Annotated in this window: 53 protein-coding genes, 1 tRNA gene and 3 pseudogenes (1 of these 57 only partly in view); 34 read left to right on the top strand and 23 right to left on the bottom strand. The window is 60.8% G+C overall.

Translation table 11 applies throughout. The features are described 5' to 3' along the window. The 3 genes from dmeF to AB4Z35_RS07480 form a co-directional block, all read right to left on the bottom strand. A protein-coding gene (dmeF, locus tag AB4Z35_RS07490; protein ID WP_442096504.1) for a CDF family Co(II)/Ni(II) efflux transporter DmeF crosses the window boundary here: on the bottom strand, nt 1–635 show its 5' portion. It extends 292 nt beyond the left edge of the window; only the first 635 of its 927 coding nucleotides appear in the window; the start codon lies at nt 633–635; its stop codon lies beyond the left edge, outside the window. 13 nt (nt 636–648) lie between these two features. Continuing rightward, nucleotides 649–924: a metal/formaldehyde-sensitive transcriptional repressor gene (locus AB4Z35_RS07485; protein WP_033052493.1), complete on the bottom strand. Its 276-nt coding sequence runs from the start codon at nt 922–924 to the stop codon at nt 649–651. Between the two features lie 136 nt (nt 925–1,060). Then, the gene (locus AB4Z35_RS07480; RefSeq protein WP_442096503.1) at nt 1,061–1,534 is read right to left on the bottom strand and encodes an MEKHLA domain-containing protein; all 474 of its coding nucleotides are present in this window, start codon (nt 1,532–1,534) and stop codon (nt 1,061–1,063) included. Between the two features lie 187 nt (nt 1,535–1,721). Between AB4Z35_RS07480 and AB4Z35_RS07475 the strand changes: the two genes are divergently transcribed. After that, nucleotides 1,722–2,753 (top strand): D-cysteine desulfhydrase family protein, encoded by a 1,032-nt coding sequence (locus AB4Z35_RS07475; protein ID WP_442096502.1) that lies wholly within the window; start codon nt 1,722–1,724, stop codon nt 2,751–2,753. A 3-nt stretch (nt 2,754–2,756) separates the two neighbouring features. On the opposite strand, the gene AB4Z35_RS07470 is transcribed toward AB4Z35_RS07475, so the two are convergent. After that, nucleotides 2,757–3,095, bottom strand: a complete 339-nt coding sequence (locus tag AB4Z35_RS07470) for an FKBP-type peptidyl-prolyl cis-trans isomerase (RefSeq protein WP_007999592.1) — start codon at nt 3,093–3,095, stop codon at nt 2,757–2,759. Nucleotides 3,096–3,268: 173 nt separating this feature from the next. Here AB4Z35_RS07470 and AB4Z35_RS07465 point away from each other — a divergent pair, with 173 nt between their 5' ends. From AB4Z35_RS07465 to AB4Z35_RS07450, 4 genes are all read left to right on the top strand, one after another. Next, nucleotides 3,269–4,342: a diguanylate cyclase domain-containing protein gene (locus tag AB4Z35_RS07465; RefSeq protein ID WP_442096501.1), complete on the top strand. Its 1,074-nt coding sequence runs from the start codon at nt 3,269–3,271 to the stop codon at nt 4,340–4,342. A gap of 113 nt (nt 4,343–4,455) precedes the next feature. Further along, nucleotides 4,456–5,061 carry a DJ-1/PfpI family protein gene (locus tag AB4Z35_RS07460; RefSeq protein ID WP_442096500.1) on the top strand — a complete coding sequence of 202 codons (606 nt, stop codon included), beginning with the start codon at nt 4,456–4,458 and terminating at the stop codon, nt 5,059–5,061. Nucleotides 5,062–5,246: 185 nt separating this feature from the next. Then, the gene (locus tag AB4Z35_RS07455; protein ID WP_442096499.1) at nt 5,247–6,551 is read left to right on the top strand and encodes an MFS transporter; all 1,305 of its coding nucleotides are present in this window, start codon (nt 5,247–5,249) and stop codon (nt 6,549–6,551) included. Between the two features lie 26 nt (nt 6,552–6,577). Then, complete coding sequence (locus AB4Z35_RS07450) at nt 6,578–7,354, top strand: substrate-binding domain-containing protein (protein WP_442096608.1); 777 nt, start codon at nt 6,578–6,580, stop codon at nt 7,352–7,354. On the opposite strand, the gene AB4Z35_RS07445 is transcribed toward AB4Z35_RS07450, so the two are convergent. After that, complete coding sequence (locus AB4Z35_RS07445; protein ID WP_007999581.1) at nt 7,344–8,258, bottom strand: LysR family transcriptional regulator; 915 nt, start codon at nt 8,256–8,258, stop codon at nt 7,344–7,346. The two genes, AB4Z35_RS07450 and AB4Z35_RS07445, sit on opposite strands and share 11 nt — an antisense overlap. A gap of 238 nt (nt 8,259–8,496) precedes the next feature. On the opposite strand from AB4Z35_RS07445, the gene AB4Z35_RS07440 reads away from it, so the two are divergent. Then, entirely contained in the window at nt 8,497–10,305 is a 1,809-nt protein-coding gene (locus tag AB4Z35_RS07440; RefSeq protein ID WP_442096498.1) for a monovalent cation:proton antiporter-2 (CPA2) family protein, read from the top strand. A 160-nt stretch (nt 10,306–10,465) separates the two neighbouring features. Next, on the top strand, nt 10,466–11,563 hold the full coding sequence (locus AB4Z35_RS07435) for a DNA alkylation repair protein (protein WP_442096497.1): 1,098 nt from the start codon (nt 10,466–10,468) through the stop codon (nt 11,561–11,563). Between the two features lie 132 nt (nt 11,564–11,695). On the opposite strand, the gene AB4Z35_RS07430 is transcribed toward AB4Z35_RS07435, so the two are convergent. Then, nucleotides 11,696–12,598, bottom strand: coding sequence for a LysR family transcriptional regulator (locus AB4Z35_RS07430; protein WP_442096496.1), 903 nt, complete (start codon nt 12,596–12,598; stop codon nt 11,696–11,698). 132 nt (nt 12,599–12,730) lie between these two features. Here AB4Z35_RS07430 and AB4Z35_RS07425 point away from each other — a divergent pair, with 132 nt between their 5' ends. Both AB4Z35_RS07425 and AB4Z35_RS07420 read left to right on the top strand, forming a co-directional pair. After that, the gene (locus AB4Z35_RS07425) at nt 12,731–14,377 is read left to right on the top strand and encodes a GMC family oxidoreductase (protein WP_442096495.1); all 1,647 of its coding nucleotides are present in this window, start codon (nt 12,731–12,733) and stop codon (nt 14,375–14,377) included. A 153-nt stretch (nt 14,378–14,530) separates the two neighbouring features. Continuing rightward, entirely contained in the window at nt 14,531–16,153 is a 1,623-nt protein-coding gene (locus AB4Z35_RS07420; RefSeq protein ID WP_442096494.1) for an MFS transporter, read from the top strand. Between the two features lie 66 nt (nt 16,154–16,219). On the opposite strand, the gene AB4Z35_RS07415 is transcribed toward AB4Z35_RS07420, so the two are convergent. Then, complete coding sequence (locus AB4Z35_RS07415) at nt 16,220–16,588, bottom strand: DUF427 domain-containing protein (RefSeq protein ID WP_442096493.1); 369 nt, start codon at nt 16,586–16,588, stop codon at nt 16,220–16,222. A gap of 280 nt (nt 16,589–16,868) precedes the next feature. On the opposite strand from AB4Z35_RS07415, the gene AB4Z35_RS07410 reads away from it, so the two are divergent. The 3 genes from AB4Z35_RS07410 to AB4Z35_RS07400 all read left to right on the top strand — a co-directional run bounded on the left by AB4Z35_RS07410 (nt 16,869) and on the right by AB4Z35_RS07400 (nt 20,241). Next, the gene (locus tag AB4Z35_RS07410) at nt 16,869–18,815 is read left to right on the top strand and encodes a DNA topoisomerase III (protein WP_442096492.1); all 1,947 of its coding nucleotides are present in this window, start codon (nt 16,869–16,871) and stop codon (nt 18,813–18,815) included. Between the two features lie 69 nt (nt 18,816–18,884). Continuing rightward, nucleotides 18,885–19,388, top strand: a complete 504-nt coding sequence (locus AB4Z35_RS07405) for a GNAT family N-acetyltransferase (RefSeq protein ID WP_442096491.1) — start codon at nt 18,885–18,887, stop codon at nt 19,386–19,388. A gap of 523 nt (nt 19,389–19,911) precedes the next feature. Beyond that, nucleotides 19,912–20,241, top strand: a complete 330-nt coding sequence (locus AB4Z35_RS07400; protein WP_442096490.1) for a hypothetical protein — start codon at nt 19,912–19,914, stop codon at nt 20,239–20,241. 189 nt (nt 20,242–20,430) lie between these two features. Here the strand turns inward: AB4Z35_RS07400 and cynR are convergent, their stop codons facing one another. Continuing rightward, on the bottom strand, nt 20,431–21,312 hold the full coding sequence (cynR, locus tag AB4Z35_RS07395; protein ID WP_442096489.1) for a transcriptional regulator CynR: 882 nt from the start codon (nt 21,310–21,312) through the stop codon (nt 20,431–20,433). Nucleotides 21,313–21,435: 123 nt separating this feature from the next. Between cynR and cynS the strand changes: the two genes are divergently transcribed. Both cynS and AB4Z35_RS07385 read left to right on the top strand, forming a co-directional pair. Beyond that, the gene (gene cynS, locus AB4Z35_RS07390; RefSeq protein ID WP_007997334.1) at nt 21,436–21,903 is read left to right on the top strand and encodes a cyanase; all 468 of its coding nucleotides are present in this window, start codon (nt 21,436–21,438) and stop codon (nt 21,901–21,903) included. 61 nt (nt 21,904–21,964) lie between these two features. After that, nucleotides 21,965–22,624 (top strand): carbonic anhydrase, encoded by a 660-nt coding sequence (locus tag AB4Z35_RS07385; RefSeq protein WP_008046959.1) that lies wholly within the window; start codon nt 21,965–21,967, stop codon nt 22,622–22,624. 61 nt (nt 22,625–22,685) lie between these two features. On the opposite strand, the gene AB4Z35_RS07380 is transcribed toward AB4Z35_RS07385, so the two are convergent. Further along, on the bottom strand, nt 22,686–24,188 hold the full coding sequence (locus tag AB4Z35_RS07380) for an aldehyde dehydrogenase family protein (RefSeq protein ID WP_442096488.1): 1,503 nt from the start codon (nt 24,186–24,188) through the stop codon (nt 22,686–22,688). Nucleotides 24,189–24,655: 467 nt separating this feature from the next. Between AB4Z35_RS07380 and AB4Z35_RS07375 the strand changes: the two genes are divergently transcribed. After that, the gene (locus tag AB4Z35_RS07375; RefSeq protein ID WP_008004024.1) at nt 24,656–25,162 is read left to right on the top strand and encodes an HvfX family Cu-binding RiPP maturation protein; all 507 of its coding nucleotides are present in this window, start codon (nt 24,656–24,658) and stop codon (nt 25,160–25,162) included. Nucleotides 25,163–25,229: 67 nt separating this feature from the next. On the opposite strand, the gene AB4Z35_RS07370 is transcribed toward AB4Z35_RS07375, so the two are convergent. Together AB4Z35_RS07370 and AB4Z35_RS07365 are read right to left on the bottom strand one after the other, a co-directional pair. After that, complete coding sequence (locus tag AB4Z35_RS07370) at nt 25,230–26,204, bottom strand: nitrilase-related carbon-nitrogen hydrolase (RefSeq protein WP_442096487.1); 975 nt, start codon at nt 26,202–26,204, stop codon at nt 25,230–25,232. 101 nt (nt 26,205–26,305) lie between these two features. Further along, the gene (locus AB4Z35_RS07365) at nt 26,306–27,238 is read right to left on the bottom strand and encodes a GlxA family transcriptional regulator (RefSeq protein WP_442096486.1); all 933 of its coding nucleotides are present in this window, start codon (nt 27,236–27,238) and stop codon (nt 26,306–26,308) included. Nucleotides 27,239–27,426: 188 nt separating this feature from the next. Here AB4Z35_RS07365 and AB4Z35_RS07360 point away from each other — a divergent pair, with 188 nt between their 5' ends. Further along, nucleotides 27,427–28,089, top strand: coding sequence for a glutathione S-transferase family protein (locus AB4Z35_RS07360; RefSeq protein ID WP_008004018.1), 663 nt, complete (start codon nt 27,427–27,429; stop codon nt 28,087–28,089). Between the two features lie 85 nt (nt 28,090–28,174). On the opposite strand, the gene AB4Z35_RS07355 is transcribed toward AB4Z35_RS07360, so the two are convergent. Then, the gene (locus tag AB4Z35_RS07355; protein ID WP_442096485.1) at nt 28,175–28,603 is read right to left on the bottom strand and encodes a TOBE domain-containing protein; all 429 of its coding nucleotides are present in this window, start codon (nt 28,601–28,603) and stop codon (nt 28,175–28,177) included. Between the two features lie 281 nt (nt 28,604–28,884). Then, a tRNA-Gln gene (locus AB4Z35_RS07350) sits at nt 28,885–28,959 on the bottom strand. A gap of 321 nt (nt 28,960–29,280) precedes the next feature. Here AB4Z35_RS07350 and AB4Z35_RS07345 point away from each other — a divergent pair. Then, a complete protein-coding gene (locus AB4Z35_RS07345) occupies nt 29,281–29,709 on the top strand; it encodes a hypothetical protein (RefSeq protein WP_442096607.1) in 429 nt (142 codons plus the stop codon). A 117-nt stretch (nt 29,710–29,826) separates the two neighbouring features. Then, the gene (locus AB4Z35_RS07340; RefSeq protein ID WP_442096484.1) at nt 29,827–30,408 is read left to right on the top strand and encodes a hypothetical protein; all 582 of its coding nucleotides are present in this window, start codon (nt 29,827–29,829) and stop codon (nt 30,406–30,408) included. A gap of 41 nt (nt 30,409–30,449) precedes the next feature. Here AB4Z35_RS07340 and AB4Z35_RS07335 read toward each other — a convergent pair whose 3' ends face one another. From AB4Z35_RS07335 to AB4Z35_RS07325, 3 genes and pseudogenes are all read right to left on the bottom strand, one after another. Beyond that, a complete protein-coding gene (locus tag AB4Z35_RS07335) occupies nt 30,450–32,438 on the bottom strand; it encodes a peptidase U32 family protein (RefSeq protein WP_108229537.1) in 1,989 nt (662 codons plus the stop codon). 223 nt (nt 32,439–32,661) lie between these two features. Beyond that, nucleotides 32,662–33,042, bottom strand: coding sequence for a RidA family protein (locus tag AB4Z35_RS07330; RefSeq protein WP_007990543.1), 381 nt, complete (start codon nt 33,040–33,042; stop codon nt 32,662–32,664). A 76-nt stretch (nt 33,043–33,118) separates the two neighbouring features. Continuing rightward, nucleotides 33,119–33,220 (bottom strand): annotated as a pseudogene (locus tag AB4Z35_RS07325) (AraC family transcriptional regulator); the annotation flags it as partial. 279 nt (nt 33,221–33,499) lie between these two features. Between AB4Z35_RS07325 and psrA the strand changes: the two are divergent. From psrA to phnX, 4 genes and pseudogenes are all read left to right on the top strand, one after another. Then, nucleotides 33,500–34,591: pseudogene (gene psrA, locus AB4Z35_RS07320) on the top strand (iron-containing alcohol dehydrogenase PsrA). A 130-nt stretch (nt 34,592–34,721) separates the two neighbouring features. Further along, a complete protein-coding gene (locus tag AB4Z35_RS07315; protein ID WP_008001833.1) occupies nt 34,722–36,017 on the top strand; it encodes an MFS transporter in 1,296 nt (431 codons plus the stop codon). A gap of 54 nt (nt 36,018–36,071) precedes the next feature. Next, entirely contained in the window at nt 36,072–36,944 is an 873-nt protein-coding gene (locus AB4Z35_RS07310; RefSeq protein WP_008001835.1) for a LysR substrate-binding domain-containing protein, read from the top strand. An 86-nt stretch (nt 36,945–37,030) separates the two neighbouring features. Next, nucleotides 37,031–37,858 carry a phosphonoacetaldehyde hydrolase gene (gene phnX, locus AB4Z35_RS07305; protein WP_008001838.1) on the top strand — a complete coding sequence of 276 codons (828 nt, stop codon included), beginning with the start codon at nt 37,031–37,033 and terminating at the stop codon, nt 37,856–37,858. 41 nt (nt 37,859–37,899) lie between these two features. On the opposite strand, the gene AB4Z35_RS07300 is transcribed toward phnX, so the two are convergent. Next, nucleotides 37,900–38,673, bottom strand: a complete 774-nt coding sequence (locus AB4Z35_RS07300; protein WP_108229536.1) for an AraC family transcriptional regulator — start codon at nt 38,671–38,673, stop codon at nt 37,900–37,902. A 134-nt stretch (nt 38,674–38,807) separates the two neighbouring features. Between AB4Z35_RS07300 and AB4Z35_RS07295 the strand changes: the two genes are divergently transcribed. Both AB4Z35_RS07295 and AB4Z35_RS07290 read left to right on the top strand, forming a co-directional pair. Continuing rightward, nucleotides 38,808–40,028: an MFS transporter gene (locus tag AB4Z35_RS07295; RefSeq protein ID WP_442096483.1), complete on the top strand. Its 1,221-nt coding sequence runs from the start codon at nt 38,808–38,810 to the stop codon at nt 40,026–40,028. 171 nt (nt 40,029–40,199) lie between these two features. Continuing rightward, nucleotides 40,200–41,024, top strand: coding sequence for a response regulator transcription factor (locus tag AB4Z35_RS07290; RefSeq protein WP_442096482.1), 825 nt, complete (start codon nt 40,200–40,202; stop codon nt 41,022–41,024). 333 nt (nt 41,025–41,357) lie between these two features. On the opposite strand, the gene AB4Z35_RS07285 is transcribed toward AB4Z35_RS07290, so the two are convergent. Beyond that, nucleotides 41,358–41,705, bottom strand: coding sequence for a DUF6124 family protein (locus AB4Z35_RS07285; RefSeq protein WP_442096481.1), 348 nt, complete (start codon nt 41,703–41,705; stop codon nt 41,358–41,360). Nucleotides 41,706–42,284: 579 nt separating this feature from the next. Here AB4Z35_RS07285 and parS point away from each other — a divergent pair. The 8 genes and pseudogenes from parS (at nt 42,285) to AB4Z35_RS07245 (ending at nt 50,080) form a co-directional block, all read left to right on the top strand. Beyond that, complete coding sequence (gene parS / locus AB4Z35_RS07280; RefSeq protein WP_442096480.1) at nt 42,285–42,770, top strand: type II RES/Xre toxin-antitoxin system antitoxin; 486 nt, start codon at nt 42,285–42,287, stop codon at nt 42,768–42,770. Beyond that, the gene (locus tag AB4Z35_RS07275) at nt 42,767–43,255 is read left to right on the top strand and encodes an RES family NAD+ phosphorylase (RefSeq protein ID WP_095945699.1); all 489 of its coding nucleotides are present in this window, start codon (nt 42,767–42,769) and stop codon (nt 43,253–43,255) included. The genes parS and AB4Z35_RS07275 overlap by 4 nt, the downstream gene beginning before the upstream one ends. Before the next feature lie 187 nt (nt 43,256–43,442). After that, a pseudogene (locus tag AB4Z35_RS07270) lies at nt 43,443–44,553 on the top strand (ABC transporter ATP-binding protein). 39 nt (nt 44,554–44,592) lie between these two features. Beyond that, nucleotides 44,593–45,735, top strand: a complete 1,143-nt coding sequence (locus AB4Z35_RS07265; RefSeq protein WP_442096479.1) for an ABC transporter substrate-binding protein — start codon at nt 44,593–44,595, stop codon at nt 45,733–45,735. 31 nt (nt 45,736–45,766) lie between these two features. Then, the gene (locus tag AB4Z35_RS07260) at nt 45,767–46,684 is read left to right on the top strand and encodes an ABC transporter permease (protein ID WP_442096478.1); all 918 of its coding nucleotides are present in this window, start codon (nt 45,767–45,769) and stop codon (nt 46,682–46,684) included. Between the two features lies 1 nt (nt 46,685). Next, nucleotides 46,686–47,513: an ABC transporter permease gene (locus AB4Z35_RS07255; protein WP_015095519.1), complete on the top strand. Its 828-nt coding sequence runs from the start codon at nt 46,686–46,688 to the stop codon at nt 47,511–47,513. Next, complete coding sequence (locus AB4Z35_RS07250) at nt 47,506–48,978, top strand: aldehyde dehydrogenase family protein (protein WP_442096477.1); 1,473 nt, start codon at nt 47,506–47,508, stop codon at nt 48,976–48,978. Before AB4Z35_RS07255 ends, AB4Z35_RS07250 begins: the two co-directional genes overlap by 8 nt. A gap of 334 nt (nt 48,979–49,312) precedes the next feature. After that, nucleotides 49,313–50,080 (top strand): metallophosphoesterase, encoded by a 768-nt coding sequence (locus AB4Z35_RS07245; RefSeq protein ID WP_442096476.1) that lies wholly within the window; start codon nt 49,313–49,315, stop codon nt 50,078–50,080. 68 nt (nt 50,081–50,148) lie between these two features. Here AB4Z35_RS07245 and AB4Z35_RS07240 read toward each other — a convergent pair whose 3' ends face one another. Then, entirely contained in the window at nt 50,149–51,171 is a 1,023-nt protein-coding gene (locus tag AB4Z35_RS07240; protein WP_442096475.1) for a GlxA family transcriptional regulator, read from the bottom strand. 120 nt (nt 51,172–51,291) lie between these two features. Here AB4Z35_RS07240 and AB4Z35_RS07235 point away from each other — a divergent pair, with 120 nt between their 5' ends. Then, nucleotides 51,292–51,933: an HD domain-containing protein gene (locus tag AB4Z35_RS07235; protein ID WP_442096474.1), complete on the top strand. Its 642-nt coding sequence runs from the start codon at nt 51,292–51,294 to the stop codon at nt 51,931–51,933. Between the two features lie 110 nt (nt 51,934–52,043). Here the strand turns inward: AB4Z35_RS07235 and AB4Z35_RS07230 are convergent, their stop codons facing one another. After that, a complete protein-coding gene (locus AB4Z35_RS07230) occupies nt 52,044–52,244 on the bottom strand; it encodes a YbdD/YjiX family protein (RefSeq protein ID WP_008001923.1) in 201 nt (66 codons plus the stop codon). Between the two features lie 199 nt (nt 52,245–52,443). On the opposite strand from AB4Z35_RS07230, the gene ahr reads away from it, so the two are divergent. After that, nucleotides 52,444–53,475 (top strand): NADPH-dependent aldehyde reductase Ahr, encoded by a 1,032-nt coding sequence (gene ahr / locus AB4Z35_RS07225; protein WP_442096473.1) that lies wholly within the window; start codon nt 52,444–52,446, stop codon nt 53,473–53,475. Nucleotides 53,476–53,980: 505 nt separating this feature from the next. On the opposite strand, the gene AB4Z35_RS07220 is transcribed toward ahr, so the two are convergent. From AB4Z35_RS07220 to AB4Z35_RS07210, 3 genes are all read right to left on the bottom strand, one after another. Then, entirely contained in the window at nt 53,981–55,531 is a 1,551-nt protein-coding gene (locus AB4Z35_RS07220) for an ArnT family glycosyltransferase (RefSeq protein WP_442096472.1), read from the bottom strand. A 3-nt stretch (nt 55,532–55,534) separates the two neighbouring features. Continuing rightward, nucleotides 55,535–55,813 (bottom strand): lipid-A-disaccharide synthase N-terminal domain-containing protein, encoded by a 279-nt coding sequence (locus AB4Z35_RS07215; protein WP_008001918.1) that lies wholly within the window; start codon nt 55,811–55,813, stop codon nt 55,535–55,537. Beyond that, the coding region (locus tag AB4Z35_RS07210; protein ID WP_442096471.1) for a glycosyltransferase family 2 protein at nt 55,810–56,409 on the bottom strand (600 nt) is incomplete at its 5' end. The genes AB4Z35_RS07215 and AB4Z35_RS07210, both read right to left, overlap by 4 nt.

The following is a 56,409-nucleotide window of genomic DNA, read 5'->3' as shown; positions in this document are numbered from 1 at the left end:
CCCATCACCGGGTCCAGCCACACCCATCCCAGATAGCGCCCTGCCAGCAATGCGGCAATCGCCAGCACCGAAGTCAAGGCGTCGGCCAGCACATGGACATAGGCCGAGCGCAGGTTGTTGTCGTGATGGTGATGATGGCCGTGGTCATGGCTGTGATCGTGGCCATGATGACCATGTTCCCCCGCCAGCAAAAAGGCACTGGCAATGTTCACTGCCAGCCCCACCACCGCAATCACTGTCGCTTCGGTGAATGCCACTGTGGTTGGCTGAAACAGGCGAAAAACCGATTCCCCGGCTATGCCGATCGCTACCAGCCCCAGCACCATGGCCGAGGCAAAACCGGCGAGATCCCCGACCTTGCCGGTGCCGAAGCTGTAACGCGCGTTGTTGGCATTGCGCCGTGCGAATCCATAGGCCGCCGCAGCGATGCCCAAGGCCCCGGCATGGGTGGCCATGTGAAAACCATCGGCCAGCAACGCCATGGAACCGGTGATGTAACCGGCGGCAATTTCACCAATCATCATCACAAATGTCAGCGCCACCACCCATAAGGTGCGACGGGCGTTTTCATCATGAGAAGCGCCGAGAAATACATGGTCGTGAGAAAAACGCGAAGCCTGCGGTGTCAGTGTCATGGGATTCAGGCCTCTATTTGGCATAACGACGGATGGCCAGCAACAGGTCTTCCACACCCTGGGCGCGTTCTTCGTCGCTGAGATCCGGATGCGCTACATGCTCGCGGGCGTGGGCGTCGATGAACTGATCCAGCAAGCCATTGACCGCGCCCCGGATAGCGGCCACCAGATGCAGGGTCCTGGCGCAATCGGCATCGGATTCAAGCGCTCGCTCCACGGCTTCCACCTGACCGGCAATCCGCCTCACCCGCTTGATCAAGTCATCTTTGTGTTCGTGAATGTGCGACATACCTATACCCCCTACCCCTATATGGCGCCAATGTTCGCCGATAGAGCGCAGCCAGGCAAGGCATAACCATGTGATTGGTCGGAATGGAGAGACATCGATTTTCGCTAACCGGTTGGCCGCTAAACGTTTGGGTTCATTACCCCAACTGCCCAACCCGCCCCGCATCCGGCCAGAACAAAGCCGCCTGCCCCTGACGCACCCCCATCGAATCCACCAAGGTCCACACCTTGCCTTCATGAATCATGAAGGCATTACCTTCCCGATCGACCCGATAGCCACTGTAACCGTGAGCAATGCCATTGGCCGTGACCTGCTCCAGCAGGGCCTGGCGCAGGGCGCGGTCCAGTGGCGAGGCGCTGAAGCGCGAGGGCATGCCCAGAAATTCCGAGCGCGGATACTTGAAGCAGGCCAGTGCCTGTTCATTGGCGTAGAAGAACAGAGGATCGTCCTTAGTGCCGTGGGCCAGCAGACTGTAAGGCGCGTGGGCGTGCAACCAGTGCAGGCGTTCAAGTCCGGTCAGCGACTGCGGGGCTGGCAGGTGTTCACCGGTCCAGTGCCAATAGGACTCGTCCAGCAGTTCGATGGCTGTGGCGTATTCGTAGGTTGGCAACCTGCCTTCTCCTCTTCAGATCGTGGTTTCAAGCCCGGTCCAGCCTATCCAGAGAGGCCTGAAAAGTCCTGCTGCCAGGCGGGATTAGTTACACCGGGTTAAAACAGTCATGACTTGCAGTGCGTTTATCCCGCCGGCCTTTCTCCATAGAGTCACCTTGACCATGGTGAACAACGAGGCTCGATTGATGCAAACCCAACTGGACAAGTCACTGAGTGTTTTTGCGCGGGCTGACCTGCTGCAAGGTCCCACGCCCATTCAACGGGCTGCGCGACTCGAACAGCTGCTGGGCTTGGACAAGCAGGGTATCGGCCTGTTTCTCAAACGCGACGACCATATGTTGATCGGCGCGGGCGGCAACAAGCTGCGCAAGCTTGAATTCCATATCGGCGCGGTGCTGCAAGCCGGGATCGATACGATCATTACCGTGGGCGGCATTCAGTCCAACCATGCCCGCCTGACCGCCGCGGTGTGCGCACGGTTGGGCATTGCCTGCGAGTTGTTCCTGACCCGGGCCGTCGCCAAAGCCGAAGTGGATTACGAACTCAACGGCAACGTGCTGCTCGACCAGTTGTTCGGCGCGCAGATGCAAGTGTTTGCCGGCGGCACCGACTCACTGGCCAAAGCCGAGGCCCGGGCTGCGCAGCTTCGGGATTCGGGGCACAAGGTCATGGTGCTGCCGACAGGTGGTTCGACCCCCTTGGGCAGCCTCGGCTATGCCCGCTGTGCAGCGGAAATCGCGCAGCAAGAGGCGGAACTGCAACTCACGTTTAATCAAGTGGTGGTACCCAACGGCAGCGCCGGGACGCATGCCGGGCTCGCGGCGGGTTTCCATTTGCTTGGTCGGGGTACGTCCGTGGTCAAGTCGTTCTCGGTGTTGTCCGACCAGGACTCATCGGCGACGAGAACCCTGCAACTGACCCGAGAGACATTGGCGCTATTGGGCAATAGCGCCGAGGTGCAGGCTGCCGAGGTTGTGATTGACGGCAGCCAGCTGGGTGCCGGCTATGGTCTGCCAACCGCCGCCATGCAGGACGCAGTACGTCTGATGGCGCGTGCCGAAGGCCTGTTGGTCGACCCGGTGTACTCCGGCAAAGCCTTTGCGGGTTTACTGGCCGACCTGCAGCAAGGGCACTTCGGTCCCGGGGACAATGTGCTGTTCGTCATGACCGGCGGTACACCCGGCCTGTACGCGTATCGGGAAACCTTTCAGGCCTGACGGTCAATCATCCCGCGTCAGCACTTCCAGCAATTCAATTTCGAAGATCAGGTTCGAATTCGGCGTGATCTTGCCCATGGTGCGTTCGCCATAGGCAAGGTGCGCCGGCACCAGCAACTTGCGCTTGCCACCGACCTGCATGCCCATGATGCCCTGATCCCAGCCCTTGATCACACGTCCGGTGCCGATCACGCACTGGAAGGGTTTGCCACGGCTGTAGGATGAGTCGAATTCGGTCCCGTCCTCCAGCCAGCCACGGTACTGGGTGGTGATCAGCGCGCCTTTGATGGCGGCTTTTCCGTCACCCACCTGTAGATCGATTACCTGAAGCTCGTCATTCATTGATTTCACTCGTATGCTCACTCGCCCTCAAGGGCCTGACGGGCGCCGTTTTCCCAGATTTGCTTTCGATTGGCAACCATTGCCGCCTCCGCGCGCGGCATTTAAAGCTGTTTGCTGAACTAAAATAATCAACAATTACCCGTACGGTTCACCGCCCTGATGGCCACCCCCAAATGATCTTGCTCTGGACCAGTGTCATCCTTGGTTCAACGACGCTCACCCTGATCGTCGCGCTGGTCTGGCGCGTACGTTCGTTGCAAAAGCAACTGGCCGAATATCGCAGCATCGTCACCCGCCTGTCCGAAGGCCGGAACATCCACCAGGATGGCGACGCCGAGCGCTTCAAGCGCAGCCAGTATTTCGCTCGTATTGGCACTTGGGATTGGGATGTCGACACCGACCGGTTGTACTGGTCAGATGCAGTTTTCGGCATGTTCGGCTTCAAGATCGGCGAAGTAACACCCTCTTATGCACTGTTCTGCTCCTGCGTGCATCCGGACGACCGACGCAGGGTTCGGGCCGGCGAACTGCGTTGCCTGGAAACCGGTGAAAACCATGATGAGGAATACCGCGTGGTCTGGCCCGACGGAACGATCCGCTGGCTGCGGGAAACCGGTAACGTGGTCAAGAATGACCACGACCGAACGATCAAGATGATGGGCGTGGTACGCGACATCACCGAAGAAAAGGCCTCGGCCAACTACCTCAAGCACCTGGCCCATTACGACCCGCTGACCGGCCTGCCCAATCGCCTGGTGCTCGAAGAGCGCCTGTCCGAAGCGCTGGAACAGGCGCGCATCAGTGCCACGCGGGTGGCACTGGTGTTTGTCGACCTCAATGGTTTCAAGGCCATCAACGACCGCTATGGTCATGCGGCCGGCGACCGTGTGCTGGTCACTACCGCCACGCGGCTCAAGCGCATTCTGTGCGGCACCGACACTGTCGCCCGGATCGGCGGCGACGAATTCGTGGTCATCCACCAGGGACTTCCCCAAGGCAAATGCCTGCAGGACGAAGCGCGCACGATCTGCCAGAAAATCTTCGTCGAACTCTCCCCGCCCATCACCATCGGCAACGACCAGCGCCATATCGGCACCAGTCTCGGCGTCGCGGTGTTCCCCGATCATGCGCCGAGCATTGACCGCTTGCTGCACATTGCCGACCTGGCGATGTATGAGGCCAAGCGCAGCGGGAACAATCAGTATCGGTTGGGCACCGACAGCGTAGTGCGGGCACACAGCGAATAGCGCTTCGTGCCGGGGCGCGATACATGACTGTTATCATAATAATCTTTCGAACTGTACCGGCACCACCGAGCGGCGCCCGGGTAGGCTGTTCAAAAACCCCATCGGAGTTCGCCATGCACATCGCCATTCTGACCTTTGACGGTTTCAACGAACTGGACTCGCTGATCGCCTACGGCATGCTCAGCCGGGTTTCCCTGCTCGGGGACAAGGATTGGCGCGTGAGCATCGCGTCGCCGACGCTGCGGGTCACGTCAATGAACGGTTTGACCATCGATGCGCACATCGATCTTGCCGAGGCCTGTCAGGCGGATGCGGTGCTGGTGGGCAGTGGCCGCAAGACCCGGGAAGTGGCCGCCACCCCCGGGATCATGGAGCAACTGCAATTCGATCCCGCACGCCAACTGCTGGCGGCCCAGTGTTCCGGCACCTTCCTGCTGGCCAAACTCGGCCTGCTCGGCGATGCCTCGGCCTGCACCGATGCCATCAGCAAACCCTGGGTGCTGGAAGCCGGCGTCAATGTCGTCAACCGGGCGTTCCATGCCAACGGCAATATTGCCACCGCGGGTGGCTGCCTGGCGTCGCCGTACCTCGCGGCCTGGATACTGGCGCGGTTGAAAGGCCGCGAAACAGCCCGGGAAGTGCTGAACAACTTTGCCCCTGTCGGTGAGAAGGATGAGTATGTGGCCCGGGGGATGGCGCATATCGAGGCGTTTATCTGATCGTTCAGACATCCAGCCTGACGCAGGCACAGCCCTCTCCCTGGATGCATTGATCCACTTTGCACATCAATACATGCCAACAATGCAATTAACATATCGATGCCCCTGCTCCACTATCCGCCCCAATAAGAACCGTGCGCCGCGTCCTGTCGGCGCACGTCATAAAAGCGGTGGAGTACACGTCAATGACAGCATCAATCCAACGGCCCGCGACTGCCGGTCGCTCCCGGGCCAGTGCGATTTTCCGGGTCACCTCGGGCAACTTCCTCGAGCAGTTCGACTTCTTCCTTTTTGGCTTCTATGCCACGCAGATCGCTGCCGTGTTCTTTCCGGCCAGCAGCGAATTCGCCTCGCTGATGATGACCTTCGCGGTGTTCGGCGCAGGCTTTCTGATGCGTCCGTTGGGCGCGGTGGTGCTGGGTGCCTATATCGATGATGTGGGCCGACGCAAAGGGTTGATCGTGACCCTGTCGATCATGGCCAGCGGCACGATCCTGATCGTGCTGGTACCCGGTTACGAAACCATCGGTTTGTTCGCCCCGGCCCTGGTGCTGATCGGACGCTTGTTGCAGGGCTTCTCGGCCGGTGCGGAATTGGGCGGCGTGTCGGTGTATCTCGCCGAAATCTCCACGCCCGGCCACAAGGGCTTTTTCACCAGTTGGCAGTCAGGCAGCCAGCAAGTGGCGATCATCGTCGCCGCCGCGCTGGGTTACGCCTTGAACCAGTGGATGGCACCGAGTGTGATTGCCGAGTGGGGCTGGCGGATTCCGTTTTTCGTCGGCTGCATGATCGTGCCATTCATCTTTCTGCTGCGCCGCAACCTGGAAGAAACCGAAGAGTTCGCCACCCGTAAACACCGCCCGGGCATGGGTGAGGTGTTCCGCACCCTGGGGCAAAACTGGCTGATCGTGTTCGCGGGCATGATGATGGTCGCCCTGACCACCACCGCGTTCTACCTGATCACGGTGTACGCGCCGACCTTCGGTAAAACCGTGTTGCACCTGAGCACGTCCGATGCGCTGCTGGTGACATTGCTGGTCGGCGTCTCGAATTTCATCTGGCTGCCGATTGGCGGCGCACTTTCGGACCGTATCGGTCGGCGCCCGGTGTTGATCGCCATGGCCTTGCTGGCCATCGCCACCACCTACCCGATGCTGACCTTTCTGGTCAATGCGCCGAGCTTCATCCATATGCTGCTGGTGCTGTTGTGGCTGTCGTTCATTTATGGTCTGTACAACGGCGCGATGATCCCGGCGCTGACGGAAATCATGCCAGTGGAGGTTCGGGTGGCCGGTTTCTCCCTCGCTTATAGCCTGGCCACGGCCGTGTTCGGTGGGTTCACCCCGGCGATGTCGACCTGGCTGATCCAGTACACCGGCGACAAGGCTGCACCAGGTTACTGGATGAGTTTCGCAGCACTGTGCGCGCTGTGCGCGACACTCTTGCTCTATCGCCGAGCCTCGAATCATCTGCAGCCGGTGGCGTCGTGAACCAGTCTTTTATCGAGAACATGACCATGAAAAAACAGTTCAGTTTTGCCGCGCTCGTGCTGGTGGCCACCCTGGGATTGAGCGGCATTGCCCAAGCTGAAGAGATCCGTGTGATGACCTCCGGCGGCTTCACTGCGGCCTACAAGATCCTCGGGCCGAAGTTCACCGCCACCACCGGCAACACCCTCGACACCGCACTCGGTCCATCCATGGGCAAGGCACCAGAGGCGATTCCCAATCGCCTGGCCCGCGGAGAGCAAGCCGACGTGGTGATCATGGTCGGCTACGCACTGGACGATCTGATCAAACAAGGCAAAGTCGATCCCGCTTCAAGAGTCGAATTGGCAGATTCGCGCATTGGCCTGGTCGTGCGCGAAGGGGCACCGAAACCGGATATCAGTAACGTCGAGGGCCTGAAAAAGACGCTGCTCGATGCTGAATCAGTGGCCTACTCCGACAGCGCCAGCGGCGTGTACATCGAACAGCAGCTGTTCAAACGCCTGGGTATCGAAGACCAACTCAAGCCCAAGTCGACCATGGTTGCGAAAATCCCCGTGGGCTCGGTGGTTGCCACTGGCGATTATCAACTGGGCTTCCAGCAAGTCAGCGAATTGTTGCCAGTGCCGGGGGTGAGTTTTGTGGCGAAGATTCCGGAGTCAGTGCAATCGGTGACCCGGTTTGCCGCCGGCATCCCGGTAGGTGCCCAGCACCCGGCCGAAGCCAAAGCCTTGCTGGAATACCTGGCCTCGGCCCAGGCTCAACCGGATGTGAAAGCGACCGGACTGGACTCGGTCAGCCGCTGACCGACGGCTGTACGACTTTCATCTCTACCACCAGCCGTTCCAGCTCCAGTGCCGCCGGGGTCAGGGTTCGCCCCCGGCGCTTGATCAGACCGACGCTGCGCATTACCTGCGGATTGGTCAACGGGACCCGCGTCAGGATCGGATGATCCGCTGCCGGCATCGCCATCAGCGGCACCGCCGCTACGCCCAACCCAGCCTCCACCAGTCCGATCATGGTGGTTACGTGCCGGGTTTCGCAGATGCTCGGCCGTTGCGGCACCACGCCGGTCAATGCCTGATCCAGCAGAAAACGGTTGCCCGAGGTTTTATCCAGCGAGATGTAATCCTGCTGATAGAACTCGTCCCAGGTCACACTGCTACGCCCCGCCAGCGGATGATCGCGCCGGCACGCCACTACATACCCCTCTTGCACCAAGGGCTCGAAATCCACTTCGGCTTCCAGCGTGCCCATGAAACTCAGGCCGAAATCCGCTTCGCCATTGACCACCGCACTCAACACTTCGTGGGCACTGGAATCGAGCACCTTGACCTTGATCCGCGGAAACTGGCGGTGATAGTGCGCGATCACCCTCGGCATGAAGTAATACGCCGCCGACGGCACGCAGGCGACCGTGACGTGGCCAAGACGGGTCGAAGCGACTTCGCTGATGCCCAGCAACGCCACATCCAGATCGTCCAGCAGGCGCTCGACGCTGGGCATGAAACCTCGTCCTGCCTGGGTCAGGCTGACCTTGCGCGTAGTACGTTCGAACAGTCGCACACCAAGGGCGTCTTCGAGTTTTTCGATGCGCCGGCTCAAGGCGGGCTGGGAAATACGCACCGTATCGGCAGCCTTGCGAAAGCTGCCCTGCTCGACCACGGCACGGAAGGCTTGCAGGTCATTGAGGTCGAAGTTGATGGCCATGGGGATTACTCGGGGACAACGGGTCGATTGATCCGGTTATTCTATGAATGTAACTAATTGATGCAAAGCTTTGTTGACTGGACGTCCGCAATCGCGAGCTTGCTCCGGGCGGCGTTCCGACGATGAGGCCGGCAGATTCGCTATCAATCTGCGTGGCGGACCACTCTCGCAGTGGATCTTCACAGAACCCAGCCTTTATCCTTGTCACCCCCGCAGTACCGAGTTCTGGAGTTTTCCCATGCCCCATGAAGGCAACCTGCTACAAGCCGCTGTCGTGTTTCTGATGGCGGCCGTGCTCATCGTTCCATTGGCCAAGCGCCTGCAACTGGGGGCGGTTCTGGGCTACCTGTTTGCCGGGGTGATCATCGGCCCGTCGGTGCTGGGCCTGATCGACAACCCGCAAAGCGTCGCGAACATTTCCGAACTCGGCGTGGTGTTGCTGCTGTTCATCATCGGCCTGGAGCTGTCGCCGCGCCGCTTGTGGGTGATGCGCAAATCAGTGTTTGGCGTAGGTCTGGCGCAAGTGTTGCTGACCGGCACGGTGATTGGCGTGGTGGCGTTGTGGCTGTTTGGCCAGCCGTTGAACACCGCGATCGTCCTCGGCCTGGGCCTGGCGCTGTCATCCACGGCGTTCGGCCTGCAAAGCCTGGCTGAACGCAAGGAACTGACCAGCCCCCACGGGCGGCTGGCGTTTGCGATTCTGTTGTTTCAGGACATCGCCGCGATCCCCTTGATCGCCATGGTGCCGCTGCTTGCCGGTGGCGATCACAGCACCACCGCCAGCGAAGACCTGAACCACGGCCTGCAGGTGTTGTTCAGCATTGCAGTGGTGGTGATCGGCGGGCGTTATCTGCTGCGGCCGGTGTTTCGCGTGGTGGCCAAAACCGCGTTGCCAGAGGTCTCCACCGCCACGGCGTTGCTGGTAGTGATCGGCACGGCGTGGCTGATGGAACTGGCCGGAATCTCCATGGCCCTGGGCGCATTCCTCGCCGGCCTGCTGCTGGCGGATTCCGAGTATCGCCATGAACTGGAAGCGCAGATCGAACCGTTCAAAGGCCTGTTGCTGGGGCTGTTTTTCATCAGCGTCGGCATGGGTGCGAACCTGAGCCTGTTGCTGAGCATGCCGGTCGCGGTGCTGGGCCTGACCCTGCTGCTGATCGCGATCAAACTGCCGCTGCTGTTTATTGTCGGTCGCCTGGCCGGGGGCTTGAAGAAGGTCAGTGCAATCCGCCTGGGCATCGTGTTGGCGGCCGGTGGTGAATTTGCCTTTGTGGTGTTCAAGATCGGTCGCGATCACGGGCTGTTCGCGGCAGAACTGTATGACTTGCTGGTGCTGACCATCACCCTGTCCATGGCCGTGACGCCGCTGTTGCTGCTGCTTTGCGCACGGTTGGTCAGCCCGAAAGTGCAACCGGTGGAAGTACCGGACAAGTTCCGCGAAATCGACGCCGACGCGCCTCGAGTGGTGATCGCCGGCATGGGCCGCATGGGTCAGATCGTTGCGCGGATATTGCGTGCGCAGAACATCAAGTTCGTGGCCCTCGACACGTCGGTGGAAACCATCGAACTGTCCCGCAGCTTTGGTGGCGTGCCGGTGTTCTACGGCGACCCGATGCGCCCGGAAATCCTCAGCGCGGCCAAGGTCGGGGAAGCCGAGTATTTCGTGATCGCCACCGACGACCCGGACACCAACATCAAGACCGCCGAACTGGTGCGCAAGCTCTACCCGCACATGAAAATCATCGCCCGTGCCCGTAACCGCCAGCATGTGCACCGGCTGATGGACGTCGGCGCTCACGCCGTGCGCGAAACCTTTTATTCGAGCCTGGAAATGAGCCGGCAAACCCTGATCGGCCTGGGCCTGACCCAGGCCCAGGCCGATGCGCGGATCAAACGCTTCAAGCAGCACGATGAAGAGGTGCTTGAAGCCCAGCATGCAGTGTATGACGACGCGGTGAAGGTGATGCAGACGGCGCAGGAAGCACGGATCGAACTGGCGAAGCTGTTTGAGTCGGATCAATTGCAGGAGCAAGCGGGCAAGACATGAGGTGACTATTCGGGCCCCATCGCGGGCAAGCCCGCTCCCACAAAGGATCTCTGCCAGGCTCAATATTTGTGAGCACCTGAGATCCAGTGTGGGAGCGGGCTTGCTCGCGAAGAACGATAACGCGGTGTAATGGATTAACCACAATTCCCAAGGAACCACCATGGCTGACCAACCTGCCCCCGCCCTCAAGGAAATCTTCAATGCCGAGCGCCTCCAGCACATCGCCACCGAGATGACCGCGGTCTATCCGCCATTCGAGGCCACGCGCTTCCTGAAGCTGGCCCAATCCGGCCTGGCAGAGCTCAGCGTCATGCAGCGCATGGCCCGGGTCAGCGAATGCCTGCAGGCCGTACTACCCCTGGACTACGAGGCGTCGCTGGAGGTGCTGCGCGCCCTCGCCCCGCGCCTGAACAGCGGCTTTGTCAGCATGTGCCTGCCGCATTACGTCGCCAGTTATGGCACCCATGCGTTCGACGTCTCGATGGATGCCTTGAAGTACTTCACCGCTTTCGGCTCCTCGGAATTCGCGATCCGCCATTTCTTGCGCAGCGACCTCGATCGATCGTTGAAGCTGATGCATGACTGGTCGCTGGATGACAACGAACACGTGCGGCGCTTGGCCAGTGAAGGTTGCCGCCCGCGCCTGCCATGGTCGTTTCGCCTGGAGCAGGTTCAGGCCGACCCTCGCCTGGCCTCGAAGATCCTCGACAACCTCAAGGCCGACACCAGCCTTTATGTGCGCAAGTCCGTGGCCAACCACCTCAACGACATCACCAAGGATCATCCCGACTGGGTGCTGGACAGGATCGAAGGCTGGTCGCTGGACAACAGGCACAGCGCATGGATCGCCAAACACGCCCTGCGTAGCCTGATCAAACAGGGCAATCAGCGGGCACTGGCGATTATCGGCGCGGGCGGCAAACCCGAAGTCGAGATCGTCGATGTGAAAGTCGAACCGCCGGTGATTGGCCTGGGAGAAAAAATCACCCTGTCGTTTGCCGTCAAGTCCACCGTTCAAAGCAGCCAGCGACTGGTGATCGACTACGCCATCGATTACGTCAAGGCAAACGGCAGCACCTCGGCGAAGGTGTTCAAGCTCAAGGCGCTGACGCTGCCCGGTCACGCCAGCGAAGTCGTCAGCCGTGGTCAGCAGATCAAGGAGCTCACCACCCGCAAGCATTATGCGGGACGCCATGCCGTGCACATCATGGTCAATGGCGAACGGCTGGCCAGCACCGCGTTCGAGATTCTTGCTTGAACCTCAAGATGGATATTGGATGTGCCGCCGCCTTCGCGGGCAAGCCCGCTCCCACAGGGGGCAGTGTTACCACAAATTTTGCGAACGACGCTAAACCAATGTAGGAGCGAGCCTGCTCGCGATGGCACCCGTTCAGGCACCCTGAGCAACAGCCCCCAACAACAACCCCTGCTCCCTCTCACACAACTCCACCACATAATCCCACAACACCCGCAACCGCACCGATTTGTGCAGCTCCCGGCGGGTGCTGATCCAGTAGCTGCGCTGAATGCTTTCGTCCGGCAACAGCGGCACCAGGTCCGGGTCAGCGCTGGCCATGTAGCACGGCAACACCGCGATCCCCAGACCTGAGCGCGCAGCCTGTTGCTGGGCGATCACGCTGGTGCTGTGAAACACCACCCGCGGGTTGCGGCAGAAGCTGTTGAGGAACATCAGTTCCTGGCTGAACAGCAAATCATCGACGTAGCCAATCCACGCATGGCGCCCCAGGTCCTCGCGACTGCGCAATGGCGGTGATCGGTCGAGGTAGTCCTGGCTGGCATACAACGCCAGGCGATAATCGGTAAGTTTGCGGGTGACCAGCATGTCGGCGGCCGGGCGCTCCAGGTGGATGCTGATTTCCGCCTCGCGGTTGAGAATGCTGACAAAACGCGGCACCGCCACCAGCTCCACTTCCAGCCCCGGGTAGCGTTCGAACAAGCCGTTCATGCGACTGGCGAGAAACATGATGCCCAGCCCTTCGGTCACGCCGACGCGGATCTTGCCCAGCGGCGCGGTGGATTGGGTGATTTCCTCCTGGGCCAGCAACGCCACGTTCTCCATCGCCTCGGCGTGTTTAAGCAAAGCCTCGCCCGCCGGGGTCATCTCATAACCCTGGGCATGCTGGACGAACAACGCCGTACCGAGGCTCTTTTCGATCGCCTCGATGTGCCGCGCCACAGTGGCATGGGTGGTGTTCAGGCGGCGGGCGGCCGTCAGCAAACGCCCGCTGCGCTGCAATTCGAGAAAAAACCGCAGGTCATTCCAGTCGAACATGAATCGTCCTTGTTCTTTGCCGTTCGGGATGCTGTTTAAAAACGCACAGCGGCTGCGCAAAAACTAACATTCTTTTGACGAAAGCTAACAACTAGGATGACAGACAACAAGAACAACAAAACGAGGTCAGGGATGCAGCCTTCCGTTGATGAATACGACTACATCGTGGTCGGGGCCGGGCCGGCCGGGTGTCTGCTGGCCAATCGACTGTCGGCCAGCGCGCAGCATCGCGTGTTGCTGCTCGAAGCCGGTGGCCGCGATAACTACGCATGGATTCACATCCCCGTGGGTTACCTGTTCTGCATCGGCAACCCGCGCACCGACTGGTGCTTCAAGACCGAAGCTCAACCGGGGCTGCAAGGTCGCGCCCTGAGCTACCCGCGCGGCAAGGTACTGGGCGGCTGCTCCTCCATCAACGGCATGATCTACATGCGCGGCCAGGCCGGTGACTACGACCGCTGGGCCGCCGACGGCAACCCCGGCTGGAGCTGGCAAGACGTGTTGCCGCTATTCAAGCAGAGTGAAAACCACTTTGCCGGCGCCGCCGAATTTCACGGCGCCGCAGGCGAATGGCGAGTCGAACGCCAGCGCCTGTCATGGCCGATTCTCGACGCCTTCCGCAGTGCCGCCGAACAAAGCGGCATCGCCAGCATCGATGACTTCAACCAGGGCGACAACGAAGGTTGCGGCTATTTCCAGGTCAATCAGAAGGCCGGCATCCGCTGGAACGCGGCCAAGGCGTTTCTCAAACCTGTGCGCCAACGTCCCAATCTCACTGTGCTGACCGGTGTCGAAGTCGACCGCGTGCTGCTGGACAATGGCCGCGCCTCAGCGGTCAGTGCCCGTTGGCAAGGCCAGGCGAAAACCTTCAAGGCGCGCAAGGAAATCATCCTCTGTGCCGGCTCGGTCGGTTCGCCAGGCATCCTGCAACGCTCCGGCATCGGCCCGCGTCCGCTGCTGGAGCGGCTGGGCATTGGCGTCGCCCATGAGCTAGCCGGTGTCGGTGGCAACCTGCAGGATCACCTGCAACTGCGGCTGATCTACAAGCTGGAAAATGCCCGCACCCTGAACCAGATTGCCGGCAGCCTGTGGGGCAAGATGGGCATGGGCCTGCGCTACCTTTATGACCGCAGCGGCCCGCTGTCCATGGCGCCGAGCCAGTTGGGCGCCTTTGCCCGCTCCGGGCCGGAACAGACTTCAGCAAACCTTGAATACCACGTGCAACCGCTGTCGCTGGAGCGCTTTGGCGAGCCGCTGCATGCGTTCCCGGCGTTCACCGCGTCGGTTTGCGATCTGCGCCCGCAAAGCCGTGGCCGGGTGGAAATCCGCTCCGCCGATCCGCAAGAAGCACCGCTGATCCAACCCAATTACCTGAGCCATCCGGAGGACTTGCGCATCGCCGCCGACGCCATCCGCCTGACCCGCCGCATCGTCTCCGCGCCGGCCCTGCGCGCATTCAACCCGGTGGAGTACCTGCCCGGCGACAGCCTGCAAAGCGAAGAGCAACTGCACGAAGCCGCCGCGCGAATCGGCACCACGATTTTCCATCCGGTGGGCACCTGCCGCATGGGCAACGACGCCGAAGCCGTGGTCGATGCGCAACTCAAGGTCCGTGGAATTCCCGGCCTGCGCATTGCCGATGCCTCGATCATGCCGCGCATCACCTCGGGCAACACCTGCTCACCGACATTGATGATTGCCGAGAAGGCTGCACAAATGATCCTGGCCACGCCAGAAACGCTTTCTGTAGGAGCGAGCCTGCTCGCGATGACGGAATGACAGTCAACATAATCGTTGGCTGATCCACCGCCATCGCGAGCAGGCTCGCTCCTACAAGGATTGCATTAGATTCACGGACATCGAGCATCACCCCTGCAAGGAACACGCAACACCAGTGGAACAACAAAAACAATCACTGAGAGGGATACCGGTATGTCAGAACACGTTCAGTCCCTGGAAGCCGTGCGCAGCGCGGGCACCAGTCAGGAAACCCAGAAAGTCATCTTCGCCTCGTCCCTCGGGACGGTCTTCGAGTGGTACGACTTTTTCCTCTATGGCGCCCTCGCGGCGGTGATCAGCAAGCAGTTCTTCGCCGGGGTCAACGACACCACGGCGTTCATCTTTGCGCTGATGGCCTTCGCCGCCGGCTTTATCGTCCGGCCGTTCGGTGCGCTGGTGTTCGGCCGGTTGGGGGACATGATCGGACGCAAATACACCTTCCTCGCCACCATCATCCTCATGGGCCTGGCGACCTTCTGTGTCGGGCTGCTGCCGACCTACGCCAGCATCGGCATCGCCGCGCCGATCATCCTGGTGGTGTTGCGCATGCTCCAGGGCCTGGCCCTGGGCGGTGAATATGGCGGTGCCGCGACCTATGTCGCCGAGCATGCGCCCATCGGCAAGCGCGGCTTCCACACCAGCTGGATTCAATCCACCGCGACCCTGGGCCTGCTGCTGTCGCTGCTGGTGGTGCTGGGCTGCCGTTACTTCACCGGCGATCAGTTCGAAGTCTGGGGCTGGCGCATTCCCTTCCTGTTTTCCATCGTGCTGCTGGGCATCTCGACCTGGATTCGCCTGAGCCTGCACGAGTCGCCGGCCTTCGTGAAAATGAAAGAGGAAGGCAAGCTGTGCAAACAGCCGATTCGCGATTCCTTCGGCAAATGGGAAAACCTCAAAGTGGTGTTGATCGCGCTGTTCAGCATCAATGCCGGGCAAGCGGTGACCTTCTACGCCGCGCAGTTCTATGTGCTGTTCTTCCTCACCCAGTTCCTGAAAATGGACCCGGCCGTGGCCAACGGTCTGCTGATTGTCAGCGTGACCATTGGCGCACCGTTCTTCATTTTCTTCGGCTGGCTGTCGGACAAGGTCGGGCGCAAACCGGTGCTGATGATCGGCCTGCTGTTGGCCACCGCGCTGTACTTCCCGATCTTCAAGACCCTGGCCCACTACGCCAACCCGGCCATCGACCAGGCCAGCCGCCAGGCGCCGATCACCGTGATGGCCGACCCGGCCACCTGCACCTTCCAGTTCGACCCGGTGGGCAAGGCGAAATTCGACAGCCCGTGCGACAAGGTCAAGACCTTCCTGGTCAAGCAGGGCCTGCCGTACCAGAGCGCAGCGGCCCCGGCCGGCAGTGGCGTGCAGGTGAGCGTCGGTGACGTGAAGATCGATGGTTTCGACGAAGCCGCCTTGCGCGGCGCCGTGAACCTCGCCGGTTACCCGCAACAGGCGGACATGCAGCAGATCAACAAACCGATGATCGTGGCGCTGATTGTCGCGCTGATCATCATCTCGGCCATGTGCTACGGCCCGCTGGCGGCGTTGATGGTCGAACTGTTCCCGACCCGCATCCGCTATACCTCGATGTCCCTGCCCTACCACATCGGCAACGGCTGGTTCGGCGGCTTCCTGCCGACTGTGTCGTTCGCCCTGGTGGTGTACACCGGAGACATCTTCTACGGGCTGTGGTATCCGGTGGTGATTACCGGGGTGAGCCTGGTGGTGGGGATGATTTGCCTGCGTGAGACCCGCAACGTGGATCTCGACAAGAACTGATCCGCCCGGCTGGCGAGGGAGTACACAGACTCTCTCGCCACAGCTGCGCCCGGCTGACGGCGACCATCAAACCTCGGCATCCAACAACTCAAACTTCACCTGATCCGGGTAGAACGCCACATATTCGCGTATCTGCTCCACCGATATCTTGGGATTCTCATAACTCCACACTGCATTGGCACTCTCATGCCCCGGCACCTGCAAACTGAAATAACTGGCATCGCCCTTGTACGGGCAATAACTGGTGTGGTCGGTGCGTGCGTAATATTTCTCGTCGATATCCTCTCGCGGCACGTAATACACCGGCGGGTAATTGGCCTCCAGCAACACCAGGGCCCGCGCCGAGGCGGCCACCTGAATACCGTGAAACTTCACCAGCAGACAGCCGGGCTGCTCGGCGATAGTGATGACAGGACTAGGACCGGAGCTTTTCATGGAATACGTTCCTCATGACGGTGATGGACCTGCAAATCGATGATGTGGGAGCGTGGCTTGCCCGCGATGGGCTGCGCAGCAGCCCCAAAACCTGCGACCACGATTTATCATGTATAACCCAAGTTTCCCCCTCCTGACGGCTTCACAGCCGAACGGAGCCTGCCGGCACAGTCCGTCGGCACGACACACCAAGCTGTACATCCATACAGATAAAGATTGCTCCATTGTCCATCAAGCGCCATTCTGTGCACCCCTGACACATAGATCGACGATGGTGGTTATGCGGCTGTACCTCTGTGAAAAACCTTCCCAGGCCAAAGACATAGCGGCAGTACTCGGCGCCAGGCGCCGGGGCGATGGCTGTTGGCTGGGAACGGACGTCACGGTGACCTGGTGCATCGGCCACCTGCTGGAAACCGCACCGCCGGATGCCTACGACGCGCGCTACAAGCGCTGGGTGCTGGCAGACCTGCCGATCATTCCCGAAAAGTGGAAAATGACCGTCAAGCCGCGTACCGCCAGCCAGTACAAAGCGGTCAAGCGCCTGCTCGGTGAAGCCAGCGAACTGATCATTGCCACGGACGCCGACCGTGAAGGCGAGATGATCGCCCGGGAGCTGGTGGAGCATTGCCGATATCGCGGGCCGATCCGCCGGCTCTGGTTGTCGGCGCTGGACGATGCGTCCATCCGCAAGGCCCTCGCGGCACTCAAACCGGGGAACGAGACCTTCAGCCTCTATCACTCGGCCCTGGGTCGCTCCCGGGCCGACTGGCTGATCGGCATGAACATGAGTCGGCTGTTCACCTTGCTGGGGCGCCAGTCTGGCTACCAAGGCGTGTTGCCGGTCGGCCGGGTGCAAACGCCGACCTTGCGCCTGGTGGTGGATCGCGATCGCAGCATCGCCGACTTTGTGCCCGTCCCCTATTGGGCCATCGATGTGCAACTGCTGCACAACGGCACCGCGTTCACGGCGCAATGGCGCGCGGCATCGGACCTTTGCGACGATCAGGACCGCTGCCTGAATCAGGCGCTGGCACAACAAGCAGCAAACGCCATGAGCGGCGCGACCAGTGCGCGGGTGATCAAACTGCGCACCGAGCGGATGCGCGAAGTGGCGCCGCTGCCGTTCGATCTGGGCACCCTGCAGGAGGTCTGCTCAAAGAAACTCGGCCTCGGCGCCCAGGAAACCCTCGACATCGCCCAGGCGCTGTACGAAACCTACAAAGTCATTACCTATCCGCGCAGCGATTGCGGCTACTTGCCCCTGAGTCAACACAGCGAGGCGCCGGCCATTCTGGCGGCGCTGCACCAGGCCGATCCGGCGTTGAACGTGTTGCATGATCACCTTGATCCGCAACGGCGTTCACGGGCCTGGAACGATGCAAAGGTCAGCGCTCACCACGGCATCATCCCCACGGCTGCGGCGAAGAATCTCGACCGGCTGGCGGGCAAACAGCGCGCGGTCTACACCCTGATCCGCGCGCGATACCTGGCGCAATTCCTGCCCAATCACGAATACGACCGCACCCAGGCCGACTTCGATTGCGCAGGCCAAGCCCTGCGCGCTGTCGGCAAGCAGATCATCGAGCCGGGCTGGAAACGCGCCCTGCCCGAAGCGCTGGCTCCGGCCAAGGGGCGCGAAGCCCCGGCGCCGCAGACACTGCCGAACCTGGCCGAAGGCATCGACTGCGCCGTGGCCGGCGTGCAACTCAAGGACCTCTGGACCCAACCGCCGAAGCCGTTCACCGAAGGCGATCTAATCAAGGCCATGAAGAATGTCGCCAAACTGGTGCAAGACCCTCTGCTCAAGCAAAAGCTCAAGGACACCACCGGTATCGGCACCGAAGCGACCCGTGCATCGATCATCCAGGGCCTGCTCGACCGTGGTTATCTGGTCAAGAACGGCAAGGCCCTGGCCGCCACGCCGGCCGCGTTCAGCCTGATCGACGCCGTGCCGCGGGCCATCGCCGATCCGGGCACTACGGCGATCTGGGAACAGGCGCTGGACATGGTGCAAAGCGGGGAAATGAGTCTGGAAGAGTTCGTCACCAAACAGGCGGCGTGGATGAGCAAGCAGGTCAGCCGTTGCGCCGGACTGAGCCTGACCATCAGCGGTCCACCGCCCGGCGGATCCGCCGCAGCCCCCTGGAAGAAAAAGCGCAAAGGCACTGCGCGCAAACCAGCGAGCGGCACCCGGCGCAAGTCAAAACCGGCAAGCAATACTTAAACCCGCCACAGATCGTGCGACGCCGACCATAATCAACTGTGTCCCTTGGCCTGTCAGGAGCCACTTCGTATGTCTTCGATAGAACTGCACGCCGCCCAACGCGATGAGCTGGAAACCATCGAAAACCTGATGCAGTTCTACACCTACGACTTCAGCGAATGGTTGCCGCTGAAACTGGGTGAATACGGCCTCTTCAACATCCTGCCCATGCCGGACTACTGGCGAAACCCGGCCACCCGCCCCTTCCTGATCAAGGTCGACACAGAACTGGCCGGCTTCGTGACCGTGGATGACCGGACTCATCTCCCCGGTGCCGACTACAACATCGGCTATCTGTTTGTCAGCCGACGCTTCCGTGGCCGGGGTGTCGCGCGATTTGTCGTTTCCACCCTCTTGAGTCAATTCCCCGGTCAATGGCAGATTTTCCATCTCGAGGCGAATCAGCCGGCACGCCGGTTCTGGGCCGCCGTGATGCCGGGGCTCGGCGTTGACGGATTCACCCTGCATCAGCAGGTGGTTGACGGTCATCCCTGCACTTTTTACCGCTTTGAGTGTCCGCCGTTGTCATCCTGACCGACACGCCCTCAACTCCCCGCGCTAATTCCGAACAGCTTTGTCCGACAATATGTAGTGACCAAAAATAATCACTACAAAACCGTTGACGCCTCCGATTTGCCCTTGCATGATGCAGACGTCTCCCCGATCGGGAGTGCAGGCAACACGTTTGAGCAAGCTCGTCTGACCGCCGAGCTGTTTTTCCCGGATACACGCTGCCCACAAGGCAGATTGAAGAAGCTGACCTGGCCTGAACGTCCAGTACAAGGGCGAGAAGTCTTGGCGAGCAATCCTCATGAAGCTTGTGGCCGACCCTGAAAATGTCGGCAGTGGCCTTAAGGTTTTCGCCGCTTCTCTTCGTTGTGACGCTATTGCGTAGCAGTTATTCAACACGACTACATGCAACAGACGCAGGACCCCGCCCGATAAGGCGGTCGAACGCTGACGTCCTGGTTTCGGTGCCAGGGATCAACTAACCGATGGGCTACCTGTATTAGCGAATCAACTTTGAAAGATCACCAATTGGTCAAGGGGCTTTATGATGAATCTGAACAATCAACCAACTATCGATGAACTGGCTCGTATGTTCGCTGCAAAGAAAGACAGCCACGACAGCCATATTCTCTGGATCAGCAAGTCTGGCCAGGTTCATATCGACTGCCTGTCGCCTCATGCCCATGAAGCAGAGTTCGACCAGAACAACCAGAACCTGCTGGCCCGACTGAAGATGTACCGTCGCGGCCAGGGCTATGTCGGCAAGAAAGCCGCAGCCGACAAGGACTTCATTGGTAATGTTCTGCAAACCCTGAAACAGGCCTGGGCCTCGATGCAGGATCAGAACGAAGTTCGGGTGATTGACCGGCTCTACTAATTGAATGAGTCGTCACTGACTTATTGATAAACAAGGCCTGCTCCCAATAAGGAGCAGGCTTTTTTTATGCCTGAACGAAGATCAACTGTAGGAGCGAGTTTGCTCGCGATGACACACTTACGGATACATCAATGTTGAATGGACCGCCGCCTTCGCGAGCAAGCTCGCTCCCACAAGGCTTTGTGGTGTTCAAGACAAACTCGTCCCCAACACCAGCTCCACAAACGCCAGTGACGCCGCGCTGTGGTAGTTGTTCTTGCGCCGCAGCAACGCAGCCCCGCGTTCAGGCGCTGCTCCCAGCATGGACAATTTTCGCAATGCCCGATCCTGAGTGGCGATGGGTTCCGGCAGGATGGTGGCGATGGCGCAGTGCCGGATGACTTCCAGCAGCGTATTGACCGAGTTCACTTCAATCACCACCTTGGGCGTGATGTACGCCTGCGCGAAATACTCATCAATGCAGGTGCGGGTGATGTAGTCCGGGCTCAGCAGGGCAAACTCAAGCTCGGCCACCTCTTCGGCGGACAACGCCTCCTGACGCTCGTAAAGCGGATGATCCCGCCCGACCATCAACCCCAGGGTTTCGGTAAAGGCCGGGATCGATTCGATGTCGGCGCTTCTCACCTGATCAAACGCAATCGCGACATCCAGCGAATCATCTGCCAGCCCGGCCTCGATTTCGTCCATCGACAGCTCGAAAATCTCCAGATGGATGTTCGGGTAGCGCGCCACGTAGTCTCGCACCAGCGGCCCAACCAGATAGGCCATGAAGGTTGGCGTCATGGCCAGGCGCAACGTCCCGCGAGACAGATCCTTCACGTCATGCAACGCACGCCTGCCCGCTTCCAGCTCCACCAATACCCGCCGCGCGCATTCAATGTAAGCCTCACCGGCATCGGTCGGCTTGACCGTGCGCGAGGTCCGGTCGAACAGACTCACGCCCAGAGACTCTTCCAGTTGCCGGATCTGCTGCGACAAGGTTGGCTGGGATACGTGCAGCACTTCGGCGGCGCGAGTGAAACCACCCTGGTCGGCAACCGCCAGCAGATAACGCAAATGTCGAAGCAACACGGGATTCTCCATCTATAGGCAGTACTTATGGATTGCATTGTATATCGATCTTGGACGCTATGAGTCGATCGGCAGAAGATGGCCCCACACCCAAGCAACGCCACTCCCGATAGGAGAATCACCATGCAACAGTCCCACGCCTACAACGACCCAAGCCTGGCCCTGACCACTTCTGTCCTTGATGCCAAGGCACGCAAAAACCTGTCGTGGCAGGACCTGGCCGACGGCACCGGATTGAGCCTGGCCTACGTCACCGCTGCCCTGCTCGGTCAACATCCGCTGCCGGAAACCGCCGCCAAAGTGGTAGGCGACAAACTCGAACTGGACGCCGACGCCGTGGCCCGGCTGCAGATCATCCCGCTGCGCGGCAGCCTCTCGGGTGTGCCGACCGACCCGACCATCTACCGCTTCTACGAAATGATCCAGATCTACGGCACCACCCTCAAAGCCCTGGTTCATGAGCAGTTCGGCGACGGCATCATCAGCGCGATCAACTTCAAGCTCGACATGAAGAAAGTCGAAGATCCGGAAGGCGGCTCCCGCGCAGTCATCACCCTCGACGGCAAGTTCCTGCCGCTGCGCCCTTTCTAAGTTGTTACCGGCCCGCACTACCGGTGCGGGCCAAACCCTGGTCACCCATGAGGAAGCGATCATGAAAGCGCTCATCGACGGTTTCTTGAAGTTCCAGAAAGAAGCCTTTCCACAACGCACTGACCTGTTCAAACACCTGGCCACCACCCAACATCCAGGCACGCTGTTCATCACCTGTTCCGACAGCCGTGTAGTGCCGGAACTGCTGACCCAACAAGAGCCCGGTGAGCTGTTCGTGATCCGTAACGCCGGCAACATCGTGCCGTCCTACAGTCCGCATCCGGGTGGTGTATCGGCCACTGTCGAATACGCCGTCGCTGTGCTCGGCGTCACCGACATTGTGATCTGCGGCCATTCGGACTGCGGCGCCATGACGGCGGTAGCCAAGTGCACTTGCATGGATCACCTGCCCGCCGTCAGCGGCTGGCTGCAACACGCCGAATCAGCGAAAGTGATCAACGAAGGCCGGCCACACGCCAGCGAAGCGGCCAAGGTCAGCTCGATGGTTCGGGAAAATGTCATTGCCCAACTGGCCAATATCCAGACGCACCCGAGTGTGCGACTGGCACAGGAAAAAGGCCTGTTGAACCTGCATGGCTGGGTGTATGACATCGAGACCGGTTCGATCGACGCGCTGGATGCCGACAGCCGAAGCTTTGTGTCGCTGGTCGAGCATCCGGGCACTTGTGCCGTATCGGCCAAGGCGATCAAAGCCGCGTGATCAGAACTGCCGTTTGCTCAACAAAGTGACCGCCCTTGCAGCGGTCACCGGTTCCGCCATCTCAGCGTTTGACGCCCAGATCGACCTGGGTCATGCGGCTACGAATCGTAAACACGCCATCACCCGAGAGAATCGCACTGCGAGCGAACAGGCGCCCGCTCTCCCAGTTCGAAAGACCCAGTTCCGGCTTGTTCAACGCGTACTGACCATCGACCCAACGGGTGATGCCATTGCCGACAAAAGGCGCGTTGACCGCGTTGTAGAAACGCTCCTGGGCCTCGGCACTTTCACTGATCAATGACACGGTGAATTGCGGGCTGTAGCGATTGAACAAGGCAATGGCACTGTCCAGGTCGTCGACGATTTTCAGGCTGACTTCCGGGGTTTCTTCCCACTCCCATTCACGGCCCAATTGATCTTCCGCCAACGGCTCGGCCTGCGCCTCGGTTTGATAACCCTCGGCGCGGAATACCTCGACCGTTGCAGTCAACCAGTCTTGCGGCAGGTGCGACTCGCTGCCTTCGACGATGTGCAACTTGCAACCCTGCCCCCGTGCGGTGCCAGCCTGCTTGAGTGCATCGAGGAACAGCGGCACCAGTTCAGCGGCGCGGTCGCGGTGAATCAGGCAGACGTTCAGGGTGTTGCAGACCTTGCGGTCCAGGGAGTTGCGCACCACGGCGGCAAAGCGTCGGGCATCGGCATCGGCGTTGGCGACCAGCCACGCGCCACCGGTGCCGTGCAGGCTGACCGCCGTGCCGGCCTGTTGCGCGATGCTGCCCAACTGGCTGACGGCGCGACCCGAACCACGGGCCACCGCCAATGACAGGCGCCGGTCAGCGAACATCGCCCAACCGGCGGCGTGGTTGACGCTTTCCACCAGCGACACCGCACCAGCTGGCAATCCGGCATCGTTCAGTGCGGGATTCAACGCATGGGCAACAATCGCCTGCGCGGTGCCCAATGCATCACTGCCGATGCGCAACACCGCAGTGTTGCCGGTGCGCAATACACCGGCCGCGTCGGCAAACACATTCGGCCGGCCTTCGAAGACGAAGGCGACGATGCCCAATGGCGAGACCACTTGCTCGACCTTCCAGCCATCGTGCTCGACGCAGCTGATCACCTTGCCACGGCTGGCCGCGGCATCACGCCATGCGCGCAGGCCGGCGATCATGTCGCGACGCATGCGCTCATCGGCCAGCAACCGGGTGGTCGAGCGACCGCGCGCCTTGGCCCGCTCGATGTCGGCCAGGTTGGCGGCTTCGATCAAGGCCCAGCATTCCGGGGTTTCCAGGCGTTGGGCAAACAGGTCGAAGAAGGCACTGATTGCTTGATCGGACACCGCCGACAGCGCGGTGAACGCCGCTTGGGCGCGCTCGATCGCGACGTTGGCCGCTTGCTGGTCCGCCACGGGGATCAGCAGCAACTCGCCGCTGACCTGCTCCACCAGCAGGTGGTCACCGGGCTGGAAGCGTTGCGCCAGTTCGGGGCTGACGACAGTGACACGATTACCGGCGAAAGGGATCGGCGTGCCAGCGACTAGACGTTCGAGCGCAAGAGACATGAAACGGTTTCACCATGCAGGGGGGCGGCCGGAAAATGTATAGCAATTTCCCTGTGGGAGCGAGCCTGCTCGCGAAGAGGCCATTCCATCCAACATCAATAGCGCCTGACACTCCGCTATCGCGAGCAAGCTCGCTTCCACATTTGTTTGGCGTCGACCAAATCCAGCCCACGACCAACATCCACTGTGGGAGCGAGCTTGCTCGCGATAGCGGCAGGACAGTCAGAATTGATGTCGACTGACACCCCGCCATCGCGAGCAGGCTCGCACAGAGGTACCGGTTACGTATCTCAGTGTGTACAGCCCCGCCCCTGACACACCCCGCACTCAAAACCCCACCACAACGACACACCGCAGATACACCCCGTTGATGAAATACGCCTGTCGATTGGCCACGCCGATCAAAACGCTCAACTCACGGGGCATGCCGTTGCCCCGCCTCCCTGACCTGAAAGAGATCAATGTCCATGAGCACCTCCATTTCTTCGGCCGTCAAAGGCCTGCACCTGAACCTAGACCGTGCCGGCGACTGGGTTGCCCCCCTGGCGCTGCGGGTGTTTCTCGCCTGGGAATTCTTCGAGTCCGGCCTGGAAAAATTCAACGGCCAGAACTGGTTCACCGATATCCAGGAGCGCTTCCCGTTTCCGTTCGACCACCTTCCAGCAACGCTGAACTGGGAACTGTCGATGTGGGCCGAACTGATCTTTTCCATGACCTTGCTGCTGGGCCTGGGCACGCGTTTTTCGGCGTTGAGCCTGATGGTGGTGACTCTCGTCGCAACCGCCGCCATCCATTGGCCCGCCGACTGGCATACCCTGAGTGAACTTGCCCAAGGCTATGCCATCAGCAACAAGGGCTACGGCAACTTCAAACTGCCATTGATCTACCTTGTGGCCCTCACGCCGTTGTTGCTGTCGGGTGGCGGCAAGTTCGGCATCGATGCGCTGCTGGCTCGATTCTTCTGGCGGCGCTGAAACGCAATCTGCAACGCGGACAAACAACAGGGGACTTCCATGAAGTCCCCTGTTTTTTTGCCTGAAACTAACGAATCACTTCCTCCAGCCCGCTCTCTTCGGCCAACTTCGGATGCGCGCTGCGTTCATGCACATGGGTTTGAGGTGTGCGGTCAATCAGCAGGCTCAGAAGTTCCGGGCGGCTGTAGTGGCCGCGGGAATCCATCATGCGTTTGCGCTTGTCGATCAGCCCCATGTCGAGGTCAGCGATCACCTCGCCCTCACCTTCCTGCAACGACCCCAGCACCACACCGTCCGGGCCKACGATCGCGGTATAGCAACCGCCGGAGATCCGGCCGATGGCGCAACCGGTGTCGGCCATGATCTGCGCCTGTTGCTCGGGGTACAGCCATGCCGTGGAATTGACCACAAAACACGCGGCCTCCAGGGCATGCTGGCGAACACTGACTTCCATTTGCGAGGCGAACAACGGACCTGCAAACGACCCCGGGTACATCGCCGCATGGATCTGTTCGCCATCGGCCATCAAGGCATAACGGGCCAGCGGGTTGAAATGCTCCCAGCAGGCCAGTTGCCCGATGCGCCCTACCGCGCTGTCAACGGCCCGCAGGCCGGAACCGTCACCCATGCCCCAGATCATGCGTTCGTGGTAGGTCGGGGAAATCTTGCGGCGACGCTGGATCAGCGAGCCGTCGGCATCGAACAACAACTGCGTGTTGTACAGCGTACCGCCATCGCGCTCGTTGACGCCGATGGACACGACCATACCCGCTTGCCTGGCCGCCGCGCCGATGGCATCGGTGGCGTGCGAAGGCACGGTGACAGCCTGATCCAGCAGTTTCAGATGTTCGGCGGCCATTTCGTAAGGCGACTGCACGTAGGAAAAATACGGGTAGTACGGCACGACGGTTTCCGGGAACACGGCAAATTGCACGCCCTGCTCGCCGAGTTCGAGAATCTTCTGCACCACTTTTTCGACGGTGCCTTCTCGGCTGTAAAGAACGGGACTGATTTGTACGGCGGCGGCTTTGACGAGGGTCATGGCGGTGATCTCATTGAGGGAAATGGTTCAACGAGATCAAGATTACGACAATAATATAAAGACCTGAATGTCGTATACACCACTTTTCAGGACATCACGATTCAGCCCCGACTGGCACGCTGAATCACCTGCGGCGGCTGCCCGAACGCACGAATGAATGCGCGACGCATACGCTCCCGATCACCAAAACCAGTGTCCGCCGCCACCACATCGATGGAGTAACGCCCGCTTTCCATCATCAACCGGGCCGACTCGACCCGCAGGTTTTCGATGGCCTTGGCCGGAGACTGACCGGTTTCGGCATGAAACACCCGGCTGAATTGCCGAGGGCTGAGATTGGCCGCGCTGGCCAGCGCCTCGACCGACAGCGCGGACTTGAGATTCTGCTTGGCGTAATTCAACGCGGCCTGTATGCGATCAGTCTTGGGAGCCAGTTCCAGCATCACCGAAAACTGCGACTGTCCGCCGGAACGCCGGTGATACACCACCAATTGCCGCGCGACCTTGCGTGCAACGTCGACGCCCAGATCCTTCTCCACCAGCGCCAAGGCCAGGTCCACGCAAGCGCTCATGCCCGCCGCGGTCCACAGGTGGCCATCGTTGATGAAGATCCGGTCTTCCTCGACCTTCACGTTCGGGTACGCCTTGCGAAAGGCCGGCACATGCGCCCAGTGGGTGGTCGCCCGCCGACCCTCGAGCAAACCGGCCTCCGCCAACGCAATCGCCCCTGTGCAAATCGAGCCCAGACGCCGGGTGCCGTGACTGGCGCGGCGCAAAAACTCCAGCATGCCCGGTGTGGTCGGGCGGATCAGGTTGTCGCCCATGACCAGCAGCGTATCGAACGAGCGCTGGTCGAACACTTCGGTCTGTACAGCAAAACCTGCGGACGTTTGCACCAGGCCACCCGGTTCGGACAGTAACGCAATGCTGTACAACGGCTCATCACCGGCGCTGTTGGCCAACTCGAAGGCGGCACACATGGCCAGGCCCAGAACCTGAAAACCGGGGTAAACAATGAGTCCGATCTGGTGCATGGCAATATGACCATAAACGCGGCATGCCTGATATTCAGGCCAGAGAATCTACACTCTAACCCGAACAGCAGGCACCGGACATCAGGGTGGCGCCGACCGGCATCGCGAGCACCAGGACAGAGCGCCTCGCGCATCGGCGGATGGCGACGGATAATGAAAGGGTTTCCATCTCACCGAGGAATTGAAGGATGTCACTGACTCTTTATTTCCATCCGCTCTCATCGTTCTGCCACAAAGCGCTGATCGCTCTCTATGAACTGGGAATCGAGTTTGAAAAAAGGATCATCGACCTGGGCAACGATGCCGACCGGGCCGAGCTTCAAGCGTTGTGGCCGATCGGCAAGTTTCCGGTGCTTCGCGACCTTGCCCGGCAAAAGGATGTGCCGGAGTCGAGCGTGATCATCGAGTACCTGGACCGGCTTCATCCCGGCCAGGCGCACCTGATTCCGCATGATTGGCAAACCGCACTGGACGTACGCCTGTGGGATCGTTTTTTCGACCTGCATGTTCAGGTGCCCATGCAGAAGATCGTCAGTGACCGCCTGAACGCCGCCAATGGCGACCTGACCCGGGAACGCGCCGCGCTGATGACCGCGTACGGCATGCTTGAACGTCAACTGACAGCAAGAACCTGGGTGGCCAGCCGGGCGTTCAGCATGGCCGATTGCGCCGCCGCCCCGGCGCTGTTCTACGCCAGCACCCTCGTAGCCTTTCCCGACGATCATCGCCACTTGAGTGCTTATTTCGACAGGTTGACCCAAAGGCCCTCGGTCGAACGGGTCATCGACGAGGCAAGGCCCTATTTTTCCTGGTATCCGTTTGCCGAGGCCATCCCGGAGCGCTTTCGGTAATGATGATCGAAAGGCCAAAACGAAAAACCCCCGTGATCCATCAGGAAATGGATCACGGGGATCAGTAAAGAATGCTTGCGTCTGATCAGGCTGGAACGCCCAGGATGATGTGCGAAGCCTTGATCACTGCCGTGGCGCTGACGCCGGCAGCCAGACCCAGCTCGGCCACGGCATCGCGGGTCACAATGGAATAGACCTTCGAACCGCCGGCCAGCTCGATCACCACTTCTGCGTTGACCGCACCGTCGGTGACGCTCAGCACCTTGCCTTCCAGGCAGTTACGCGCCGACAGGCGAATATCGCTCGATTCGGTCATCAACATCACCCATGGCGCCTTGATCAGCGCGACGGCTTCCTTGCCGACGGCGATGCCCAGGTTCTTGATGCTTTCCATGGTGACGACGGCAACCAGTTGCTCACCGCCCGCCAGGGTCAGAACCACTTCGGCGTTGACCGCGCCTTGCTGGACCTGGCTGACTTTGCCTTTGAATACGTTGCGTGCACTGACTTTCATGATGAGGCGTCCTTTTCTTGACTTTAAAGTTAGGAAACGGCGGGCATCATCAGTGTAAACGCTATGTAGAAACAACTACAGCGCCGCTCTGGTTCAGTGACAGATGGCCAGATCAGCCCGGAAGGTCTCCATGAAACGCGCCGAAAGGACGCCCGCAAACCCTGGCTGGACGCTGGCTGGCAAGGGAACATCCGGGAGATGGATAACAGACGCAAAACACCGGCAAATCGACGAATAATAACCGTCGGTCGAGTGTTATCTGATTAGGCAGGAATAAAAAATGGCAGGGGCGGCTGGATTCGAACCAACGCATGGCAGGATCAAAACCTGCTGCCTTACCGCTTGGCGACGCCCCTGTATCTGTTGCGATGAGTGCCTGGCACTCGCTTTCTTGAGTGGCAACAAGACCTGCTGCCCGCTTGCGCGACCGGTTCCCTGAGGGCCGCTGCAAGAGTGGGCGCAAATTTACCAACATTTTCTTCGTCTGGGAAGTCCAAACAAAAAAATTTGTTCATTAAAACAGTCGCTTAGTGCTGAGCCGGATCTCGGGGAGTTATCGGCGCACATTCAGCCCGACCAGCTCTGCTACGCTTTTCTTTACTCGAATTGAATCGGGAATCGTTTGCGCAACACCCTTCCCTTGCCATTTGAGGGCGCCAAAAGTGAAAGGCAAATTAATGGGGGCCGCTGCAACCCTTCTGGTACTCGGGACCGCGATTTATGGGTTGAACACCTGGGAACACATCCAGAGCCAGCGACAGGCAGCGGTCTGCAAGGCCGCACGGGAGCATCTCAATGGCCTGGAAACCCAGGCACGGGCCTTGGCCTCAGGGTTGACGGTCGAAGCCTATGCCGAAGCCGAAAAAGCCGAGGCCGGCCAGTTGGTCCAGGCACTCGATACCGCCAGGAATGAAGCCGAGGTCGATGCCGTCATCGACAAGCACGCCGCGGCCATCGAAGCGCAGATAACGGCCGAGGACGCAGAGCTCCAGTCCCGGGGCGATCAACCATTCCTCGGTCAGGAACTGAAAAAGCAACGCATCCCCACCGACGTCAAACAGGAATTCAAACGCGCTGAAAAAGCCGTCGCCGACACCTGTGAATAATGTCGACCGCCAGCTCCAGGATTGTCGCCAGCGTCTAGACTTCAGCAAAAGCAGGTTGCAACCAGACCCCGCGTTTATAACAAAAATCCTGTGAAAACGAGGGGGGGGGGCTCGACCTTGAAAACATCAACCCTCTGCGCCATCGCGAGCCTGCTGGTGTCGGTCGCGGTGTCTGCCAACGGCGTCATTCCTGTCCTCGAAATGGACTTCACACGGTCTGCGATGGAAACCCTGAAAAGTATCGGTATCGACGACGCGTGCATCATCGGCGCCTCGAGCCCCGCTGCGTTCACCTACTGCCGGGAAGGATCGACGACACTCTGGAAGTATCAGGCACTGGACCTGGAACAAATGGCGGCGATACGCAGTGACGCACAGGGGCCCTCGACGGTTTACCAGCCCATTTCCGTCCTGGAGTTCGAGAGCGCGGCCTGTGAACACGAGATCAGCATATCCGCCGCTCGAAAACCGGCAACGATACGTTGGCTGATCCTCGGCCTGATGGCCATTTCCCTGCTGATCGGCTTGCATTACACCTATTGGGCCATGCCGCAGCGTCGCCATGACGCCACCGCGTACCCGCAACCCCATGAGCAAGCGTCAAGCGAATTCCAGGCAACCGCACGAACAAAAGCCCTGGCAGCGTTTGGTCTGGCTGCTGCCGTGGCATTCGTTTACTTCCACTACAAAGGGTATTGAACAATCGGTGAGCGCGCCGTTGCGGCGCACCCACCGGTCACTCAGTGTGGCGCGCGCGGGATGGTCTTGAGCAGGTCTTCGGGGCTGATGTGACCGACCACGCTGCCCGGTTGCGGCAGGTTGAGGATGTGGCCTTTCATCTTGCCGATGATGTGCATTTCACAAGGCTTGCAGTCGAACTTCAGCGTCAGCACTTCATCGCCGTGGATCAGTTGCATCGGTGCAACCTTGGTGCGCACGCCGGTCACGCCCTTGGCCTGTTTCGGGCACAGGTTGAAGGAGAAACGCAGGCAGTGCTTGGTGATCATCACCGGCACTTCACCGGTCTCCTCGTGGGCCTCGTAGGCCGCGTCGATCAGCTTGACGCCATGGCGGTGATAGAAGTCGCGGGCCTTCTGGTTGTAGACGTTGGCCAGGAACGACAGGTGCGAATCCGGGTACACCGGCGGCGGTGTGGTTTCGGCCTTGCGGCTGCCACGCGGGTGGGCGGCGACCCGCGCTTCGGTCAAGGCTTCAATCACTTCACGGCGCAAGGCCTTGAGCTGCGAGTTCGGGATGAAGTACGCCTGCGGCGCATCCAGCTTGATGTCGATGGCGTGGTACTGCGTGGTACCCAACTGGCCGAGCAGATCCTGCAATTGCTCCAGCGCCTGTTCCGGCTTGTTGGCGGCGCCGAACGGGCCGTTCAGGGTGACGCTGGCGCTGATGCCTTCTTCGCTGGTAGCGGTCAGTTCCAGCTGGTCTTCACGCAGGCGAGCGACCCAGCTCAGCGCGATGCGACGCTCGGCAGAGGTCTTTTGCAGCGCCTGTTGCCAGTTGTGATCGAGATTGCGATTCAGCGGATGGTTGGGGCGCAGTTTGTACATCCCCTCCGGCATCTCATTGGGCTCGACGCGATAGCGATAGCGCTTCTCGCCGTCCTCCTCGAACTCGCCTTTGGGCTCGGCGATGTTGGCGCGAAAACCCACCACTTCACGCTTGACCAGCACGTTGAGGCCGTCGCCATTGGACAGCGGCTCGTGAGTCACGACCTGCATGTCACGCTTGGCGACTTTCTCGACCACACCCACCGGCAAACCGGTGAAGGTCGGCGAATCAAAGGCGCCGATATCGATCTTGCGGTCCGTGACGAAGTAATCGGTGCTGCCACGGTGGAAGGTTTTTTCCGGGTCGGGCAGGAAGAAGTGCGCGGTGCGGCCGCTGGAGGCACGGGCCAGGTCCGGACGGTCTTCGAGCACGGCGTCGAGGCGCTGGCGGTAGTAGGCGGTGATGTTCTTCACATAGCCCATGTCCTTGTAGCGGCCCTCGATCTTGAACGAGCGCACGCCGGCCTCGACCAGGGCGCGGATGTTGGCGCTCTGGTTGTTGTCCTTCATCGACAGCAGGTGCTTTTCGTAGGCGATCACACCACCCTTTTCATCCTTGAGGGTGTACGGCAGACGGCAGGCCTGGGAGCAATCGCCGCGGTTGGCGCTGCGCCCGGTCTGCGCGTGGGAAATGTTGCACTGGCCGGAAAAAGCCACGCACAACGCGCCATGGATAAAGAACTCGATGGCCGCGTCGGTCTCGTCGGCGATGGCGCGGATCTCTTTGAGGTTCAGCTCGCGGGCCAGCACCAGTTGCGAGAAACCGGCCTGATCGAGGAACTTCGCCCGCTCCAGAGTGCGGATGTCGGTCTGGGTACTGGCGTGCAATTCGATCGGCGGGATGTCCAGCTCCATCACACCCAGGTCCTGGACGATCAGCGCATCGACGCCGGCATCGTACAACTGGTGGATCAGCTGGCGGGCCGGCTCCAGTTCGTTGTCGTGCAGGATCGTGTTGATGGTGGTGAAGATCCGCGCGTGATAACGACGGGCGAATTCCACCAGTTCGGCAATCTCGCTCACCTCGTTGCAGGCGTTGTGGCGAGCGCCGAAGCTCGGGCCGCCGATGTACACGGCGTCGGCGCCGTGCAGGATGGCCTCGCGGGCGATGGCGACATCGCGGGCAGGGCTGAGCAATTCCAGGTGATGTTTGGGCAAAGACATAATTTTTTTAGTCAGGCTTGTCACGGTCGAGGCGTGCATTGTAGCGGCGAAACGCCTGACCGGCACCTCGTGCTGCCCGGTGGCGTTCCGAGTAGACCTGCCCTACCCGAACACCTGTAGGAGCGAGCCTGCTCGCGATAGCGGTATGACAGCCAATATCGATGTCGACTGACACGCCGCCATCGCGAGCAGGCTCGCTCCTACAGGGGTTGTGTTGCTGCAGTTAGGCCTTGGCGGCCATCGCCGTCACTTCGACACGCATGCCTTCCACCGCCAACGAGGCAACCCCGACAGCAGCGCGCACCGGCCACGGCTTGGCGAAGAATCGCTTGTAGACCTCGTTGAACGCGGCGCGGTCGGCCATGTCGGTGAGGTAGATGGTCAGGTGCATCACGCGGTCCATGGAACTGCCGGCACGCTCCAGCGCGACCTTCAGCGCTTGCAGGGTGCATTCGCTTTGCAGGGTGATGTCGCCCAGTTCCAGGCTGCCGTCGGCACGGGTGGGGATCTGGGTGGAGACCAGCACACCGCCGAAACCGACGACGTCGGAGGAAATCGAATCGGCATCAGGATCGGGGGTAAAGGTCAGGTCGTGGTTTGCCATGGGAGCTCTCTTGCTTGAAAGGGTAAGGCAGGTGCCTTTTGCGCGGCCAGTTTACAGGGCCGTTGGCGGCGCGTCGCTAATCCACACCGGATGGCTGCTCGTGACCGGTGGCCTGGCGGTACTGGCGCGAGGTGAAACCGGTCGATTCCTTGAACTGCCGGGTGAATGCACCTCGGTCGGCACCGCCGCGTAGCCACGCAGCACGGCTATCTGGTTCAACTGGCCGATCTCCGAAGCCCGGCAGGCGGAACATAGAGGCAATCACCATCACTCATGGTGATTGCCGCAGGGCGGCAGGTAGTTTCTTTACAGCGGTTGAAAGCGAAGCGTCAGCCACGTCCTTCATACCAGCCGTTATCGGCCCAGCCGATTCAAACCTGCGATTTATCGATTTGTGCAGTAGACCGTGGACCGCGAGCATGGCGTCACTTCCAACAACAAAAACCAAGGACCCGCCATGACCGCCCGATTTCACAACCCAGTGGATACCCGTTTCGGCTGGGGCAGCCTGCAAGAGCTTGCCGCCATCACCGAACACCAGAACGTTGCCGTCGTGACCTTTCCCGAAGCCCGTGGCCTGGGGCTGGTGGATCGCCTTCAAGCGTTGCTGGGCGAACGTTTGGTCTACGTGATCGAAGATGTCCAGCCCAATCCCGATGTCGCGCAACTGCGCGCGACCTATGAACGTTTCTGGCAAGAGGCCGGTGAATGCCATGCCGTGATCGCCGTCGGTGGCGGCAGCGCCATCGACACGGCAAAAGCGCTGATTGTCGGCACCGAGTCAGGCCGCTTCGATGAGTTGCTCGCCTTGCTGGCAAGCGGCAAACCCTTCGTCCCGGTACGCAGTAAACAGCTGATCGCGGCCCCGACCACGGCAGGCACCGGCAGTGAAGTCACGCCCTGAGCGACGATCTGGGACGCCGCCAACCACAAGAAGTATTCCCTGCACCTGGACTGTACCTGGCCAAAGGTCGCGATCATCGATCCGCAATTGATGCTCACGGTGCCGGCCAGCGTCACCGTTTCCACCGGGCTGGATGCACTGTCCCACGCACTCGAGTCGATCTGGAACATCAACGCCAACCCGCTTTCCGACACCTTCGCGATCTCTGCCATCGAGGACATCCTCGAATGCCTGCCCTTACTGCGGCGTGACCTGTCCAATCAGGAACTGCGCTCACGGATGGCCCTCGCCGCACTCAAGGCCGGCATGGCGTTCTCCAACACCAAGACCGCGCTGGCCCACTCCATTTCCTATGAGATGACCTTGCGCTACGGCCTGCCCCACGGCATCGCCTGCTCCTTCACCTTGCCACTGGTGTTGGGCCTTGCCTGGGGCYACGACGCAACGCGCGACAAGACCTTGCAACGGGTTTTCGGGCCAGACCTGGATAAAGCCCAGGCCCGATTGCGCGCCTTCCTGCACAGCCTGGATGTGAAAACCGAGTTCGCCGACTACGGCGTAACGGCCGAAGAAGCTGAAACCATGATCGATTTCGCCCTGCAGGGCGCACGGGGCAAGAACTTCATCGGCTCACGAGCGGCCTAGGGCTCGCCAGCCCCCCAAGACACTACACTGCCAGCGGCGTAACGAGCCGCGACGATTTCCTGCCGCACCTGAAAAAGAGTGCACCCTGCGACGCAACTCGCAGGGAACGAACAAGAATAAGGAAAAGATCATGAATCGTGCCCAAACCATGCCAGGTCTCGCCGTACACACCGCATCGTTTCGCGTCGCCCAGTGGCGCATGCTGCTGGCAGCCATGTTTTGCTATCTGTTTTTCTATACCGGGCGACAAACGTTCGGTTTCGCCATCCCCGGTATCCAGGCCGAGTTCGGCTTTACCAAAGAGCACCTTGGCTGGGCATCGGCCGCCATGCTCTGGGCCTACGCCATTGGCCAGGCCATCAACGGCAACCTCGCCGACAAATTCGGTGGCCGACGCATCATGACCATGGGCGCCGTACTGTCCTGTGGCGCCAACTGGGTGACCAGTTTCGCCAGCGGTTTCGCCGGGCTGATCCTGCCCTGGGGCATCAATGGCTACTTCCAGGCATTGGGCTGGGCACCGGGCAGTCGGCTGATCTCCAACTGGTGGAGCGCGGGCGAGCGCGGCAAGGTCTACGGTTTCTATGTGTTCGCGGCCGGCTGCGCGTCGGTGCTTTCCTACGTGACCTCGATCGTCGTGCTGGAAGTGATGCATCTGGAGTGGCGCTGGATCTTCCGCCTGCCCGTATTGCTCATGCTGGCGGGCGGCATCATCTTCTACCTGGTGGCCCGCGAGCGTCCGCAAGACCTGGGTTTCGAACCGCCTGCCGACACCGGTGTGGCCAACGCCGAGGACAAAAGCCATGAAGTGGCCCATGGCGAAGTCGAAACTTCCGCGCAGCGTTACAAGGCTGTTCTGAAAAACTTTCGCCTGATCATCGCCGCCGTGTCCCTGGGTTTCCAGAACGCCGCCCGCTACGGTTTGATCGTCTGGGTGCCGGTGCACTTCCTGGGTGCCAACTGGAAGACCGGCGACAGCATGATCGATCCGAAGTGGATCACCGTGGCCCTTCCCGTCGGCATGGCCATCGGCGCGCTGAGCAACGGCTGGATCTCGGACAAGCTGTTCGGCTCCAAACGCTACCTGGCGATCATGCTCTACATGTTCCTCGGCGCGGCGACCAGTTTGTGGATGTGGACCCTTGCCCCCCACAGCGCAACCGGCCTTGTGGCCTTGTTTCTCTGCGGCTTCTTCGTGTACGGCCCCGCTTCCAGCTTCTGGGCGCTGTGCCCGGACCTGGTGGGCGCCAAGCGCGCCGGCACGGCGACCGGGGTGATGAACTTCTCGTCCTACCTGTTCGCCGGCCTGGCGGAACCGCTGATCGGCAGTATGCTCGACAGTACCGGCAACACCTCGCTGATCTTCATCGTGGTCACCGCTGCCTGTCTCTGCAGCGCGTCGGTGGCGCTGTTCATCAGGCGTTGATTGCCTGGCTGGACAGATTGAATCAGTGGCAGCGGCTCAGGAACAGGATCGTCTATGTACCAGTACCACAAGTGGCTACGTTCATTTCATGCAGTGGCCAAGACCGGGAGTTTCACCCTCGCCGCCGAGTATTTGAGCGTCGGCCAGCCCACGGTCAGTGAGCAGGTCAACGCCCTGGAGAAGAAGTTTTCCGTGGAGCTGTTCCACCGCCGCGGCCGCTTTATCGAAATGAGTGCCGCCGGGCACCAGCTCTATGCGATTACCCAGGGCCTGTTCGGCCAGGAGGATGAAGCCGTGCAACTGCTGCAGAGTTTCAAGCAACGCAAGTCCGGTATGTTGCGCCTGGGCGCAGTGTCCCCACCCATTGCGATGAACCTGACCTACGAACTGATGCAGCGGCACCCGGACATCGAACTGGAAACCTCGTTCTCTGCGGAAAAGGAGACCCTGGATCGTCTGTTCAACTTCGATATCGATGTGGCGATCCTGGCCCTGTCCGAATTCGACCAGCGTTTTGACACGCAGCTTTACCGGCGCTACCCGATCATTGCCGTGGTGCGGGACGACCATCCCTGGGCCCGGCAGAAAGAAGTACATGTCGAGCAGATCAGCGAAGAGAAATGGGTGCTGCGGGAAAAAAGCTCCCGTACTCGTCAACTGGTGGAGGAAAGCTGCAAGCACCTGGGCGTCGCGCTGAACTGCGTCATGCAGTTGAACAGCCGCGAGGCCATCGTGCATGCCATCGCCAAGGGCATCGGCATCGGTTTCGTCTCGGCCGTCGAGTACGCCGAAACGCCCGGCACCAAACCGATCACCTTCGTCAATCACCCGTTTTCCATCGACTACCACCTGTGCTGCCTGGGCATTCGCCGAAACCGGCCAATGATCGCGGAGCTGTTCGACTCCAGCCCAACGCCGAGCACCTGATTTCGTCTCACCCTTGAGCAATCCACAGGCTTACTTCCTGGCAACAGGAGGGACGGCCTGCCCACAACAAAAAATGGAGAAATACCATGAACTACCAACAACCGACCCAACTGCAAGCCGTGGTCCTGGACTGGGCCGGCACCGTTGTCGATTTCGGCTCCTTCGCCCCCACGCAGATTTTCGTCGAGGCCTTTGCCGAGTTCGGCGTCGCCGTTTCGCTGGAAGAAGCGCGGGGCCCGATGGGCATGGGCAAGTGGGATCACATCCGCACCCTGTGCAATCAACCGCAGATCGCCGAACGCTACCGTACGGTGTTTGATCGCCTGCCGACCGATGACGATGTCACCGCACTGTACGAACGGTTCATGCCGCTGCAGATCGAGAAAATCGCCCTGCACTCGGCCTTGATTCCCGGCGCGCTGAACACCATCGATGCCTTGCGCGACAAGGGCCTGAAAATCGGCTCCTGCTCCGGTTACCCCGCCGTGGTCATGGAAAAAGTGGTCGAGCTGGCGCGGCACAATGGCTACGTGGCGGACCATGTGGTGGCCACCGACGAGGTGCCGAACGGCCGTCCCTACCCGGCCCAGGCCCTGGCCAACGTGATTGCCCTGGGGATCAGCGACGTCGCCGCCTGCGTCAAGGTCGACGACACCTGGCCCGGCATTCTCGAAGGCCGGGCCGCCGGTATGTGGACGGTCGCGCTGACCTGTTCCGGTAATGCCCTGGGCTTGACCTACGAGCAATACAAGGCCTTGCCCTCCGACAGGCTGGACAGTGAGCGCGCCCGCATCGTCAGGATGTTCGAAGGCTCACGCCCGCACTACCTGATCGACACCATCGTCGATCTGCCAGCGGTCATCGAAGACATCAATGCCCGGCTGGCGCGAGGTGAAACGCCGCAAGGTTCCTGACCTGATTCAGGCGTCAAGCGGCCGTCCCATGGGCGGCCGCCTCACTTGAAAAAATCACTCGGCGTCTTGCCGAACTGCTTCTTGAACATGGTCGTGAACGCGCTCGGGCTGTCGTATCCCAGCTCCCCGGCGATGTCGATGATCTTCTCCCCGACGGCGATTCGTTCCAGCGCCAGCAGCAGGCGCGCTTGCTGGCGCCATTGGCCGAAAGTCATGCCGGTTTCCTTGCGGAACCTTCGCTGGATGGTTTTGGCGTCGAGGCTCAACCGCGCGCTCCAGTCCGACAACGTCGAGCCATCCCCGGGGTCACGCTGCAACGCGCTACAGATCTGATTGATACCTTGATCGGTGGGCTGCGGCAGATTCAATGGCAAAGTTGGCAGGATCGTCAATTCATCCAGAATGAGGCGCAGCACACGGGCTTCCCGCGAGTCCGGATTGCAATTGAAATCGAAGTCCACCGAGACCTTGATCAGCTCACTGAGCAACGCGGACACACTCACCGCGCGGGTTTCGGCGGGCAGATCCGGGCTTGCGTCGGGGTGCACAAACACGCTGCGCATCTTGATCGCCCCCACACAGCGAATCGAGTGCACTTCCCCACTCGGCATCCAGATGCCGCGGCTCGGTGGCACCGTCCATTGGCTCGTGGCGGCGTGCACTACCATCACGCCTTCGATGGCATAGATCAGTTGATGCTTTTCATGGGAATGCGGCGCGATAAACCAGTTTTCCGGGTAGTCGGTCGCACTGCTGCGAACGCTCCAGCCGCCCTGGTCGATCTCCGCTAGAAATGTCTGCAATGGCTTGATCATGACGCCCTTTTTGCGATGGTCCATGCCCGAGTTGCGCGAGACGGGCGCCCTTGAGGCCCATAGGATAACGCCGAACCCTGAAATGGGCTGCGCCTTGCGTTCGCAGTTCGCGTTTTTTATCCGGAAACTCGCCCATGTCGACCACTACCCTGAGCTCACCCTCACCCACCGTCTCGGTTGCAAGCCAAGCCAGCCCACTGGTCATGCGGGTCATCGGCGCTTGTGCGCTGGCGCATCTGATCAACGACTTGATCCAGGCGGTGCTGCCGTCGATCTACCCGATGCTCAAGGCCAGTTATGGCTTGAGCTTCACTCAGGTCGGCCTGATCACCCTGACCTTCCAGCTCACTGCTTCATTGCTGCAGCCGTGGATCGGTTTCTACACCGACCGACACCCCAAACCGTGGCTATTGCCGGCCGGCATGGTCTGCACCCTGATCGGCATTCTGATGTTGTCGATGGTCGGCAGCTTCCCGGCGATTCTCGTGGCCTCGGCGCTGGTGGGGGTTGGCTCGTCGACCTTTCACCCGGAGACCTCGCGGGTAGCACGCCTGGCCTCGGGCGGTCGCTACGGCCTGGCGCAGTCGACCTTTCAGGTTGGTGGCAACGCCGGCAGCGCCTTCGGTCCGCTGTTGGCCGCCGCGATCATCATTCCCTATGGCCAGGGCAACGTCGCGTGGTTCGGCCTGTTCGCGGTGTTCGCCATCCTCGTGCAATACGGCTTGAGCCGCTGGTATCGCAATCACCTGAACCTGTTCAAGCTCAAGCAAGGCAGCAAGGCCACCCACGGCCTGTCGAAACAGCGGGTGACGTTCGCCCTGGTGGTGCTGGCGCTACTGGTATTCTCCAAATACTTCTACATGGCCAGCTTCACCAGTTACTTCACCTTCTACCTGATCGAGAAGTTCGACCTGTCGGTGGCCAGTTCGCAGTTGTACCTGTTCCTGTTCCTCGGTGCCGTCGCGGCGGGCACGTTCTTTGGTGGCCCGATCGGCGACCGGATCGGCCGCAAGCAGGTGATCTGGTTCTCGATCCTCGGCGCCGCACCCTTCACCCTCGCCCTGCCCTACGTCGACCTGTTCTGGACGGGCGTGTTGAGCATGATCATCGGCTTCATCCTCGCCTCGGCATTCTCGGCCATTGTGGTCTTCGCCCAGGAACTGGTGCCCGGCAACGTCGGCATGATCGCCGGGGTGTTCTTCGGCCTGATGTTCGGCTTCGGCGGGATCGGTGCTGCGCTGCTCGGGCATCTGGCGGATATCCATGGCATCGAGTACGTGTACACGCTGTGTTCGTACCTGCCGCTGCTGGGAATTCTGACGATCCTGTTGCCTTCGACCCGGGGTGCTCGCTGAAGGATTCAGCCGATCACTTTTGCTACCAACCTTGTAGCACTCGGTAACACCTGTCCCTGTTGCGGTGCGTCTTTTCCACGACGCGCCGCCACCCACCCCGCTCCACATGGGCAAACCCGCCATGGCGTACTTTGTGCATTCAAAGGCCATCCTCTTCTGCCTGTAGTCGCCATGCGCCCCAAGGAACTGAAACTCTGGACCACCGGAGTCGCCTACCTGCTCGACCTGCCTGCCGGGCACGCGCGGCTGTCGGGGTTGAGCCATTGGCTTCGGCAAATCTGCCCGGTCGATCATTTCGTGTTGTTTGTCTACGAAGGCAATCACCGGCCACTGGCGTTGTTCGATACGTTCTCGGCGGACAAGCGCGCGGTGTATGTCGACGACTATCAGTGCGGGCCTTACCTGCTCGATCCGTTCTACCTGGCCTGCACCCGAGGCCAGGCACCGGGACTGTGGCGTCTGCGCCAGTTCGCCCCCGACCATTTCTACCTCGGCGAGTACTTCCTGACCTATTACCAGCAAACCGGACTGGCCGAGGAAGTGGCGTTTTTCGTCGACCTCGGTGGTGGCGCCATGGCGGTTTTGTCGCTGATGCGCTCCAGCGCCAGTTGCGCATTCAGCCGGGACGAAATGCAGTTGGTCGAGTGTGCGCAAGCGGTGGTCGAGCAGGTTATCAATGAAGCCTGGCGCTTGCGTCAGGCCCAGCAACCGCGCCCGGCGCAAGACCTGGACTTCAAGATCCGCGAAGCCTTCGACCACTTCGGTGCACACATCCTCACTGGCCGCGAGCAGGAAATCGTTCAACTGTTGCTGCGCGGCCACTCCAGCGCCTCAGTGGCCGAACAACTCAACATCAGCCCCGGCACGGTAAAAATTCACCGCAAGAACATCTACGCCAAGCTGGGCATTGGCAGTCAGTCGGAGTTGCTGGGGTTGTTCATTCGGGAGTTGACGGAGGATCCGTTGCAGACGCCCGGCCTCAAGCTACAAGCCTGATGCCTGTCAGCTAGCACAACACCCTGTGGGAGCGGGCTTGCCCGCGAAAGCGATATTCCAGTTGCCATATCAGTTGTCTGACACACCGCCATCGCGRGCAAGCYCGCTCCCACAGKTCTRYCGGTGATCYGGAGATTGTGGTCAGGGCGGATCAAGYTGATCCAGCGTCCATGGGCTCAAGCTGCAGGACTGATACTTGTCGGCTAGCACAATACCCTGTGGGAGCGGGCTTGCCCGCGATGGCGGCCATACATTCAACATCCATGTGTCTGACACACCGCCATCGCGAGCAAGCTCGCTCCCACAGTTCTGCCGGTGATCCGGAGATTGTGGTCAGGGCGGATCAAGTTGATCCAGCGCCCGGTTCACCGCCAACTCCCCCAGCATGATCACCTGCGCAATGCCCAACAGCGCATTGCGACTCGTCCCCTCCAGATGATCCGCCAGATCGTTGGCCATGACGTTGGCCGATGCCAGCGACTCGCAGGCATGCACCAGCAAGGTTTCGGTACCGAGTTCGGGATTGACGATGAACATTGTGCTGGGTTTGTGAGGGGTGCCCATGATGTGGGGGCCTAGGTTGAGGGCGCGCTCGCCGGCTTCGTGGAGCTTGTTTGAATCGAGGCTTTCGTACGGGGATGCCGGATCGGTGTCCGGCGGGTTGGGTGTGACTTTGAACATAGTGAAACTCCTCGCATCGTAAAAAGGAGCCATCACTCTCACGCTACCAAACGTAGGGTGGTGGCCATACGCAGGTTGGTAGACCGGGATACGAGGAGACCGGCGCGCCCGAAGGCGCCCTGTGCATGGCCACCATAGAGCAGAGTAGAAAAACACTGCAGATGATGAAGCATTGCACCTCGCATACCTGGGCTACCAAACCCGATCACTGTTGTTATCCAGCGACCGGTAAACGATAAAACCCAGGCCCGAAGCGCACAAGCCGGCGGATTCTGGCGTACCTGTAGGCAACGACGCAAGGTGGTGTAGCTTGCGGGAAGTAACGCTGACAGCGACTAAACACGAACATCTCAGCCGTGAATTTACGCGATCCACTTGCGTTGAAATTCTTAGGGAAGCAGAGGAAATATCCGACGTACTTTTAAGGTTGGCGGTCGGAAGCGTGAGTATTAACTTGGCCGCTCTCAATATTCAGGGTGAAACGATTACATGCGCGAGACAAGGGTCGACAAAGTCAATTGCCCGGATGGCGACATTTGGCGTTATGATCACGTCAAATGTCGCATGGAGGTAATCGGTATGCCCGCCGTCAGATCCACAGAAAATAAAGTCGTTGGGACGGAGACAAAGCGTCTCGCCCGCAAGCCGACTGAGGTGCTGCTACATGGCCGTAGTGGCGATACGCGCATGTTGATCATCCGATACACCCAGGAAGGCTTTGACCTGAGCGACGTCAGGGACATGATTTCCATATCCGGCCTGTACATGGAGCACGACCTTGTTCAGCGCATTACCGGGAAATCCCTCAGAACTGTGCAGCGCTTGGCAAAGGAGACCCAGCCAGTTCGGCTGAACCAGCAACAAAGCACCGTCGCCTTTCAGTTTGCACAGGTACTCGAGCACGCCATCAATGTGTTTGGCGATCAGCAGTTGGCTGAGGACTGGCTGAGAAAACCCTGCAAGCACCTGGAGGGTCATATACCGCTGGAACTGATCGACAACTCGCTGGGTTTCCAGGTGGTAGAGGACTATCTGACGCGAATTGAACACGGGGTTTATCAATGAATCCTTTGCCTTGGGATGGGAAGTGGCACGCCTGGCGTCTGGACCGTGCAGTTTTCAAGGACTCATGGGATAGCGGCATTGGTGCGCAACAATCCGGCGGTCGATGGAACCCTCCTGGCCGCCGGGTTATTTACGCTTCGGCCGACCCGGCTACTGCGATTTTAGAAGTCGCCACCCACGCGGGCTTCGATACGCTCGACAGGGTGCCTTATGTGCTGACGTGTTTCGAAGTGCTGGATTCGAATGTCATCAAGGTTGTTCAGCCCGAAGATGTGCCGAACCCGAACTGGCTCATTCCGTCTGAACTTTCACCCAATCAACAGCATTTTGCTGATGAGCTACTGGCCGAACACCCATTCGTGCTTATCCCGTCTGCGGTTACCCGCCACTCCTGGAACCTGCTGGTCAGCTGTGATTTGGCAGCGGATCAATTCAAGCTTGTTTCGCAGGAGCGTTTTGGACTGGATACCCGCTTACTGAAATGAATGAGAGTGTCGACTTTGCCCATCAGAACCTCAAATGCAGCCAGTCGCGTGTGATCTCTACACTTCACACCCACTGAACACTTGCTCCACTCCCCTCCTATCCCCCAAGGGATATATACACCGCAAAACCCCCATTGCTAGTTTGGCCCCCGACGCACTGATTCATCACTGCAACGGAGCCCGCCTCGTGAACAACAGCGTGAACGACAACCCGCCAAGCGATATCGAATTCTGCAATGTGGTCAAACGCTATGGCGAGGTGCAGGCCGTCAGCGGTCTGAATTTCGCGGTGCGGCGTGGCTCGTTTCATTCCTTTCTCGGTGGCTCGGGCTGTGGCAAGACCACCACCCTGCGCATGATCGCCGGTTTCGAACAGCCCACCAGCGGCGAGGTGCGTCTAGCCGGCAAAAGCGTGGCTGGGGTGCCGGCGTTCGAGCGGCCGGTGAACATGGTGTTCCAGCATTACGCGTTGTTCCCGCACCTGACCGTGGCGCAGAACATTGCCTACGGCCTGCGCTATCGCACGCCGCGCCCGGACAAGAAACAGCAGGTGCGCATGGCCGATGAGGCGCTGGAAATGGTGCGTGCGCAAGCCGAGCGAGCTTTCCGGCGGCCAGCAACAGCGCGTCGCCCTCGCCCGCGCCTTGGTCAACAAGCCGACGGTGTTGCTGCTCGACGAGCCACTGGCTGCGCTGGACCGCAAGCTGCGCAAAGAGATGCAATCGGAACTGCTGCGTCTGCAACGCGAGGTCGGCATCACCTTCGTGCTGGTCACCCACGACCAGGAAGAAGCCCTGTCGATGAGCGACAGCATCAGCGTGATGCACAACGGTTCGATCATCCAGACCGCCACCCCGGAACAACTCTATGAAGCCCCGGCCAGCCGTTATGTGGCGGATTTTATCGGTGAGTCCAACCTGTTCGACGGCACCGTGCGCCAACTCAACGGCAACTCGGTGGTGTTGCGCACCGAGCAAGGGCTGGAACTGACCAGCCCGTTGACGCCTACCGGCAAAGCCCTGAGCGCCAACGCCGCGGGTTGCATTGCGGTGCGCCCGGAGCTGATCAGCATCGCCGGTGCCAATGCCGAAATGACCCGCGAAGTGAAGCTGCCGGGCTGCGTGGAAGACCGCATTTACCTGGGCAATTCCACCGAATACCGCGTGCGCACCCAGGCCTTTGGGGTGGTCTGCGTGCGGGTGCCGCGCCATCAAGACCACGGTGCCAATGCATTCGAACACGGCGCGGCTGTGCGCGTCGGCTGGGATCACGCCAATGGCCTGGCCATGGCGTTGTAAATCATCGATTCGTTTCATCAACCGGATGTGGAGCGTGTAATGGACCAGAAGACCTTTATCAAAACCCTGCGCAGCTGGCAGAACGGCTCGATCAGCCGCCGCGAGTTCCTTGGTCGCACCGGCCTCGGCATTGCCGCCGCCGTGGTCGCCACCAATATGCCCGGCCTGCTGACCTCCACCGCCGAGGCCGCCGAGCAAGCCAAACTGGGTGATCGCCTGTCGCTGGCGACCTGGCCGAACTACCACAGCCAGGAAAACCTCGACACCTTCGGCAAGTCCACCGGCGCCCGGGTGTCGATGAGCGTGTTCGGTTCCAACGAAGAGATGCTCGCCAAACTGCAGGCCGGCGGCAGTGGCTGGGACGTGCTGGTGCCGACCAACTACACCATTAGCACCTACGTCGGCCTGGGCCTGATCGAACCGCTGGACCTGTCGCGCATTCCCAACTTCGACGCCTCGGCGTTCCAGCAGAAATTCATGGCCCAGGGCACGGTGGACGGCAAGGTCTACGCGGTGCCGAAAAACTGGGGCACCACCGGCATGCTCTACGACACCGGCAAACTGAAAAACGGCCCGACCAGCTGGAAAGAGTTCTGGACCGCCGCCCAAGGCCCCGCCAGTGGCCGGACGATGGTCCACGACTACCAGTTGACCGCCATCGGCAATGCCCTGAAGAGCTTCGGCTACAGCTTCAACTCCCTGGACCCGAAAGAACTGGCCGACGCGGAAAAGCTGCTGATCGAGGTCAAGCCGCACCTGTTCGCGATCAACTCCGACATTCAGCCGTCGATGCGCAGCGGCGATGCCTGGCTGGCGATGTCGTGGACCGGCGACGCCTCGCAGCTGCACCGCGACAACGCGCAAATGCAGTTCGAACTGGGCAAGGAAGGTGGCGAGCTGTGGAGCGACTTCTTTGCGATTCCGAAAAGCTCGGAGCACAAGGACGCCGCCTACGCGTTCATCAACTACCTGCTCGATCCGCAGCACAACAAACTCGAAGTGCTGAGCCACGGTTACCCGAGCGGCGACAAGCGTGTCGACGCGCTGCTGCCTGTGGCGATGCTCGACGATCCGATCATGTACCCGGCCGCCGAGGCCCTGAGCCCGCTGGAGTTCGGTGCCGCCGCCACGCTGACCAGCCCGGCCCGCGCCGAACTGATGGCGCGTTTCAAGTCCGCCTGATCGCCTGACCATGGCCAATGAGGAGTCATCCATGAATGCCGCCGCCCACCCGCAAACGGTGCAGCCGGGCCATGCCCTGGCGGTCGAGGTTCGCCAGCGGCGCAGCCTCGGCCGACGCATCACCCTGCTGATGCTCTTGCCCTCGACCCTGTGGTTCCTGCTGCTGTTGTTGATGCCGCTGGTGATCATCCTGGTCTTCAGTTTCGGCGAGCGCAGCGCCGTGGGCGGTTACGCCGGTGGCTTCACCCTGGCCAACTACCTGAACCTCGGTTCTCGCGGCGCGGCGTTCAGCAACACGCTGATGCTCGCGCCACTGGGCACGTTGGTGTGCCTGGTGGCAGCGTATCCGCTGGCGTACTTCCTCGCGGTCAAGGTCAGCAGGAACCGTTCGTTGCTGCTGACCCTGGTGATCGTGCCGTTCTGGACCAGTTTCCTGATCCGCACCTACGCGTGGATTTTCATCCTCAGCGGCAAGGGCATTCCGGCGCTGCTGGCCAGCCTGGGTCTCGAGGATGTGCGGCTGATCAACACGCCGTGGGCGGTGCTGATCGGCATCGTCTACGGCTACCTGCCGCTGATGGTGTTCCCGATCTACGTCAGCCTGGAAAAGCTCGACAAGCGCCTGCTCGAAGCCTCGGCGGATTTGGGTGCCAGCGCCTTCGAAAGCTTCCGTCGGATCACCCTGCCGCTGTCTGCACCGGGGATCATTACCGGAGTGATGCTGGTGTTCATCCTGTTGATGGGCGAGTTCCTAATCCCGGCCATTCTCGGCGGCGGCAAGGTGTTCTTTGTCGGCAATGCGCTGGTCGACCTGTTCCTGCAATCGCGCAACTGGCCGTTCGGCAGTGCGCTGGCTATGACGTTGGTGGCGATGATGCTGCTGATCATCGGCGTGTATCTGAAACTGGTGGCGCGCTACGGCGGCCGCCCTGCCGACGGAGGTTTGTGACATGTGGCTGCGCAGCTATTCGACTTCGCTGTACCTGTTCCTGTACGCGCCGATTGCCTTGATCGTACTGTTCAGCTTCAACGCCGGGCGCAGTGGCCTGGCCTTTCAGTGCTGCTCGGTGCAATGGTTCGGCACCGCGTTTGGTAACCCGTTCATCATGGAAGCCCTGGGCAACAGCGCACTCATCGCCTTCAGTTCGGCGGTGATCGCCACGCTGTTCGGCACCCTGGCGGTGTTCGGCTTGCAGCGCTGCGGTGCCAAAGTGCGCCTGCTGTTCGATGCGTTGACCTACTGCGCGATCATCGTGCCGGGCATCGTCATCGGTATCTCGACGCTGATTGCCTTCATCAGCCTGTTCGACCTGATCAACCCGCTGCTGGCGAGCTGGCTGCCGACGGTGCCGAAGTTGAACATGGGGTTCTTCACGGTGATCGCCGCGCACTCGCTGTTCACCATGGCACTGGTGATGGTGATCGTGCGCAGCCGCGTCGATTCGCTGGACAAGGCCTTGCTGGAAGCCTCGGCGGACCTGTACGCGCCACCGATGGACACCTTCTGGCGGGTGACCCTGCCGCAGATCAGCCCGGCGATCATGGCCGGGTTCCTGCTGGCGTTCACCTTCAGCTTCGACGATTTCATCATCGCCTTCTTCGTCGCCGGCTCCGAAACGACGTTGCCGATCTACATTTTTTCCTCCATCCGCCGCGGCGTGACGCCAGAGATCAACGCGATTTCCACGGTGATCATCTGCGTGTCGCTGGCCTTGCTGTTCACTTCCCGCCATCTGCAAAACCGCCGCACCGGCGTCCAGGAGTCGCACCATGCGTGATCAGCTCTACATCAACGGCGAGTGGGTCAGCCCGGACCTGGGCGGCTATCTGGACGTGATCGATCCGGCCACCGAACAAGCCTTCCACCGGGTGGCGGCGGGAACTGAAGAAGATGTCGACCACGCCGTGCGCGCGGCCCGCCGGGCCTTCGACAATGGCTGGGGCCAGACCAACGGCGCCGAGCGTGCGCAATGGCTGGAGGCGCTGGCCGATGAACTGGAAATCGGCAAACAGGCGCTGGCGGAACTGGAAGTGCGCGACAACGGCAAACCCTTGCCTGAAGCGCAGTGGGACATCGGCGATGCCATTGCCTGCTTCCGTTACTACGCCGGTCTGGCCCGCGACCTGGACCAGCAACAGGATCAGCCGCTGGCCTTGCCGGATGAGCGTTTCCGTTGCCGTATCCGCCACGAGCCGATTGGCGTGGCCGGGCAGATCATCCCGTGGAACTACCCGCTGCTGATGGCCGCGTGGAAGGTCGCGCCAGCCTTGGCCGCCGGGGCCACGGTGGTGTTGAAACCGTCCGAGCTGACGCCGCTGACCGCTCTTGAGCTGGCAGCCGCCGCCGACCGCATCGGCTTGCCGGCCGGGGTGTTGAACCTGGTCACCGGCCTCGGCGCCGACGCCGGCAGCCCGCTCACCGAGCATCCGGGCGTGGACAAACTGGCGTTCACCGGCAGCGTGCCCACCGGGGCGAAAATCATGTCGGCGGCGGCCCGGGACATCAAGAACATCAGCCTGGAACTGGGCGGCAAGTCTGCGTTCATCGTGTTCGATGACGCCGATGTCGAAGCCGCTGTGGAGTGGATTCTGTTCGGGATTTTCTGGAACCAGGGCCAGGTGTGCAGCGCCACGTCACGCCTGCTGGTGCAGGAAACCATCGCCCCGCGCCTGATCGAACGCTTGGTGGAAGAAACCCGCAAGATCAGCATCGGCCCCGGTATGCAGCCCGGGGTGCTGCTCGGTCCGCTGGTCAGCCAGGGCCAATACGACAAGGTGCTCGGTTTCATCGACCAGGGCCTGGCCAGCGGTGCCCGTTTGCTCACCGGCGGACGGCGACCGGCGCACTTGCGCGAAGGTTACTTCGTCGAGCCGGCGATTTTCGACGAGCCTGGCCACAGCAGCATTTTGTGGCGCGAAGAAGTGTTCGGCCCGGTGCTGTGCATCAAGCGCTTCAAGACCGAAGAGCAAGCCGTGCAAATGGCCAACGCCAGCCGCTTCGGCCTGGCCGCCGCCGTGATGAGCGCTGATTTGCAACGCACCGCCCGGGTCGCCAACCAGTTGCGCGCCGGGATCGTCTGGGTCAACTGCTCGCAACCGACCTTCGTCGAAGCGCCCTGGGGGGGCATGAAACACAGCGGCATTGGCCGTGAACTGGGGCAATGGGGGCTGCACAATTATCTGGAGGTCAAGCAGGTCACCGAGTATGTCAGCGACCAACCGTGGGGCTGGTATTTGAAGTAAACAAGACAACCGCCGCCGCCCTTGTGGGAGCGGGCTTGCCCGCGAAGACGTCGGCACATCCAACATCCATGTCGACTGATCCACCGCTTTCGCGAGCAAGCCCGCTCCCACACTTTGATCGCGGACGGACACAAAGTCTGTGTGCGATGAAGTTCCACTGTGGGAGCGGGCTTGCCCGCGAAGAGGCAGGCACATCCAACATCCATGTCGACTGATCCACCGCTTTCGCGAGCAAGCCCGCTCCTACAGTTCCACTGGCCAGCAGGCTTGTGACAACGGGTTATCTACGCGTAACTTGAATGACCTGCCCTGCAAGACACGCCGGAGTTGATCAATGCGCATTGCTTTGCTGTCCGACATGCACCTGTCCGTCAATACGATCCCGTTTCCCGAAGTGGATGCCGATATTGTCGTGCTCGCCGGGGACATCGCCCGGCCGGCCAAGGCCATCGAGTGGGCTAAAGCGTGTCCGGTTCCACTGCTGTACGTGGCGGGCAATCACGAGTTTTATGGCAGTGACCTGGTCTCGACCTACGAACAGCTGAACAGCCTGGCGCAAGGCACGCAGATCCACATTCTGGAACGTTCGGAGTACGTCCACGACGGCGTGCGTTTTCTCGGTTGCACCTTGTGGTCTGACTATCGCCTTCTCGACAGCCCTGAGGCTCGGGCGCTGGGCATTGATCTGGCGACTCAGCTGATCCGTGACTTCAGCCACATCAAGATCGCCCCCGATTTTCCGGACCTGTTCACGCCGGCCATTTCCCAACTGGTTTTTCTCCAGACGGTCGCCTGGCTGGAAGACTGCTTCACCCGCGACAGCAGCACGCCCACGGTGGTGGTTTCCCATTTCGCCCCGACACGGTCGAGCATCAGCTCGACGTTTGCCGGTTCGCCGATCAATTCAAGCTTTGTCTCGGACCTCGAAGCACGGATCAAAGACTGGCAACCGGCACTGTGGCTGCATGGCCATACCCATGGCAGCTTCGATTATCGGGTGGGCAATACCCGCGTGGTCTGCAATCCCCGGGGCTATGCCAGGAATGGCATCAATGAAAATCCTGATTTCGATACGGCCTTCGTGATCGATCTGGAGTTCTGAGGTAATCCTCCAATCGCCAGTTCCAGCGCATCGAACAGCTCGACATCTTCCGAAAGCCTCGAGCGCCCCTACCCCACGTCGGGCGCGAAACGTTGCGCGTACTCTCTGGGACTCACGCCAAGGCGCCGGACGAAAACCTTCCTCAGTACGTCGACGCTGTGATAACCGCATCGGCGTGCGACCTCCTCCATCGAGCGCCCGCCCAGCTCAAGCTCCCGGCAAGCCGCTTCCAGCCGAACGTCTTCAACGTACCTGGCCGGGGTGGTCTGCAACTCGCGCTGAAAGATCCGTATCAAGGTTCGGACACTGGTGGCAAAGCGGTCCGCCAGGATTTCCACGGTCAGCTGCGAACTCAGGTGCTCACTGATCCAGTGGCACAGCTCATCCAGATTTGAACCGGGCACCTGCTGCGATTGCAGGGCGACACTGAACTGCGCCTGCCCACCGGGACGGCGCAGGAACAGCACCAGGTTTTTCGCGATATCCAGCGCGGCGTCATCCCCCAGGTCTTCGCTGACCAGGGCCAAGGCAAGGTCGATGCCCGCCGAGATACCCGCCGAGGTATAGACGTTGCCATCCTTGATCCAGATCGGATTCGGATCGACCTGCACCTTGGGATAGCGCTCGGCCAGGTCGCGCGCCATGCGCCAGTGAGTCGTCGCACGGCGTCCGTCGAGCAGCCCTGCATCCGCCAGGGCAAAGGCACCGACACAGATCGAACACACCCGTCGCACGTTTCCGGACCTCGTGCGAATCCATTCGATGGCCGCCCCGTCCAGTTGGTCGATTGCCTGCCAGCCCGTCGCCACGATCAGCGTGTCGATTGCTTTGTCGGCATGCCGCTCGTGCTCGAGGGTCGTGTGCGCCATGAGACCGATGCCGGTGCTGCTCGCCATCTGCGGGTCGACGCCCGCACAGACCAGCTCAAGCACGTATGGCTCGAAGGCGCCGTCGTGCAGAGTGTTCGCCAGGGAAAACACTTCGGCCGGGCCGATCACATCAAGCCCGTCCACGGGTGGCAGGCCCAATATCACGACGCGTTTTGGCGTGCGGCCAATCGATGGCTGGCCGGGTTTAGTCTTGCTGGTCACGGCTGATTCCTGCGCATTCAGGGTGCCAATATTGGCACAAATCATCCGTAAATAGTCAATTGCGCCACAAGGTAAATCCCTAGAGTGAACGGCAAGTCAACTTCATCCCCGGGAGGCAACATGAACACACCCATCAACATCGGCGGCTTCAGCGCTCCAGACTCCGAGCTCGCCCGCAAAGCCGCTTCGCTCGTGGAGCGAGTCCACTCCAAAGCGCTTTTGCATCATGTGCACCGTACATGGTGGTTTGCCGAATTCCTCGGCCAACGGCGAGGTTTTCAGTACGACCGTGAAACGGTCTACCTCGCTGCACTGTTACACGATCTGGGGCTGACGGATGAGTTCGCTGCCGACCAGCGCTTTGAAGTCGATGGCGCCGATGCCGCCCGTCATTTTCTCCTGGCCAACGGTTATGCGCAGGCAAAAGCCGAACAGGTCTGGGATGCGATTGCCCTGCATTCCAGCGCCGGTATCGCCGACCGCAAACAGCCGGAAATCGCCCTGATCTACCTGGGTGCCCATGTCGACGTCATGGGGCTGCATCTGGATGAAATCACCCCCTCGCTGGTCGACGACACGCTCGCGCTTTACCCCCGCATCGGCATGAAAGCGGCCTTTACCCAGGCCGTTGCCGAAGTGGCCAGGAAGAAACCCCATACAGCCATTGGCACCGGGCTTGCGGATGTCGGACGTCGCCACATCCATGGTTTCGATTGCCCGAATGTCTGCGACCTGATCGACAACGCACCCTTCGACAGCTGATCCACGCCAATACCTCATCACCGGCGCAACCGGTAACGAGCGCAGTGCCGCATTGCAAAGCGAGGGCGTATGCGTCGGGTTCTTTTGACCCGCGTATACGTCCAACGCCTTCAACAGCACCGCGTATTGCACTTGCCCCGGCCAAAACGCGCTTCCTGGCGCTCACGGAAAAACATCTCATAGCTCATCACTGGCTCGCCCGGACGGTTACGGGCCATTTGCGCCACGTAGTTGTCGTACTCGGGAACCCCGACCATCAATCGGGCGCTCTGGCTGAACAATCTGACGAACTGTTGCAGTTTGCGGAACATGGCTGATCTCTCTGTGAGCGTGGGACCTGGCCCATGAAACCGCGCTCATGTATCTGCAATGTGTCCACATCGGGCGCATTTGTAGTTTCAAGTATCCAGGTTCGCGCCCAATGGAACACCAGCAACCCGCTACACTTTCCTCGCTCCGCCGCTGCACCCGAGCGGCCAAGACCCCTGACTTCTGATCTGGAGGTATCCCATGAGCGACAGCAGCGAACTCACCACCTTTACCGGCTGGGCCGCCACGGCAGCGGGCGCGCCACTGCAGCGCTACAGCTACGATCCCGGCCCGTTGGGAAACGATGAAGTGGAAGTCGCCGTGGAATATTGCGGCGTCTGCCACTCCGACCAGTCGCTGATCGACAACGATTGGGGCATCAGCCACTACCCGTTTATCCCCGGCCACGAGGTGGTCGGCCGTATCGTTCGGGTGGGCGCCCAGGTCCGCGGCCTGGAAATGGGCCAACGGGTGGGCATCGGTTGGTACAAGGGCAGTTGCATGCATTGTTCGTCGTGCATCGAAGGCTCCCATAACCTGTGTCGCACCGTCCAGCCGACCATCATCGGCAGCAATGGCGGCTTTGCCGACCGCATACGCTCGCACTGGGCCTGGGCCCTGCCGATCCCGGCCGGGCTTGATCCGGCGATGGCCGGGCCGTTGTTCTGTGCCGGTTCGACTGTGTTCAACCCGCTGGTGGAATTCGGCATCAAGCCCACTGACCGGGTCGGCGTGGTGGGCATCGGCGGCCTCGGTCACCTGGCGCTGCGCTTCCTCAACGCCTGGGGCTGCGAAGTCACCGCCTTCACCTCATCGCTGAGCAAGCAAGAGGAAGCCAGGCGCCTGGGCGCACACAAGGTGGTCGCCTCGACCGATACCGATGCGCTCAATGCCATTGCCGGCACCCTGGATTTTCTCCTGGTCACCGCCAACGCCAACCTCGACTGGACCGCCATGCTTGCCACCCTGCGCGGCAAGGGTCGCCTGCACTTTGTCGGCGTCGTGCCCGACGCCATACCGGTGCACGTGTTCAACCTGATTCCCCAGCAAAAAGTCTTGTCCGCCTCGCCGGTCGGCTCACCGGCCAACACCGCGATGATGCTGGAGTTCTGCGCCCGCCATCAGATCCTGCCGCAGGTCGAGATGTTTCCCATGAGCCGGATCAACGAAGCTATCGATCACTTGCGCAGCGGCAAGGCGCGTTACCGCGTGGTGCTGGACGCCAGTCAGTGACAGACGACCAACGAAGAAAAAGAACGCGGTCCCCTGTAGGAGCTGGCTTGCCAGCGATGGTCGTTAACGATAACGCGTGTGAACCGGATAAACGCGGCGCATTTGAGTCCATCGCCAGCAGGCTGGCTCCTACAGACGCGGTCTCTTGTGGGAGCTGGCTTGCCAGCGATGGTCGTTAACGATAACGCGTGTGAACCGGATGAACGCGGCGCACTGGAGTCCATCGCCAGCAAGCTGGCTCCTACAGATGCGGTCTCTTGTGGGAGCTGGCTTGCCAGCGATGGTCGTTAACGATAACGCGTGTGAACCGGATAAACGCGGCGCACTGGAGTCCATCGCCAGCAGGCTGGCTCCTACAGACGCGGTCCCCTGTAGGAGCTGGCTTGCCAGCGATGGTCGTTAACGATTACGCGTGTGAACCGGATAAACGCGGCGCACTTGAGTCCATCGCCAGCGGGCTGGCTCCTACAGGTTCCCGGGAATGCGTGAATGACCTTTTTTGTCCTCAGGGATTAGCTGCCTGCGCAGGCACCTTTGGCGTGTGCGGATCATTCCAGGTGAACCGATAGGCTTTGCTGGCCTCTTGCGGGAAGCATTTGCCGTTGTCGGCATCCGCGCCCACGATCGACCAGTTCGCCCGGGAGTTTTCGCCCAGTTCACGGGCCGCTTCGGGCTTGAAGCACTGGTTCAGTACGTCATCCGGCACCAAAGCGTAGGCCTTGGGGTGTTCGCGCAGATACTGCGCAGCCTTCTCGATGGAGGAGTAGTCCATGCCGAAATGCACGATCGGTTGACGGGCGAACAACCAGTGCCCCTCCTCCCAGTTGACCAGCACCAGATCGGCGCCCTGGGTCATGGTCGCAGCCTGCGCCATGAGCACCTGATCAATGTTGGTGCCTTCCTTGAGCGGTTCGATGAAACCACGGGCGAACCACAGTACGAACCAGGTCGCCACCAGTGCCGGGAACACCCGACGCAAACGCGGGTGCCGTTTGAACCAGCGCTTGAGCAGCCACGGGATCAACGGCGCGGCGACCAGCACCAGCCCAGGCAGCGCCGGGTAGATGTACAACTTGCGCTTGCCGCTGCTGATGCAGAAAAACAGCACCACCAGCACCACCCAACCGAGCACTACCAACACTCGCCCGTCGCGCTTTTGCAACTGACGGCGCCAGGCCGGCACCAGCCATGGCAGCACCAGCACCAACGGCAGCCAGTACTGCGGAATCACGTTGGTGAAGAAGTACCAGAACGGTTCGCGGTGATGCCACGCAGCGGCATAGCGGCCTGCGGTCTGGTGCAGGAGGATCTCCCGCGCATAGGCAATTTCGTCGGCGCTGCCATTGAAGGCGATGGACAAGGCCAGGGGCAACAGCCAGATCGCAATCGCCGCGAGCATCACGGCAAACCCCAGCAACCACTTGCGCGCCTCGCCGGGCATGGCCACCACACCGGGCCAGTCCTTGCGCACCGCATAGGCGTAAGGGATCAGCAACAGCGCCGGCAGAAAACCCACGCCTTTGGTGATCACGCCAATGCCCATGGCCGCGCAGCCGGCGTAAAACCAGCGCCACGCCGGGCCGAGCAGCAGGTGTCGCGCCAGTCCGTACAGGCCCAGGGAAGTGAACAGAATCAACAAACTGTCGATCTGACCGGTGCGCAGGATGCTGTAGGTCTGGTACGTCGCCAGGTACAACAGCGCTGCGTTGCGTCCGGTACGCTGGGTCCACAGGCGACGGCCCAGGTCATAGACCATCGCCGTAACCGTCACCGCCGAAAACAGCCCCGGGRTATAGAGGGCAATGTTCGGCTTGCCGGTCAGCCAAGTGAAGAATGCCACCGTCCACATGAAAATCGGCGGCTTGTCGCCGTAGATCTCGGCGGCCCGGTGCGGGATCAGCCATGAGCCGTTTTGCAGCATCTCCAGTGCGACACCGAGGAAGCGCTCTTCGTCGACATTCTGTGCCTGGCGCAGCCCCAGTCCTGCGCCGATCAGCAACAGGGCAAGCAGCATCAAGCCCAGGCATTCGACCCTGGGCGACAATGATCTACGCATGGTTTATTCCTTTACGCTTCTGCTTTTGGCAATCAATTGCAGGTTGCGAAAATAGACGATGGAGCCAAACGCCTGCCCGGCGATGAACACCGGGTCCTGGCGGTAAATGGCGTAGGCGAGCAACAAGGTGCTGCCGACGATGCTCAAGTACCAGAAGTTGGTCGGGATCACGCTGCGTTTCTTGTACTCGCTGTACAACCACTGCAGGACAAACCGCCCGGTAAAGGCAACCTGCCCCGCAAAGCCGACCAGCAGCCACAGGGTTTCACGAGACAACATCATCCTTCGATCTCCTGAGCAATGGTGTTCAGCCGTGTGCGCTTGATCAGCCACCAGACACCGAACAGATCGAGAATGCCGACCAATGCGCGGTCCAGGTTGCCGTATTTCGACACCCCGGCCGTGCGCGGCCGGTGGTTGACCGGGTGCACGATCATGCGGCCGTTATGGCGCTGGATCAGCGCTGGAATATAGCGATGCATGTGGTCGAAGTACGGCAGGCGCAAAAACGCCGCGCGCTCGATCAGCTTCAGGCCGCAACCGGTGTCCGGGGTGGCGTCCTTGAGCAGGCGGCGGCGCAGGTTGTTGGCGAAACGCGAGGCGTAGCGTTTGCTCGCGGTGTCGCGACGGTTAACCCGGTGCCCGGCGACCAGTTGCACATCGACCTTGCCTGGCTCGCCGCGCACCAGCGCGAGCATGCCGGGGATGTCCGCCGGGTCGTTCTGGCCGTCGCCATCGAGGGTGGCCAGCCACGTGCCCCGTGCCTCACGGGCCGCGTGGTAGAGCGAGGTGCTCTGCCCCAGCGAACGCTCGTGATGGAGGATGCGCAAAGTGTTCAAGCCGTCGTGGCGGATCTGCCGCAGCTCATGCAGGGTCGC

The organism is Pseudomonas sp. KB_15 (assembly GCF_052114525.1).
GTDB lineage: Bacteria > Pseudomonadota > Gammaproteobacteria > Pseudomonadales > Pseudomonadaceae > Aquipseudomonas.
The sequence above is the reverse complement of the archived record's forward strand: the minus strand, read 5'-3'. Positions and strand labels throughout refer to the sequence as shown.

Bases quoted from the DNA above. Each gene is read 5' to 3' on its own strand.
- AB4Z35_RS07485 (WP_033052493.1), bottom strand. From the start codon at position 924: ATGTCGCACATTCACGAACACAAAGATGACTTGATCAAGCGGGTGAGG.
- AB4Z35_RS07475 (WP_442096502.1), top strand. From the start codon at position 1,722: ATGCAAACCCAACTGGACAAGTCACTGAGTGTTTTTGCGCGGGCTGAC.
- AB4Z35_RS07470 (WP_007999592.1), bottom strand. From the start codon at position 3,095: ATGAATGACGAGCTTCAGGTAATCGATCTACAGGTGGGTGACGGAAAA.
- AB4Z35_RS07465 (WP_442096501.1), top strand. From the start codon at position 3,269: ATGATCTTGCTCTGGACCAGTGTCATCCTTGGTTCAACGACGCTCACC.
- AB4Z35_RS07460 (WP_442096500.1), top strand. From the start codon at position 4,456: ATGCACATCGCCATTCTGACCTTTGACGGTTTCAACGAACTGGACTCG.
- AB4Z35_RS07455 (WP_442096499.1), top strand. From the start codon at position 5,247: ATGACAGCATCAATCCAACGGCCCGCGACTGCCGGTCGCTCCCGGGCC.
- AB4Z35_RS07450 (WP_442096608.1), top strand. From the start codon at position 6,578: ATGAAAAAACAGTTCAGTTTTGCCGCGCTCGTGCTGGTGGCCACCCTG.
- AB4Z35_RS07445 (WP_007999581.1), bottom strand. From the start codon at position 8,258: ATGGCCATCAACTTCGACCTCAATGACCTGCAAGCCTTCCGTGCCGTG.
- AB4Z35_RS07440 (WP_442096498.1), top strand. From the start codon at position 8,497: ATGCCCCATGAAGGCAACCTGCTACAAGCCGCTGTCGTGTTTCTGATG.
- AB4Z35_RS07435 (WP_442096497.1), top strand. From the start codon at position 10,466: ATGGCTGACCAACCTGCCCCCGCCCTCAAGGAAATCTTCAATGCCGAG.
- AB4Z35_RS07430 (WP_442096496.1), bottom strand. From the start codon at position 12,598: ATGTTCGACTGGAATGACCTGCGGTTTTTTCTCGAATTGCAGCGCAGC.
- AB4Z35_RS07425 (WP_442096495.1), top strand. From the start codon at position 12,731: ATGCAGCCTTCCGTTGATGAATACGACTACATCGTGGTCGGGGCCGGG.
- AB4Z35_RS07420 (WP_442096494.1), top strand. From the start codon at position 14,531: ATGTCAGAACACGTTCAGTCCCTGGAAGCCGTGCGCAGCGCGGGCACC.
- AB4Z35_RS07415 (WP_442096493.1), bottom strand. From the start codon at position 16,588: ATGAAAAGCTCCGGTCCTAGTCCTGTCATCACTATCGCCGAGCAGCCC.
- AB4Z35_RS07410 (WP_442096492.1), top strand. From the start codon at position 16,869: ATGCGGCTGTACCTCTGTGAAAAACCTTCCCAGGCCAAAGACATAGCG.
- AB4Z35_RS07405 (WP_442096491.1), top strand. From the start codon at position 18,885: ATGTCTTCGATAGAACTGCACGCCGCCCAACGCGATGAGCTGGAAACC.
- AB4Z35_RS07400 (WP_442096490.1), top strand. From the start codon at position 19,912: ATGAATCTGAACAATCAACCAACTATCGATGAACTGGCTCGTATGTTC.
- cynS (WP_007997334.1), top strand. From the start codon at position 21,436: ATGCAACAGTCCCACGCCTACAACGACCCAAGCCTGGCCCTGACCACT.
- AB4Z35_RS07385 (WP_008046959.1), top strand. From the start codon at position 21,965: ATGAAAGCGCTCATCGACGGTTTCTTGAAGTTCCAGAAAGAAGCCTTT.
- AB4Z35_RS07380 (WP_442096488.1), bottom strand. From the start codon at position 24,188: ATGTCTCTTGCGCTCGAACGTCTAGTCGCTGGCACGCCGATCCCTTTC.
- AB4Z35_RS07375 (WP_008004024.1), top strand. From the start codon at position 24,656: ATGAGCACCTCCATTTCTTCGGCCGTCAAAGGCCTGCACCTGAACCTA.
- AB4Z35_RS07365 (WP_442096486.1), bottom strand. From the start codon at position 27,238: ATGCACCAGATCGGACTCATTGTTTACCCCGGTTTTCAGGTTCTGGGC.
- AB4Z35_RS07360 (WP_008004018.1), top strand. From the start codon at position 27,427: ATGTCACTGACTCTTTATTTCCATCCGCTCTCATCGTTCTGCCACAAA.
- AB4Z35_RS07355 (WP_442096485.1), bottom strand. From the start codon at position 28,603: ATGAAAGTCAGTGCACGCAACGTATTCAAAGGCAAAGTCAGCCAGGTC.
- AB4Z35_RS07345 (WP_442096607.1), top strand. From the start codon at position 29,281: ATGGGGGCCGCTGCAACCCTTCTGGTACTCGGGACCGCGATTTATGGG.
- AB4Z35_RS07335 (WP_108229537.1), bottom strand. From the start codon at position 32,438: ATGTCTTTGCCCAAACATCACCTGGAATTGCTCAGCCCTGCCCGCGAT.
- AB4Z35_RS07330 (WP_007990543.1), bottom strand. From the start codon at position 33,042: ATGGCAAACCACGACCTGACCTTTACCCCCGATCCTGATGCCGATTCG.
- AB4Z35_RS07315 (WP_008001833.1), top strand. From the start codon at position 34,722: ATGAATCGTGCCCAAACCATGCCAGGTCTCGCCGTACACACCGCATCG.
- AB4Z35_RS07310 (WP_008001835.1), top strand. From the start codon at position 36,072: ATGTACCAGTACCACAAGTGGCTACGTTCATTTCATGCAGTGGCCAAG.
- phnX (WP_008001838.1), top strand. From the start codon at position 37,031: ATGAACTACCAACAACCGACCCAACTGCAAGCCGTGGTCCTGGACTGG.
- AB4Z35_RS07300 (WP_108229536.1), bottom strand. From the start codon at position 38,673: ATGATCAAGCCATTGCAGACATTTCTAGCGGAGATCGACCAGGGCGGC.
- AB4Z35_RS07295 (WP_442096483.1), top strand. From the start codon at position 38,808: ATGTCGACCACTACCCTGAGCTCACCCTCACCCACCGTCTCGGTTGCA.
- AB4Z35_RS07290 (WP_442096482.1), top strand. From the start codon at position 40,200: ATGCGCCCCAAGGAACTGAAACTCTGGACCACCGGAGTCGCCTACCTG.
- AB4Z35_RS07285 (WP_442096481.1), bottom strand. From the start codon at position 41,705: ATGTTCAAAGTCACACCCAACCCGCCGGACACCGATCCGGCATCCCCG.
- parS (WP_442096480.1), top strand. From the start codon at position 42,285: ATGCCCGCCGTCAGATCCACAGAAAATAAAGTCGTTGGGACGGAGACA.
- AB4Z35_RS07275 (WP_095945699.1), top strand. From the start codon at position 42,767: ATGAATCCTTTGCCTTGGGATGGGAAGTGGCACGCCTGGCGTCTGGAC.
- AB4Z35_RS07265 (WP_442096479.1), top strand. From the start codon at position 44,593: ATGGACCAGAAGACCTTTATCAAAACCCTGCGCAGCTGGCAGAACGGC.
- AB4Z35_RS07260 (WP_442096478.1), top strand. From the start codon at position 45,767: ATGAATGCCGCCGCCCACCCGCAAACGGTGCAGCCGGGCCATGCCCTG.
- AB4Z35_RS07255 (WP_015095519.1), top strand. From the start codon at position 46,686: ATGTGGCTGCGCAGCTATTCGACTTCGCTGTACCTGTTCCTGTACGCG.
- AB4Z35_RS07250 (WP_442096477.1), top strand. From the start codon at position 47,506: ATGCGTGATCAGCTCTACATCAACGGCGAGTGGGTCAGCCCGGACCTG.
- AB4Z35_RS07245 (WP_442096476.1), top strand. From the start codon at position 49,313: ATGCGCATTGCTTTGCTGTCCGACATGCACCTGTCCGTCAATACGATC.
- AB4Z35_RS07235 (WP_442096474.1), top strand. From the start codon at position 51,292: ATGAACACACCCATCAACATCGGCGGCTTCAGCGCTCCAGACTCCGAG.
- AB4Z35_RS07230 (WP_008001923.1), bottom strand. From the start codon at position 52,244: ATGTTCCGCAAACTGCAACAGTTCGTCAGATTGTTCAGCCAGAGCGCC.
- ahr (WP_442096473.1), top strand. From the start codon at position 52,444: ATGAGCGACAGCAGCGAACTCACCACCTTTACCGGCTGGGCCGCCACG.
- AB4Z35_RS07215 (WP_008001918.1), bottom strand. From the start codon at position 55,813: ATGATGTTGTCTCGTGAAACCCTGTGGCTGCTGGTCGGCTTTGCGGGG.